Annotated in this window: 45 protein-coding genes and 3 tRNA genes (2 of these 48 cut by a window edge); 30 read left to right on the top strand and 18 right to left on the bottom strand. The window is 37.1% G+C overall.

Features of this window, described 5'->3' with window-relative positions; translation table 11 throughout:
- On the bottom strand, positions 1-280 hold the 5' portion of the coding sequence (locus I7X29_RS02870; protein ID WP_198472754.1) for an HD family phosphohydrolase. It extends 1,769 nt beyond the left edge of the window; only the first 280 of its 2,049 coding nucleotides appear in the window; it begins with the start codon at positions 278-280; its stop codon lies off the left edge, out of view.
- A 462-nt stretch (positions 281-742) separates the two neighbouring features.
- Here I7X29_RS02870 and I7X29_RS02865 point away from each other — a divergent pair, with 462 nt between their 5' ends.
- The 14 genes from I7X29_RS02865 (at position 743) to I7X29_RS02800 (ending at position 17,515) form a co-directional block, all read left to right on the top strand.
- A complete protein-coding gene (locus I7X29_RS02865) occupies positions 743-3,418 on the top strand; it encodes a putative LPS assembly protein LptD (protein ID WP_198472946.1) in 2,676 nt (891 codons plus the stop codon).
- A 32-nt stretch (positions 3,419-3,450) separates the two neighbouring features.
- Positions 3,451-5,442, top strand: coding sequence for an NAD-dependent DNA ligase LigA (gene ligA, locus I7X29_RS02860; RefSeq protein ID WP_198472753.1), 1,992 nt, complete (start codon positions 3,451-3,453; stop codon positions 5,440-5,442).
- A 75-nt stretch (positions 5,443-5,517) separates the two neighbouring features.
- Complete coding sequence (locus I7X29_RS02855) at positions 5,518-6,642, top strand: N-acetylmuramoyl-L-alanine amidase family protein (protein ID WP_198472752.1); 1,125 nt, start codon at positions 5,518-5,520, stop codon at positions 6,640-6,642.
- Positions 6,643-6,664: 22 nt separating this feature from the next.
- Positions 6,665-7,615 (top strand): MlaD family protein, encoded by a 951-nt coding sequence (locus tag I7X29_RS02850; protein WP_198472751.1) that lies wholly within the window; start codon positions 6,665-6,667, stop codon positions 7,613-7,615.
- An 8-nt stretch (positions 7,616-7,623) separates the two neighbouring features.
- Complete coding sequence (locus I7X29_RS02845) at positions 7,624-8,940, top strand: (Fe-S)-binding protein (protein WP_198472750.1); 1,317 nt, start codon at positions 7,624-7,626, stop codon at positions 8,938-8,940.
- Between the two features lie 91 nt (positions 8,941-9,031).
- Positions 9,032-9,727 carry a cell division ATP-binding protein FtsE gene (locus tag I7X29_RS02840; protein WP_009413127.1) on the top strand — a complete coding sequence of 232 codons (696 nt, stop codon included), beginning with the start codon at positions 9,032-9,034 and terminating at the stop codon, positions 9,725-9,727.
- Between the two features lie 42 nt (positions 9,728-9,769).
- On the top strand, positions 9,770-10,729 hold the full coding sequence (locus tag I7X29_RS02835) for a D-2-hydroxyacid dehydrogenase (protein ID WP_048745340.1): 960 nt from the start codon (positions 9,770-9,772) through the stop codon (positions 10,727-10,729).
- Positions 10,730-10,736: 7 nt separating this feature from the next.
- A complete protein-coding gene (locus I7X29_RS02830) occupies positions 10,737-11,132 on the top strand; it encodes a DUF937 domain-containing protein (protein WP_009418400.1) in 396 nt (131 codons plus the stop codon).
- 72 nt (positions 11,133-11,204) lie between these two features.
- Positions 11,205-11,639, top strand: a complete 435-nt coding sequence (locus I7X29_RS02825) for a nucleoside deaminase (protein WP_198472749.1) — start codon at positions 11,205-11,207, stop codon at positions 11,637-11,639.
- Positions 11,636-13,501: a BamA/TamA family outer membrane protein gene (locus tag I7X29_RS02820; protein WP_198472748.1), complete on the top strand. Its 1,866-nt coding sequence runs from the start codon at positions 11,636-11,638 to the stop codon at positions 13,499-13,501. Before I7X29_RS02825 ends, I7X29_RS02820 begins: the two co-directional genes overlap by 4 nt.
- Positions 13,502-13,588: 87 nt before the next feature.
- A complete protein-coding gene (locus I7X29_RS02815) occupies positions 13,589-13,876 on the top strand; it encodes an ATP-dependent Clp protease adaptor ClpS (protein WP_095900478.1) in 288 nt (95 codons plus the stop codon).
- 47 nt (positions 13,877-13,923) lie between these two features.
- On the top strand, positions 13,924-14,700 hold the full coding sequence (locus I7X29_RS02810) for a 3'-5' exonuclease (protein WP_178958952.1): 777 nt from the start codon (positions 13,924-13,926) through the stop codon (positions 14,698-14,700).
- A 72-nt stretch (positions 14,701-14,772) separates the two neighbouring features.
- The gene (locus tag I7X29_RS02805) at positions 14,773-16,971 is read left to right on the top strand and encodes a RelA/SpoT family protein (protein ID WP_198472747.1); all 2,199 of its coding nucleotides are present in this window, start codon (positions 14,773-14,775) and stop codon (positions 16,969-16,971) included.
- A gap of 1 nt (position 16,972) precedes the next feature.
- The gene (locus tag I7X29_RS02800) at positions 16,973-17,515 is read left to right on the top strand and encodes an RNA methyltransferase (protein WP_198472746.1); all 543 of its coding nucleotides are present in this window, start codon (positions 16,973-16,975) and stop codon (positions 17,513-17,515) included.
- Positions 17,516-17,581: 66 nt separating this feature from the next.
- Here the strand turns inward: I7X29_RS02800 and I7X29_RS02795 are convergent.
- From I7X29_RS02795 to I7X29_RS02770, 6 genes are all read right to left on the bottom strand, one after another.
- Positions 17,582-17,654: transfer RNA gene (locus tag I7X29_RS02795), tRNA-Gly, on the bottom strand.
- Between the two features lie 534 nt (positions 17,655-18,188).
- Positions 18,189-18,719: an STM3941 family protein gene (locus tag I7X29_RS02790; protein ID WP_198465990.1), complete on the bottom strand. Its 531-nt coding sequence runs from the start codon at positions 18,717-18,719 to the stop codon at positions 18,189-18,191.
- 4 nt (positions 18,720-18,723) lie between these two features.
- Complete coding sequence (locus I7X29_RS02785) at positions 18,724-19,671, bottom strand: NAD(P)H-dependent flavin oxidoreductase (RefSeq protein ID WP_198472745.1); 948 nt, start codon at positions 19,669-19,671, stop codon at positions 18,724-18,726.
- Between the two features lie 91 nt (positions 19,672-19,762).
- Positions 19,763-20,041: a hypothetical protein gene (locus tag I7X29_RS15300; RefSeq protein WP_198465988.1), complete on the bottom strand. Its 279-nt coding sequence runs from the start codon at positions 20,039-20,041 to the stop codon at positions 19,763-19,765.
- Between the two features lie 264 nt (positions 20,042-20,305).
- Positions 20,306-21,475: a hypothetical protein gene (locus tag I7X29_RS02775; RefSeq protein ID WP_198472743.1), complete on the bottom strand. Its 1,170-nt coding sequence runs from the start codon at positions 21,473-21,475 to the stop codon at positions 20,306-20,308.
- Between the two features lie 71 nt (positions 21,476-21,546).
- Complete coding sequence (locus I7X29_RS02770; RefSeq protein WP_002678183.1) at positions 21,547-23,031, bottom strand: cellulose synthase family protein; 1,485 nt, start codon at positions 23,029-23,031, stop codon at positions 21,547-21,549.
- Between the two features lie 394 nt (positions 23,032-23,425).
- Between I7X29_RS02770 and gyrA the strand changes: the two genes are divergently transcribed.
- The 8 genes from gyrA to murC all read left to right on the top strand — a co-directional run bounded on the left by gyrA (position 23,426) and on the right by murC (position 35,004).
- On the top strand, positions 23,426-25,945 hold the full coding sequence (gene gyrA / locus I7X29_RS02765; RefSeq protein ID WP_198472742.1) for a DNA gyrase subunit A: 2,520 nt from the start codon (positions 23,426-23,428) through the stop codon (positions 25,943-25,945).
- Positions 25,946-26,051: 106 nt separating this feature from the next.
- Positions 26,052-28,391 carry a hypothetical protein gene (locus I7X29_RS02760; RefSeq protein ID WP_198472741.1) on the top strand — a complete coding sequence of 780 codons (2,340 nt, stop codon included), beginning with the start codon at positions 26,052-26,054 and terminating at the stop codon, positions 28,389-28,391.
- Positions 28,392-28,406: 15 nt separating this feature from the next.
- A complete protein-coding gene (locus tag I7X29_RS02755; protein WP_198472740.1) occupies positions 28,407-29,627 on the top strand; it encodes an alpha/beta hydrolase in 1,221 nt (406 codons plus the stop codon).
- 130 nt (positions 29,628-29,757) lie between these two features.
- Positions 29,758-30,474 (top strand): copper homeostasis protein CutC, encoded by a 717-nt coding sequence (locus I7X29_RS02750; RefSeq protein ID WP_198472739.1) that lies wholly within the window; start codon positions 29,758-29,760, stop codon positions 30,472-30,474.
- 44 nt (positions 30,475-30,518) lie between these two features.
- Positions 30,519-31,730 carry a metallophosphoesterase gene (locus I7X29_RS02745; RefSeq protein WP_198472738.1) on the top strand — a complete coding sequence of 404 codons (1,212 nt, stop codon included), beginning with the start codon at positions 30,519-30,521 and terminating at the stop codon, positions 31,728-31,730.
- 9 nt (positions 31,731-31,739) lie between these two features.
- Positions 31,740-32,819: an undecaprenyldiphospho-muramoylpentapeptide beta-N-acetylglucosaminyltransferase gene (gene murG, locus I7X29_RS02740; RefSeq protein WP_198472737.1), complete on the top strand. Its 1,080-nt coding sequence runs from the start codon at positions 31,740-31,742 to the stop codon at positions 32,817-32,819.
- Positions 32,816-33,661, top strand: coding sequence for a hypothetical protein (locus tag I7X29_RS02735; protein WP_198472736.1), 846 nt, complete (start codon positions 32,816-32,818; stop codon positions 33,659-33,661). Before murG ends, I7X29_RS02735 begins: the two co-directional genes overlap by 4 nt.
- Entirely contained in the window at positions 33,658-35,004 is a 1,347-nt protein-coding gene (gene murC / locus I7X29_RS02730) for a UDP-N-acetylmuramate--L-alanine ligase (RefSeq protein ID WP_198472735.1), read from the top strand. The genes I7X29_RS02735 and murC overlap by 4 nt, the downstream gene beginning before the upstream one ends.
- A gap of 60 nt (positions 35,005-35,064) precedes the next feature.
- Here murC and I7X29_RS02725 read toward each other — a convergent pair whose 3' ends face one another.
- Together I7X29_RS02725 and fumC are read right to left on the bottom strand one after the other, a co-directional pair.
- A complete protein-coding gene (locus tag I7X29_RS02725; RefSeq protein ID WP_198472734.1) occupies positions 35,065-37,992 on the bottom strand; it encodes a M16 family metallopeptidase in 2,928 nt (975 codons plus the stop codon).
- Positions 37,993-38,088: 96 nt separating this feature from the next.
- A complete protein-coding gene (gene fumC / locus I7X29_RS02720; RefSeq protein WP_009413104.1) occupies positions 38,089-39,486 on the bottom strand; it encodes a class II fumarate hydratase in 1,398 nt (465 codons plus the stop codon).
- A gap of 172 nt (positions 39,487-39,658) precedes the next feature.
- Between fumC and prfA the strand changes: the two genes are divergently transcribed.
- On the top strand, positions 39,659-40,732 hold the full coding sequence (prfA, locus tag I7X29_RS02715; protein WP_198472733.1) for a peptide chain release factor 1: 1,074 nt from the start codon (positions 39,659-39,661) through the stop codon (positions 40,730-40,732).
- A 90-nt stretch (positions 40,733-40,822) separates the two neighbouring features.
- Here prfA and I7X29_RS02710 read toward each other — a convergent pair whose 3' ends face one another.
- From I7X29_RS02710 to I7X29_RS02695, 4 genes are all read right to left on the bottom strand, one after another.
- Positions 40,823-42,724, bottom strand: coding sequence for a S9 family peptidase (locus I7X29_RS02710; RefSeq protein WP_198472732.1), 1,902 nt, complete (start codon positions 42,722-42,724; stop codon positions 40,823-40,825).
- Positions 42,721-43,860 (bottom strand): heparan-alpha-glucosaminide N-acetyltransferase domain-containing protein, encoded by a 1,140-nt coding sequence (locus I7X29_RS02705; protein ID WP_198472731.1) that lies wholly within the window; start codon positions 43,858-43,860, stop codon positions 42,721-42,723. The genes I7X29_RS02710 and I7X29_RS02705 overlap by 4 nt, the downstream gene beginning before the upstream one ends.
- Positions 43,861-44,008: 148 nt before the next feature.
- Positions 44,009-44,551 (bottom strand): DUF4199 domain-containing protein, encoded by a 543-nt coding sequence (locus I7X29_RS02700; protein WP_198472730.1) that lies wholly within the window; start codon positions 44,549-44,551, stop codon positions 44,009-44,011.
- A 27-nt stretch (positions 44,552-44,578) separates the two neighbouring features.
- Positions 44,579-45,847 carry an acetyl-CoA hydrolase/transferase family protein gene (locus I7X29_RS02695; protein WP_198472729.1) on the bottom strand — a complete coding sequence of 423 codons (1,269 nt, stop codon included), beginning with the start codon at positions 45,845-45,847 and terminating at the stop codon, positions 44,579-44,581.
- 115 nt (positions 45,848-45,962) lie between these two features.
- On the opposite strand from I7X29_RS02695, the gene I7X29_RS02690 reads away from it, so the two are divergent.
- Positions 45,963-46,373 carry a BrxA/BrxB family bacilliredoxin gene (locus I7X29_RS02690; RefSeq protein ID WP_198472728.1) on the top strand — a complete coding sequence of 137 codons (411 nt, stop codon included), beginning with the start codon at positions 45,963-45,965 and terminating at the stop codon, positions 46,371-46,373.
- Between the two features lie 76 nt (positions 46,374-46,449).
- On the opposite strand, the gene I7X29_RS02685 is transcribed toward I7X29_RS02690, so the two are convergent.
- The gene (locus I7X29_RS02685; protein WP_198472727.1) at positions 46,450-49,626 is read right to left on the bottom strand and encodes an efflux RND transporter permease subunit; all 3,177 of its coding nucleotides are present in this window, start codon (positions 49,624-49,626) and stop codon (positions 46,450-46,452) included.
- A gap of 281 nt (positions 49,627-49,907) precedes the next feature.
- Here I7X29_RS02685 and lon point away from each other — a divergent pair, with 281 nt between their 5' ends.
- Together lon and folE are read left to right on the top strand one after the other, a co-directional pair.
- Entirely contained in the window at positions 49,908-52,364 is a 2,457-nt protein-coding gene (gene lon, locus I7X29_RS02680; protein ID WP_198465973.1) for an endopeptidase La, read from the top strand.
- A gap of 37 nt (positions 52,365-52,401) precedes the next feature.
- Positions 52,402-53,073 (top strand): GTP cyclohydrolase I FolE, encoded by a 672-nt coding sequence (gene folE / locus I7X29_RS02675; RefSeq protein WP_009751174.1) that lies wholly within the window; start codon positions 52,402-52,404, stop codon positions 53,071-53,073.
- Between the two features lie 58 nt (positions 53,074-53,131).
- Here folE and I7X29_RS02670 read toward each other — a convergent pair.
- Positions 53,132-53,205, bottom strand: a tRNA-Ala gene (locus I7X29_RS02670).
- A 91-nt stretch (positions 53,206-53,296) separates the two neighbouring features.
- On the opposite strand from I7X29_RS02670, the gene I7X29_RS02665 reads away from it, so the two are divergent.
- The 4 genes from I7X29_RS02665 (at position 53,297) to I7X29_RS02650 (ending at position 56,595) form a co-directional block, all read left to right on the top strand.
- Entirely contained in the window at positions 53,297-54,064 is a 768-nt protein-coding gene (locus tag I7X29_RS02665; protein ID WP_198472726.1) for an enoyl-CoA hydratase/isomerase family protein, read from the top strand.
- Positions 54,061-55,170 (top strand): alanine racemase, encoded by a 1,110-nt coding sequence (gene alr / locus I7X29_RS02660; protein WP_198472725.1) that lies wholly within the window; start codon positions 54,061-54,063, stop codon positions 55,168-55,170. The genes I7X29_RS02665 and alr overlap by 4 nt, the downstream gene beginning before the upstream one ends.
- A 70-nt stretch (positions 55,171-55,240) precedes the next feature.
- Positions 55,241-55,313: transfer RNA gene (locus I7X29_RS02655), tRNA-Met, on the top strand.
- Between the two features lie 118 nt (positions 55,314-55,431).
- Positions 55,432-56,595 carry a tyrosine-type recombinase/integrase gene (locus I7X29_RS02650; RefSeq protein ID WP_225883645.1) on the top strand — a complete coding sequence of 388 codons (1,164 nt, stop codon included), beginning with the start codon at positions 55,432-55,434 and terminating at the stop codon, positions 56,593-56,595.
- On the opposite strand, the gene I7X29_RS02645 is transcribed toward I7X29_RS02650, so the two are convergent.
- The 3 genes in view from I7X29_RS02645 to I7X29_RS02635 are tightly spaced (at most 23 nt apart) and all read right to left on the bottom strand, a layout consistent with a single transcriptional unit that may run on beyond the window.
- Positions 56,566-57,027: a hypothetical protein gene (locus tag I7X29_RS02645; protein WP_198472723.1), complete on the bottom strand. Its 462-nt coding sequence runs from the start codon at positions 57,025-57,027 to the stop codon at positions 56,566-56,568. The two genes, I7X29_RS02650 and I7X29_RS02645, sit on opposite strands and share 30 nt — an antisense overlap.
- A 23-nt stretch (positions 57,028-57,050) precedes the next feature.
- Positions 57,051-57,542, bottom strand: a complete 492-nt coding sequence (locus I7X29_RS02640) for a hypothetical protein (RefSeq protein WP_198472722.1) — start codon at positions 57,540-57,542, stop codon at positions 57,051-57,053.
- Position 57,543: 1 nt separating this feature from the next.
- On the bottom strand, positions 57,544-57,671 hold the 3' end of the coding sequence (locus I7X29_RS02635) for a hypothetical protein (protein ID WP_198472721.1). The gene runs 640 nt beyond the window's last position; 128 of the gene's 768 nt are visible here — the last part of the coding sequence; the start codon falls outside the window, past its right edge; the stop codon is at positions 57,544-57,546.

The raw sequence follows: 57,671 nt of genomic DNA, 5'->3' as shown, positions 1-57,671 counted from the left end.
CACTTATAAAGGCAGTTGTATCTTGTTTGTAGTAAACGGTAGATTGATTGGTAATTTGTTGTTTTTCAGAGTTTATTTGTTGATCTGTTTTTTTTAGGGGGAAATCAAAAGGAGCATATAGATTATCGTGTTGCCAAAGTTCACCCTTGCGAAATTCGTATTTAAACTTCGCTTTTTCGGGGAATACTTGCAAGATAAGCACTAAGGCTATGGCAAAGGCTAAAATCTTGAAAACAAGGGATTTTTTAATAAATACTTTGATATTTTTGAGAGTCATCATCATTTACTTCTTTAAAGTAAGGGCAAAAGTACAAAATAATTAGGAATTACGAATGAAGGGAGAGAGATTTTTTAGGTGATAGGTAATAAAACAAGTAGTGTTCAAATATTTTTAGTTTTACATTATTCTCAATGATTTGTTCAATTAGTTAAGTATTCGTCAATAAGTGAAGTATGTATTTTCTTCGTTTATTGTTCGTTCTTTCTTCGTTTATTATTCGTTATTACAGTTATTGCGGAAAATTCAAGAAAAAGGCGATTTCGTTATGAATATGATAATTTAAGTAAAAGAGAGTAATAAATGGTAGTTTTGGAGACTAGTAGATCCATTTCCAATAGTAAGTTGCGATATAGTTCTTGGCATTTCAAAAAAAAGTTGTATTTTTGTCGCCTCAATAAAACTATATTCGGAAAAACTTTGTTACAGTATAAACGTCAACTCACTTTCATTATCAGCTTATTAGTGATAAGCTCCTGTCTTTGGTATGCGGAATCATTCGCCTTTAAGTCGGGTAGTTTTCACTATACAACTGCGTGGGCAGTGCGCGATACTATCAAAAAAGATACTGTAGAGCCTAAAAACGACCGCCGTGGGCGACGTATCAAGCCTAAGAAACCTTCGGAAAAAGCTAAAGATTCCCTTAAAAACGATACGATTAAAAAACCTAAGAATGCCTTAGAAGACATTGTAAAATACAAGGCTAAGGACAGTATTGTGTTTAACAAGGTGAAGAACGAAATCATCTTGTACAACGAAACTAATGTGCAATACACTGATATTGACATCAGTGCTGGAATAGACGTGATTAACTATGAGAAAGGCGAAGTGTATGCCGGACGCCTAAAAGACAGCCTGGGAGAATATACCCAACACCCTGTATTTAAGCAAGGTAGTGATGTAATAGAGCCCGATTCGATACGTTTTAATTACCGCAACCAGAAGGCGATTATCCGCAATGCTTATACCAAGCAGGACGAAAACAACATAAAAGGCGAAATCATCAAGAAGGAGAATGACTCTACTTACTTTATGAGAAACGCGATTATTACTACTGCCGAAGACCTCGACGACCCTGATTATTACATCAAAGTGCGCAAAGCGAAGTTCGTGCCTAAGAAGAAGGTTATCGCAGGGTTCAGCAATATGTATATCGTGGATATTCCTACGCCTTTGGCTATTCCGTTTGCTTATTATCCTATGGTATCGGGACGCACTTCGGGGCTTATCTTCCCTACCTTTGGAGAAGTGAATAACCGTGGCTATTTTTTGCAGAACATAGGTTATTACTTTGTAATTAGCGACAATTTTGACCTTTCGCTTACGGGTGACTATTATACCAATGGTAGCTATGGGCTTAGGGCACAATCGGCTTATGTGAAGCGCTACAAGTATTCAGGAAACTTCAATCTTTCATTTGAGAATAACATATACAGTATGAAGGGCTTACCTGACTATTCAGGCAGCCGTATGTACAATATCCAGTGGTCGCATTCCAAAGACGGTAAAGCCAACCCTAATTCTAACTTTTCGGCTTCGGTGAACCTATCGAGTAACAGTAGATATTACCAAGAATCCTACAATCAAGCGAACACGTCGAACTTTTTGAACAACACGATGATGTCGTCTATCTCGTACTCCAAGACGTTCCCAGCGTATCCTTCGATTAACTTATCGCTATCGGCATCGCATTCACAAAATACGAATACCAAAAGTATTGATATGACACTTCCTTCGATGCGTGCGAGTATGGAGCGTATTTATCCTTTTGCTCGTGAAGGACAAACGAAGAAAGGACTTATCAAGAGTTTGAATTTCCAGTACAGTATGCAAGCTGATAACCGTTTTTCGACCTATGACAGTTTGTTTTTTAGTAAAAAGATGTTCGATGAGGCGAAAAACGGGGTGCGACACTCTATACCAGTGAGTACAACTGCTAAGCTATTTAAATACGTTACCTTAGGGTTGAACTCATCAGTAAACGAGACGTGGCAATTTAAGACAATTCGCCGTAAGGACTTCAACAGCAATACGGGCAAGGTGGGCATTGACACCCTCAGTGGTTTTGACCGTTTTATGACGTACAACCTCGGGGCGAGTCTCGGTACGACTATCTACGGTACTTTCCGTTTTGGCAAGAACGCTAAAATACAAGCTATTCGCCACGTGATGCGACCCTCGGTGAGTTATGGTTATAATCCTTCTTTTGACCAGTATTACGATTATTACATTTCGGACGCTTATGGCAACCGCTCACAATACACCCGTTTTGAGGGGGGTATCTACGGTACGCCAAGTTTGGGTGAGTCGCAATCGATAGGGTTCTCATTGGCGAACACCTTTGAAGCCAAAGTGAAACAAAAAGATAGTACTGATGCTGAGCCGAAAAAGGTAATGCTCTTGAACAGTCTCAATTTCAGTTCTAACTACAACGTGATTACCAAGCAGTTTAGTCCGCTGAACATTACGGGGGGTACTTCGTTCTTCAACGGGAAGCTCGGGGTGAATTTTGGGGCGACACTCAACCCTTATGCAATAGACAACAACGGACGACAAATGGAGAAATGGAATATAGACAACGGCGGTAGTCCTTTTAGGCTTACTAACGCCAATATTTCTACTAATTATTCATTCTCGAACAAAGATAAAAAAGACAAGAATAAAGACAAACAGACGGGTAACGTAGCGGGAGGACGTACTGATGACCTCTTTGGGTCGTCGAAACCACTAAGCGAAGTGCAGGATATGGATAAGAACCGCAAAGAAGGCGAGGATAAAGATGAGAAGAAGACCTTTTACAAGGCAGTTATCCCTTGGGACATAACCTTAGCACACTCGCTTACTTATAGCAATCAGGCACGCGAAAATAAGATATCCAACAACTCGCTAATGTTCTCAGGGAACGTATCGCTCACGCCCAAATGGCAGGTAGGAGTTTCGAGCGGTTATGACTTTGTAAACCAAGGATTCACCTATACCCAATTACGTTTTGAGCGCGATTTGAGCAGTTTCCGTATGAGTTTTCAGTTTACTCCGTTCGGTTATCGCAGTTCGTGGTATTTCTTTATCGGCATCAAAGCCTCAATGCTTTCAGACCTAAAATGGGAGAAGAACAAAGAGCCGGATAGGGTCTTAAGGTAAAAGGTAAGAGGTAAAAGGTAACAAGGAAAATTATGAAAGAAAAGATACAACAACTTCGGGAGGAACTCAATGAGCACAATTATAACTACTATGTGCTGGACAATCCTACGATTTCGGATTATGAGTTCGACCAAAAGCTCAAAGAACTACAAGCCTTAGAGCAAGCATACCCAGAGTTTTACGATGAGAATTCGCCTACTGTACGCGTGGGAGGTTCTGTTACTAAAAGTTTTCCAACCGTAGTACACGAATACCGTATGTACTCGTTAGATAACTCTTATTCTAAGGAAGACTTAGAGGAATGGGAACAACGTATTATTAAGACGTTGGGCAGTGACCAAATTAACTTTACTTGCGAACTGAAATACGACGGTGCTTCTATAGATTTGTTGTACGAAAACGGCAAGCTCAAACAAGCTACTACTCGTGGCGATGGTATTCAAGGTGACGATATTACCGCCAATGTGCGTACGATTCGTTCAGTACCCTTGCAACTAAAAGGCGATTACCCTGAACGTTTTTACATTCGCGGGGAGATAGTAATGCCTAAAAAAGCCTTTGAAAACCTCAATAAGGAACGTATAGCAGCTGGCGAAGACCCTTTTATGAACCCTCGTAACACCGCCAGCGGTAGTCTCAAATTGCAAGATACAGCCGAGGTTGCTAAACGAGGTTTAGATTGCCTGTTGTACTTTTTGGTAGGGAACACAGGTATAAAGAGTCAGTTTGAGAGTTTAGAAAAAGCGCGCGAATGGGGCTTTAAAGTACCTAATATTTCCAAATTGTGCTATTCTACTGCCGAAGTGATGGACTTTATCAACGAATGGGATACCAAACGTCACACTTTGCCTTATGAAACTGATGGAGTAGTGGTAAAAGTAGATAGTATTGCCCAGCAAGAAGAGTTGGGGTATACTTCAAAATCGCCTCGTTGGGCAATGGCTTACAAGTTCAAAGCAGAACAAGTAGACACTGTTTTAGAGAGTATTTCCTACCAAGTGGGACGTACGGGAGCTATTACTCCGGTGGCAAATCTCAAACCCGTGTTATTAGCGGGAACCGTAGTAAAACGGGCTTCATTGCATAATGCTGACCAGATTGAAAAGCTCGATATTCGCATAGGCGACTCGGTATATGTAGAAAAAGGCGGGGAGATTATCCCTAAAATTGTAGGCGTGAACTTAGATAAGCGCGAGGCAGATGCTCAACCCGTGCAATATATCACCCATTGTCCTGAATGTGGTACTGAATTGGTTCGCAACGAAGGCGAAGCGCAACACTACTGTCCTAATGCTTATGGCTGTCCGCCCCAGATTACAGGTAAGATTCAGCATTTTATCTCACGCAAAGCAATGGATATAGAAGGCTTAGGTGAAGAGACAATAGAACAACTCTTCTGTGCCGGTATTATCCATACTTATGCTGACCTCTACGAGGTAACCGTAGAGAAATTGCTCCCCTTAGAGCGTATGGCACAAAAGAGTGCTGAGAATATTGTTAAAGGTATTCAGAAATCAAAAGAAATACCTTTTGAACGCGTGCTTTTTGCTTTGGGGATTAGGTATGTAGGTGAGACTGTTGCCAAGAAGCTGGCACGCCACTACAAAAATATTGAAACACTCGAAAATGCTACAATAGAACAATTAGTAGAAGTAGACGAGATAGGCAACCAAATAGCTACCAGTGTAGTAAATTTCTTTGCAGACGACTATAATCGTAAACTTATTGATAGACTCAAAGACTATGGATTGCAATTTGCTCTTTCAGAGGAATCTACTGAAGGACAAACAGATACCCTTAAAGGACTTACTTTTGTAGTTTCTGGAGTCTTTCACTTATATTCTCGAGATGAACTCAAAGCCCTCATTGAACAACACGGGGGTAAAGTAGGGTCATCTATCTCATCAAAAACTAATTACGTGATAGTAGGCGATAATATGGGGCCTAGCAAAAAAGAGAAAGCTGAACAATTAGGAGTGAAAATGATTAGTGAAGAAGAATTTCAATCGTTAATAATCAGTTAAATATCTGTTCAATTTTGGTGTATTAAGGTAAAAATCTTACCTTTGCCGCCTATTTAAATGAAAATGTAAGAATTGATGAAATTTGTCCATTATATCTTCTTATGGGTACTATGTACATTACCAATGTTGGGACTATCTCAAAAAACACCTGTATTTAAAGTAGTTTTAGATGCTGGACACGGAGGTAAAGACCCTGGCAAGGTAGTAAATAAAAACATTTACGAAAAAGATGTAGTACTTAAAATAGTATTATTAGTAGGCAAAAAGTTAGAAGCCTATCCTGATATAAAGGTTATCTACACACGTAAAACCGATGAGTTGATTGATCTTTATGAGCGTGGTGCTATTGCCAATAGAAATAAAGCTGATGTATTTGTTTCTGTACATTGTAATGCTCACGAAACTCAAGTAGATGGAGCAGAAACCTATGTATTAGGGCTACACGCCAATGAGCAAAACTTTGAGGTTGCTAAAGCCGAAAACTCAGTAATTTATTTAGAAGAAGATTACAAAAAGAAATACGCCAAATACAACATCAACTCTCCAGAATCAGTGATAGGAGTTTCTATTATGCAAGAGGAATTTTTAGAACAGAGTATTCAGCTGGCTAAAATAGTACAAAATCAACTTACAGGAGTAATGAAACGCACTAATCGTGGGGTTCGCCAAGCAGGTTTTATCGTCTTACATCAAACCTATATGCCTAGTATCCTAATAGAAACTGCTTTTTTGACTAATAATGAAGAACGCAAGTTTCTCACTTCGGCTAAAGGACAAGAAGAGTTCGCTGAAAATATAGCAGAAGCGATTCTTACTTATAAAAAATGGGTACAAGGAAAAAGTTCGTATGTAGCTCCTGATGATAGTATTTCTCAAGCGAGAGGAAGAGGGCGTAGCTCTAAACAAACTGATGTTTCTAATAATAGAACAAACAACAATGAGTTGAGTTATAAAATACAGATATCTTCAAGTCCTAAGAAATTAGAAACTAAACCTTTTAACTTCAAAGGACTCTCTCCTATATCTGCAGAAAAAGATGGAAATGTATATGTGTATTATTATGGGAATGCTTTTAAACACCGAGAAGCCCTTGAACTACTGAACAAAGCAAAAAAAAAAGGCTATAAAGATGCCTATATCGTAGCATTTTATCAAAAAAAACGTATTACAGTAGAAAAAGCTAAACAATTAGAAAAATAAACCTTATTCAAAATAGAAACAAATGAAATTATCCAGAGAAATAAAAACAGCAATTATAGTAGTAGCGGGTATTGTCGCTTTCTATGTAGGCTTCAACTTTTTGAAGTCTAAGTCATTATTTAATAAAACGAATACTTATTACGCTTATTTTCCTCATTCAGGTGGATTGAAAACTGGTACACAAATCACTGTGAATGGAGTGAAAGTGGGAAGCGTAGAAGCGGTAGACTTAGAAGAAAAAAGTGCTAAGATAAAAATTACTATGGAGTGTTCAGATGATTTCAAATTCTCTAAAAATAGTGTAGCTGAACTCTACAATAGTTTACTTGGAGGAGCAGGATTACAAATTATTCCTGCTTTTGATAACGCACCCGCAGCTGTATCAGGTGATGTATTAGAAGCACGTGTACAAGAAGATATGTTAGCTTCTCTCTCATCGTCAATCAAACCTACACAAGATAAACTCAATCACCTTTTAGGGCAAGCTGATACTACCCTTACAGGAGTTAATAGTATTTTAGATGCTAAAACTACTAACGATTTGAAAAATGCAATAACTGAACTCAGTGCAACTATGCGCAATCTCAATCAAGCCTCAGCTACCCTCAACAAAATGTTAGTTGCTAATCAAACTAATTTGAATACTACTTTAACCAATGCTAATAAAATCACTACCGATTTATCAAAAGTATCAGGACAGCTTTCAGAAGCTGAACTCAACAAAGTAATCACTAATGCTCAAACTACACTTACTAATCTCAACACTCTTTTAGCTGATGTAGAAGGAGGTAAAGGCACTATTGGTAAACTACTAAAAGATGAGGCTCTCTATAAAGATTTGGATAAATCGGCTAAACAACTTGAACTACTATTACAAGATTTGCGTTTGAATCCTAAACGTTATCTTCACTTCTCTGTTTTTGGTAAAAAAGCTAAAGTATACGAACCTAACGACGAAGAAAAAGCTGAATAAACATATTGATGAGCTTCCTTCCTAACATAGTATTTTTAATACTTCTCTGTATAGGAGGAGGCTTTTTTATTTATAATATACGCAAACTTATTAGGAATATCCGTTTAGGAAAAGCTGAAGATACCTCTGGTAATCACAAAGAGCGACTCAAAAATATGTTATGGCTTGCCTTAGGACAACAAAAAATGTTAGTACGTCCCATAGTAGGAATACTACATATTGTTGTATATGCAGGTTTTTTGATTATCAATATTGAGTTGTTAGAAATTCTCATAGACGGTATTTTGGGTACTCATAGAGTATTTGCTCCTTTAGGAAAATTTTATAATTTTCTGATAGCTTCTTTTGAGATATTAGCTCTTTTAGTAATTGTTTCAGTAACTGTGTTTTGGGTAAGAAGACATATCCTAAAAATACCTCGATTTCACAAAACAGAACTCAAAGGTTGGGCTAAAAAAGATGCAAGTAATATCCTCTATGCCGAAATAGTGATGATGAGCCTTTTCTTGCTGATGAATGCTGCCGATGCCCAATTACAAGCACTGCAAGTACCTCATTATATACAAGCAGGAACTTTCCCCATAAGTCAATGGCTACAGCCTTTATTACAAAATGTTTCTGTAGGAACTCTTATTATCATAGAACGCAGTTGTTGGTGGTTACATATCATTGGAATATTATGTTTTCTAAACTATCTCTACTATTCTAAACATCTACACATATTATTAGCTTTTCCTAATACTTATTTCGCTTCTATACGTCCGTTAGGCACTTCTAAGGTAAACCCTATGGTAACACAAGAGGTGAAATTAATGTTAGATTCTAATACTAATTCTTTTGCAACGCCTCAAGATACTAACCCTTCAGATAAGTTTGGAGCTTCGGACATAACTGATCTTACGTGGATACAACTGATGAATGCTTATACTTGTACCGAGTGTGGGCGTTGTACTGATGAGTGTCCAGCGAATCTCACAGGTAAAAAACTTTCTCCTCGCGCTATTATGATGAAAACTCGTGACCGATTAGAAGAAATAGGTCGCAATATCGACAAGCATGGCACTTTTCAACCTGACGGCAAACAATTGTTAGGTGATTATATTACTCCTGAAGAATTATGGGCTTGCACTACTTGTAATGCTTGCGTAGAAGTCTGTCCTGTAGGAATTAACCCACTATCTATTATTATGGATATGAGACAATATTTAGTAATGGAACAATCAGCAGCTCCTGCCGAACTCAATGTAATGATGAGTAATATAGAAAATAATGGAGCGCCTTGGGCATATAGTCAAGCAGATCGTGCTATAGTTTTTGATGAATAAAAGTGTGCTTATATTTCTGTTATCTAAATAATTTTACTACCTTTGCAGGAATTTTTTAAAGTAAAACACACAACTTTCAGTATTTATATCAATGGAAAATCCAGTATTACATTTAAAAGAAGTGTCTGTATATCAGAAAAATAATCTTATTTTATCCAATGTGAATCTCACTGTTGGAAAAGGAGAATTAGTATATCTCATCGGTAAGACAGGCTCAGGAAAAAGTAGCTTAATCAAGTTACTTTATGGTGATTTACCTCTTACTAAAGGACAAGGAAAAGTAGTAGGTTTTAATCTTAAAAATCTTACAGAAGATGAAATTCCTCTGCTTCGTCGTAAGTTAGGGGTAGTATTCCAAGATTTTAAATTACTTACAGATAGAAGTGTATATGATAATCTCGCTTTTGTTCTAAAAGCTACAGGGTGGACAGACAAAACTAAAATAGATAAACGTATTGAGGAAGTACTCGCCAAGGTAAAAATGCAGAATGCAGGATTTAAATTTCCTCACGAACTTTCAGGAGGTGAACAACAAAGGGTAGCTATTGCACGTGCGTTATTGAACAACCCAGAACTAATTTTAGCCGATGAGCCTACAGGTAATTTAGACCCTGAAACCAGCGTTGAAGTAATGCAAGTACTCAAGGAAATTAATGCCTCAGGGCGCACTATACTAATGGCAACTCACGACTATGCTCTTATTCTTAAATTTCCATCTAAAACATTAAAATGTGATGGTGAACGTATTTTTGAAGTAGTACAAAGAAGAGTAAAAAGCGAAGAATAAAAAATAAATAAAAATATAGTATATTTAAATAGACAGATAATAATGGCAATAAAAATATTAGCAAATGATGGAATTTCCGATTCAGGAAAAGAAGCGTTAGAAAAAGAAGGTTTTGAAGTTATCACTACCAAGGTAGCTCAAAACCAATTGATAGACTATATAAACAAACACGCAATTGATGTGCTCTTAGTGCGTTCAGCCACACAAGTGCGAAAAGATATCATCGATAGCTGTCCGTCACTCAAACTCATCGGTAGAGGAGGCGTAGGAATGGACAATATAGATGTGGCACACGCCAAAAGCAAAAACCTACACGTGATTAATACCCCAGCCTCTTCGGCTAATTCGGTAGCCGAGCTCGTTTTTGCTCACCTTTTTAGTGGCGTACGCTTTCTACACGATGCCAACCGCAATATGCCTTTGGAAGGCGACACTCAGTTTAACGAACTCAAAAAAAACTATAACAATGGCGCCGAATTGCGCGGTAAAACCATAGGTATTATAGGGTTCGGACGTAGCGGACAAGCGGTAGCTCGCATTGCTATTGGTTTAGGTATGAATGTAATGGCTTACGACCCCAAAGTAACTGAGGCAGTAATAACCCTCGACTTTTTCGACGGACAAACCTTGCCTTTCACCATCAAAACCGTAGAAAAAGAACTCCTTCTGGCAAAAGCTGATTTTATCACTCTCAACAACAGCCCAGCAGAAGGAGGTTATATACTCGATGCAAAAGAGTTTGCCTTGATGAAAGATGGTGTAGGAGTCATCAATTTAGCACGTGGAGGTGCTTTAAATGAAGTAGCCCTTATAGAAGCCTTAGATAGTGGCAAAGTAGCTTTTGCAGGTTTAGATGTATTCGAAAACGAACCTAACCCCGCTATACAAGTGTTAATGCACCCTCAGGTATCGCTTACCCCACACATAGGGGCAGCTACTAACGAAGCTCAGAACCGCATAGGCTTTGAGTTAGCCTCACAAATTATAACCTTATTAAAATAATTATTATATGGCAGGAATGTTAGATTTTTTAGGAGGTGATAACCTTCAACAACTCGTAAAAGGATTGAGCGAGAAAACAGGTATCGGCAGTGATAAAGTAAGCTCGGTAATGGATTCACTCAAATCGATGCTCGGCAATGCCGAAGGTAGTGAGATTTTAAACAAACTCACAGGCGATGGACAATCGTCTACCTTAAAAGCTATCAGTGAGAAAACAGGTGTTTCATTGGATAATGTAAGCAAAATTTTCCAAAACTTAACCCCAATGATATCCAACTTTTTCTCAGGCAAAGGAGGTAACATCAGTGAAATGATGAACTCTTTCTTCGACAAAAACAAAGACGGAAATGTAATGGATGATATTATGGGAGGTATTGGCAACCTCTTTGGCGGTAATAAATAATTACCTTATAACCGTATTTTTAACATTACTTTGGCAAAGTTTTTGTACTTTGCCAAAGTAATTTTTATTTCAATGAATACTGACGAATACTTTATGCAAAAGGCTTTGGAGGAAGCTCAAATCGCTTTTGAAGAAGACGAAATCCCTGTAGGAGCTATTATAACAATTGACAATAGAATTATAGCCAAAGCCCATAATCTTACTGAACGCCTCAACGATGTAACAGCGCACGCCGAAATGCAGGCTATAACTATGGCTGCTCACTATCTGGGGGGTAAATATCTCACAGATTGTACTATGTATATTACTTTAGAGCCTTGTGCAATGTGTGCAGGTGCTCTGTATTGGAGCCAGTTATCGCGATTAGTTTATGCTGCTGATGACCCTCATAGAGGTTTCAAAGCAATAGGAGGTAAATTACATCCTAAAACAGAGGTTGTTACGGGTGTTTTATCTGAAGAAGCTACTACTTTATTAAAGCAATTTTTTCAGCAAAAAAGGAAATGAGAAAAACCTTTACTCTTATAGCACTCTTTCTCTTGGGAATGAATTATCTTCTTTCTCAAGAAATAGATACTTTAAGGGTAAAAGACTCTGTACTGGGAGGCATTTCACCTGAAAGAGAAGCTAAAAACAGAGTATTTTATGAGAGAATCAAAAATTTCTTTAGCAAATATAAGCTCACTAAAAATCTCAATAACTTTATTATAATTGAGGAAAAGACATCGGAAGGTACAAGCACCTCTACCGTTACTCCTAAAAAAGCCCCTTCTTATCAAGGGAAAATCATTAGAAATATCGTTATTACTACCTTAGACCCTTTTGGGTTTGACGAAAGAGATTTAAACAAAGTACCAAACACTCGTTTGGAGCGTTTTGGCAATGCACTTCACGTGAAAACCCGCGAAAGTACGGTACGCAAGTTTCTCCTGTTTAAAAAAGACAAGCCCTTAGATACCCTTTTGCTGAGTGAAACCGAGCGCGTATTGCGCAATCAGCGGTATATCCGTAGGGCACAAGTGCGTGCTATCCCTGTGAGTCAAACCTCCGATTCAGTAGATGTGCAAGTGAATGTGCTCGATAGCTGGTCTATATACGTCGACGGGGACTTGGCAGGCAGTAGAGGCTGGACACGACTTACCGAGCAAAATCTCTTTGGGATAGGACACGAACTCTCGCTCACCTATCAACAATACTTTTCAGGAATCGGAAACAATGGCAAAGGTTTTAACTATGTGGTGAGAAACATCAAAAACACTTACATCAATGTGCGAACCAGTTATTATTCTGATTACGAGAACTATTTTTCAAAGAGCATACAGGTAGAGCGACCGCTGTATTCACCTTTGGCACGCTGGTCGGGGCGCTTAGGGTACTACGAATACCGATATGAAGACGAAGGTATTAGTTATCGCGACTCTATCTATATTCCTATCCTAATGACACGCACCTTCGATGCTTTTGGTAGTTGGGTAAAGCCCCTCAGAAAAGTAGAAAACAAGCGCATCAATAACTTTATCATAGCTGGGCGTTTTCGCAATATTAATTATTACGAGAAACCTTCTCCCGAGATAGACCCCGAGCAATATTACGGCAACGAGAACCTATATCTCACCCAATTCAGCCTCAATAGTACAGGTTTTATAAAAGACCGCTATATATTTCGCAACGGCGATATCGAAGACGTAGGAATAGGACGCTCTTTGTTTCTCACCTCAGGGATACTGCGAAAGAACTACGCTACTTTGCCCTATCTCGGTATAGGCTTTGCTGAGGCAAACTATACAAAGCGTGGTTATCATTCTATAAACTTTGAGGTAGGCACTTTCTTCAAGGACGGCACGAACAAAGAAACTGTGCTAAAAGGTGAAGGCACCTATTTCAGTAAATTGTTCGACATAGGCGATTGGCATTTTCGTCAGTTCTTGCGCTCCTCATTTGTAGTAGGTTTTAACCGAAATGTATACCAGCGAGACAGGATCAACTTAAACGAATCTAATGGTATCTTAGGCTTCAGTAGTCGTGAAGTATACGGCACACGCAAACTTATTCTCACCTCACAAACGCAAGTATATGCTCCTTTTCAGCTGATAGGTTTTAGGTTTAGCCCGTTTCTCTCAGCCGATATAGGTTTTATAGGCAGGGAAAATACTGCCTTTCTAAAAACAGAAGTATACTCTAAGGTTTCCATAGGTTTCTATATCTCCAACGACTATTTTCCCTTTGGAGCTATACAATTCTCCTTTGGGTATTATCCTAATATCCCAGGTACAGGTAACAATATCTTCAAATTTACAGGCGTTACCAACGACGATTTTAGATTGCATAGTTTTTCTCAACGCTTGCCTAATATCGTATCGTTTAGATAACAAATGCTTTACAATAAGAAATATTAAAGTAAACATTTGCACAATTCATTTATTTACCATACTTTTGTATCATTATAAAAGCAAATTATGTTACAAAATAATTACCAAGAAGAAACCTTTGCTGAGGAAGATGTGATGGAGCTTATAGGTGATGAATGTCATCTCATTTTATACAATGATGATGTTAATACTTTCGACCACGTTATTGATACCTTAGTAGAGGTTTGCCATCACACTTTTGAGCAAGCCGAGCAATGTGCTATTATAGTGCATTTCAAGGGAAAATGCGATGTAAAATCAGGAAGTTATGAATATCTAGAACCTCTTTGCACCGCGCTTCTTGATGCTGGACTCTCTGCTCAAATAGAAAATTAATAATTACCATTTTTAAAATTATTCACTTTTAACTATTCACTAAAATCGTGGAACTAAAACTATCAAAACCTATTTGTTTTTTTGACCTTGAAACTACGGGCATTGATATTACCAAAGACCGTATCGTTGAAATATCTATTTTAAAAGTCTACCCCAATGGCAATAAAGAAAGTAAAACGTGGCTCGTAAATCCTACTATTCCTATCCCAAAAGCTGCCTCAGATGTGCACGGCATTACCGATGAACGCGTTGCGGGGGAACCTACTTTTAAAGAGCTTGCCAAGCAAATCCATAATATGATAAAAGATTCCGACCTTGCTGGCTACAATTCCGACCGATTTGATATTCCTTTGCTTGCCGAAGAAATGCTGCGTGCTGAAGTAGATTTTGATTTGGGGAACCGTGTATCGGTAGATGTACAAACTATTTTTCACAAAATGGAACAGCGCACTCTCTCGGCAGCCTATAAATTCTATTGTGGTAAAGACCTTATTGATGCACATACAGCTTCGGCAGATACCAATGCCACTTATGAAATCCTCAAAGCCCAGCTCGACCGTTATGACAGCTTAGAGAACAACATCAAAAAGCTCAGCGAGTTTACTTATCGCAAACAAATAGCCGACTTTGCTGGTTTTATTGGTTATAATGAAAAAGGCGAAGAAATCTTTACCTTTGGGAAACACAAAGGCAAACGCGTAGAAGATATTTTTGATGAAGAACCAGGATATTTTGGTTGGCTTCTCGGTGCCGACTTCCCGTTGTATACCAAAAAAATTCTTACGGCTATTAAGCTCCGCAAATTATCGGCTACTATTAAATAAAAAATAGCTCTAAAACTTCAGTAAAGTTCCAAATTTTGCTAAAGTTAGAATTTTCTACATTCATTCTTATTTATGGAAACAAACACCGACTTAGAAGAAGAAAACAAAGCCATTGCCCGCGAGTATAAAGAACTCTTGCGTATTAGCTATCAAACCTTGAGTGATGAAGATAAAAAACTCATTCGCTTAGCGTTTGACACCGCTGTTGATGCACACAAAAACCAACGCCGAAAAAGTGGGGAGCCTTATATTTTTCACCCTATTGCCGTAGCTAAAATTGTTGCTTCACAAATAGGATTAGACGCTATAGCCATTGCGTCGGCTTTGTTACACGATGTAGTAGAAGATACCGACTATACAATTGAAGATATGGAACGGCTTTTTGGTAAAACTGTAGCTCATATTGTGGAAGGACTTACCAAAATTTCGAGTATGAGCCGTGAAAATGACATCTCTTTACAAGCCGAGAACTTCCGAAAGCTTCTTCTTACAATGAATGACGATGTGCGCGTGATTCTCATAAAAATTGCTGACAGACTCCACAATATGCAAACGATGGATTCGATGGCAGAATACAAACAAGCCAAAATAGCTTCGGAAACACTCTATATTTATGCACCTATTGCTCACCGCATTGGCTTGTATAACATCAAAACAGAATTAGAAGACCTCGCCCTTAAATACACTGACCCCGAGCGATACAATAGTATCCTAAACAAAATGGAGGAATCCAAAGAAGAACAACAAGAATACATTGAGGCGTTTACTAAAATCGTAGAAACCTCTTTAACGCAACAAAAAATTGATTATTACATCAAAGGGCGACCCAAATCAATCTATTCTATTTATAGGAAAATGGAATCGCAAGGTGTGAGTTTTGAAGAAGTTTACGATAAATTTGCAATTCGCATCATCTATAAAAGTGAACCAGCTGAAGAAAAGTTTTTGGCTTGGAAAATATACTCTATTGTTACCGACCACTTCCGTCCTAATCCCACCCGATTGCGTGATTGGATTTCCTCACCTAAATCTACAGGTTATGAAGCCTTACATATTACTGTAATGGGGCCAAAAGGCAAATGGGTGGAGGTGCAAATACGCAGCGAACGTATGCACGAAATCGCTGAAAAAGGTTATGCAGCCCATTTTAAGTATAAACACGGCGACCAAAAAGAAGAAGGCATCGAAATGTGGCTTAATAGGTTGCAAGAAGTCTTTGAAAACAGCGAGGCAAATGCTGTAGACTTTGTAGAAGATTTCAAACTCAACTTGTATTCTAAAGAGATTTTCGTCTTTACCCCTAATGGTGAGATAAAATCTCTCCCGAAAGGTGCCACACCACTTGATTTTGCTTTTTCAATACATACAGGAGTGGGTTTAAAAACACGTGGAGCCAAAGTAAACAATAAATTAGTGCCCTTAAACTATGTATTAAAGAGCGGTGAAACAGTAGAAATTATCACTGCCGAAAATGCAAAACCCACTAAGAACTGGCTAAACTATGCTACCACTGCTAAAGCACGTAGTAAGATAAAAAATGCTTTAAAAGAAGAAACAAAAGCTGTTGCTGCTGAAGGAAAAGAGATTTTAGTTCGAAAATTAAAGCAATTGAAGGTTACTCTTAATGAAGAAGTAATGAACGAGCTAGTGAGTTACTTCAAAACAAAGACGAGTTTAGATATTTACTATCAAGCAGGAACGGGAGAAATCAGCAACCAAATGCTGAAAGAGTTTGTATCTCATCGCACGTCTTTCTTTGGATTATTCAAAAATAAAGTAGTTAAAAAACCTACCGACGAATCTATTTATTCGCCCAACGTTCATTATGATAGCATTGTATTTGGCAAAGAAGAAGAATCGTTAGATTATACTTTTTCAAAATGTTGCAATCCTATCCCTGGTGATCCTATTTTTGGGTTCGTTACTATCAACGAAGGGGTAAAGGTACACAAAAAAACTTGTCCGAATGCCATTTCGATGCAATCGAATTACGCTTATCGTATCATTCAAGCTAAATGGGTAAAATCTGATGAAAGAGATTTCAAAGTGAGTCTTAGAATTAGTGGTATTGACCGCGATGGACTCATTAGCGATATCTCAAAAGTGATTTTGGATAGCAAATTTGTAAAGCTCACCAACATTAATATTGATACTGAAGGTAATGTATTCAGCGGAAAAGTCTCTATTTCAATCAACAACAATGCTACTTTAAAAAAACTGATGCAAGATATTAAGAACATTAAAGGAGTAGATAAAATAAACAGACTATAATATGCGTAAATTAGCGAATAATGAACTCAATAGATTGGATATTGAGCAATTTAAGAAGGCTGAAAAAACACCTTTAATAGTAATTTTGGATAATGTGAGAAGTTTGAACAATATAGGTTCTGTTTTTCGCACTTGTGATGCTTTTTTAATTGAAAAGATATACCTCTGTGGGATTACCGCCACTCCTCCAAACAAAGAGATTCATAAAACAGCTTTGGGTGCGACTGATAGTGTGGCATGGGAATATGTAGAAAATACACTTTCGGCAGTAGAAAAGCTAAAAGAGCAAGGAGTTTATATTATTAGTATTGAGCAAGCTGAAAATTCTACAATGCTGAATGATTTTCAGCCTAACGGAAAACAAAAATATGCTATTATCTTTGGCAACGAGGTAAAAGGAGTGGAACAAGAAGTGGTTTCAGCTTCTGATGAGGTGATAGAAATCCCACAGTATGGCACTAAACATTCTCTAAATATTTCTGTAAGTGCAGGAATTGCTATTTGGGAATTGGCAATGAAGCTCAGGAAGCATACAATGTTGTAAAAATAAAATTAGAAATGATAAACAAAGAGCCTGATAACAATATGTTATCAGGCTTTTTGTTTGTAGAGCGGGAGACGAGGTTCGAACTCGCGACATTCAGCTTGGAAGGCTGACGCTCTACCAACTGAGCTACTCCCGCAATTATAGTGATATAGATATATTTTCCGATTGCAAATATACGGGCATTTGCTATTATATTCCAAATTTTTTAAGACTTTTTTTATTATGTTTTCCGTAAATATAAAAGTAAATGCTTATAAATCAATATTTTTTCTCATTTTTTTCTTCTGATAAAAATAAAGAGAAACAAATGAAAATAAATACCCAGCACTTATGGATAATAATAGCAAAGCTCCGCGTAAAGGGTGAGTCCAACAACCTATAAAACTTTCATCAATAGCATAAATCAACAATATAATATAAGGAATCTAAAAAAAGATTCGTTTTTTTAAAAATAAAAAACTACTGATAAGCAGACATAAAGGTAAAGCATAAAATAATATAAGACCTACTATAAAACCCCATCCCCAAGCTTTGTTTGTATCAGCTTTTAACCAATCAATATAAGCCTTTTCTCCAAGTATATAAACTAAGAATGCTATACAAAGTTGCAAATATAACAAATGACAATAGTATAATTACTTTGCATAAAGTTTTAAAGTGCATATTCTTACTAATATTTATTTTTGTAAGTAGTTAAACTTGCTAAAAGTAGTGAAACAAGTTCTTTGTGACTGATTTTCATTATGGAACTTGCAATACTGATAGGAGTTCCATACATTTTCTGACTCCATTGCATCATCTTTTTTACAAAAAAGTTCTTTTCATTAGCAATAAGAGTTTCAGGATTTCTCACTTGTATCAAAATACTCTTGTTCCCTTTGATTTCTAATTCTTGAAAGCCTATTATTTCTTCCCAAGGAATAAGATAATACTTTTGTATTCTTATGTGTAGGGCTTTTTCATCTATGGCAAGTACCCATTGATTGTTTTGCAAGTTTTTTATAATAAAAAATAGAGCTATTAAAGCAAAAATCACAACGATAATACTTATAACTTCTATAAAAACAATGCTCCTTTTGCCATCATTAGATAATTCATTAGCATTCAGGAAACAAAATATCCCTACGGCTAAGAAAATAATGACTAAGAATAGTAAAAAGACGTTTTTCTTTTTACTAGTAAAGATTTCTTTTCGCTCCATTGTTTTATTTTAAATCTGTAAGTCTCTCTATACCTTTGTGATACTCTGTTATAATCTCATTGATAACTTCTTGTACACTTTGTACTTTAGTGATGAGTGAAGCAGCTTGTCCTATTTCAAGCTCACCTTGTTCCATATCTCCTTCAAACATTCCTTGTTTGGTACGACGATTACCCACTAAGGCTTTTAGGTTCTCAATAGTAGCTTTTTGGGTATTGTATAGCTCTTTCACTTGTTTATAAAAACCATTCTTTAGTAATCTCACAGGGGCTAATTCTTTCAGTGTAAGTTCTGTATCTCCTTCCCCAGCTGCTACAACCTTCTCTTTAAATGCGGGGTGTACAGACGCTTCAGTAGTAGCTACAAATCTACTACCTATTTGCACACCATCAGCTCCCAATGCTATTGCAGCTAGCATACCACTACCTGTAGCGATACCTCCTGCTGCAATAAGTGGGACTTCTAATACTCTACGCACCGCAGGAATGAGTACCATTGTGCTGGTTTCCTCTCGTCCATTGTGGCCACCTGCTTCAAAACCTTCTGCTACTACTGCATTAACACCTGCTGCTTGTGCTTTGAGGGCAAACTTACTACTGCTTACCACGTGAGCTACTTTTATACCTTCTTTTTGTAATAAAGAAGTATAAGTAGCTGGATTTCCTGCTGAAGTAAATACAATTTTTACTCCCTCACGTAAAATCACTTCAATAGCCTTGTCCATTTCGGGGTACATAATTGGTATATTTACTCCAAAAGGTTTATCGGTAGCCGCTTTGCATTTGCGTATGTGTTCTACAAGAGTTTCGGGATGCATAGAGCCTGCACCCAATAGTCCCAAACCGCCTGCATTGCTCACTGCTGAGGCTAATCGCCATCCGCTTGCCCATATCATTCCTCCCTGAATGATAGGATATTGAATATTAAAAAGTTCTGTAATACGTGTTTTCATTGTCTATGATTTAAAATTATTATTATCATCAAGTTCCTAAAAAGGATTATAACTAACTTCAAAATACTTTACTATTATACTCTTAACTTCCTTACTCTTTCCACTGGTATATAGGATATTTTGATTTCTTTATATCTATACTATCAATAAGCATACTAAAAAGACTATTATCGTGTTGCAAATTCCAAATAAACATCTTCTTTTTATCCTTTTCTATTACGGTATTTCTATACCATTCAAGAGTTAGTGTATTCCACTTAATAAGTTGATTCTCTTCAAAATCTACATAAGAACTCTCTTTACTTGATGTAAAATATATCTTGGTATCGTCTTGTTCAATACTATCTATATTGATAAGATAGTAATCCATACTCAATTTATCTATTATATAGTCTTTGTAGATTGTTAAGGAAGATAGAGTATCTATTTCAATCCGTTGTTCATTAGAAACTAAGATTCTATAAAAAACTTTTATTGGAATCTTTTCTAAAACACTATCATTATTATTTACTGCTATTTCCTTAATACTATCCTGTTCGTGGTTTATTGTGTTATACTTTACATTAGATGATTGTCTACAAGCGGTAAAAAGCAATAAAAATGATATATAAAAATATTTTGCGGTCATTGTATTCTAACGTTTATTTAAATTTTCCTTATGCGGGTAATAACGATTACCAAACTTATCAAATACATTATCAACTTCCTCTGTAATATCCGATACTACATACCATTGTTCCCATACATCACCCAAAAAATTATGTTCTCCCGTTATAATCCACGCTATCTCTCCTTCTACCCCAAATCGCGGACTAAGTTGTATATGGCTAAGAACTTCTTCACCTACTAATTTAGGAAAGTATTGCTCTTGATAAGCCTTTACTATTTTTAGTAGTTTTCCTTTGTTGAGGTGTATCCTTCTACCTTTCGAGAAAAGTTGCTTGTTATACGAATCTTGTTTAAATCTTTGTGAAAAGTAAAGTATATATCGCAAGCATTCCATCTCGTATTGAAGTTCCTCATCTGCAAACCCCTCTGAGGTATGTATATCCTTGCCATCCATCTGCATCTTTGCATCTATCACATCAATCACTGCTTGCCAAATAATGCTTTCAAAACCTCTTTCCTTTGTGATACAATACTGTAACAATACCTCTAAATTCTTTACCAATTCATAAATAGCTTTTTCCTCAAAGTCAGTCTCGTCCAAAATCGCCTTATCAATACCTTGCAAAGCCTCATAATATTGTTGTACCTTTTCTTTGTCCCACAAACTATTCTCATCTATTACCTGCCATAAATAATCCAAAATATCCCTTAAGCACTCTACTTCTTCTGTATTAAAAAAGATAGTTAATATATCACTACTCCTCTCCCACAGTCTTTCTACTATCCAGCACCCCCAAAAAAGTAAATTATACTCCGGAATGTTCACCGCTTCTTTTTTGATTAGTTTTGTATAACTTTCAAAATCCTTGATAGAAATCTCAACCTGCCATACTTCAGCACGTATATTCTCAACAACCATCCCTAAGAAATCTTTCTGCTCAGGGAAAAATGCTCTTATCTTCATTAGATAGTAAGCAAAATTATAGTATACTTCCCTATAAGAAGGAGCTTCAAATACATTCTGCTGATGAGAAATATCAATCCTCTCTACCATATCAAAAAATAAAGTAGGGTGCTCTTTGATTTCCTTTTCCCAAAAATTCATAAGGCACTTTATATAATGGCACTCTTTCTCTATATCTAAAAAAGTACCCTCCTTACTAAACGCTTCATATAATCCAACCAGTCCTTCCATAAAATTCTAAAAAAGGGTCGCCTTTTTAATAGACAACCCTTTTTAATTTATATTCTAATTTACTAATCTAATCAGGCTTTTGAGGTAAGTGATTTAAAAAATACGAATCCAAAACCTAAAGTAAGCATACAGTGGAAAGGAAACATACCAAAGTCATTGAGACGAACAGCACTATATAATCCAAAAGCAAAGTACAACATTAGCAAAAACTCTACTATCATATTAGGTGATAGTTTAGTGTTGATATATTTATTGTTTTTCCAGCTATCACTTAGCGAACTAATGTTGAACTTAGGGGTACGTACAAACTCGCTGCGTTTGCCACTATGTCCTTCAAGTACAGCAATAGTATTGTGGAAAGAAAATCCTAAAGCCACTGAGAAGAATGTAAAGAATAGCTTTACATAGTTCAAAAAGTCATCAAAAGTCTTCCCTTGCAAGTTCTTATAAGTAAACCAATAGCAGATAAACAAAATAATAGTACTTGTTATAAAGAAACTAGTGAAGTGGAATATCCATCCTAAATGACCGTATTGATTTTTGAGGTATAACATTGGGATACTGAAAATGGCAGTGATAAACACCCATAAAAACATTGAACTATTCAAGAGGTGCATTACTCCGTGGAATTTAGTTTTCCATCCAATATTTTTAGCAGCGAGTAAACGACCTACACTTTTGCGGAAGTTTTCAGCTCCTCCTTTGTTCCAACGGAATTGTTGTGAGCGCGCTGCCGAAATAACTACAGGAAGTTCTGCAGGAGTTTCTACATCTTCCAAATATTTAAACTTCCAATTTTTTAACTGAGCGCGATAGCTAAGGTCAAGATCTTCTGTTAGAGTATCGCCTTCCCAGTTACCTGCATCATATATGCACGTTTTGCGCCAAATACCTGCAGTACCATTGAAATTGATAAAATAGCCTTTAGAGTTACGCCCTACTTGTTCAAGAGTGAAGTGAACATCAAGAGCTAGGGCTTGTATTTTAGTAAGGATAGAGTAATTACGATTAATGTGTCCCCAACGGGTCTGTACTACCCCTATTTCAGGGTCTTTGAAGTAAATAACAGTACGTTTAAGCCAGTCAGGTTGTGGTAAAAAGTCAGCATCGAAGATAGCTATAAAATCACCTTTAGCAATAGCTAAACCTTCTTTTAGAGCTCCTGCTTTGAAACCTTGACGATTTTCACGTCGTATATGCTGAATATCTAAGCCTGTAGCTTGCAAATTTTTGATAATTTCAGCTGTTTCAGCTACTGATTCGTCAGTAGAATCGTCAAGTACTTGTATTTCAAGTTTAGTACGTGGATACTCTAGTTTTGCAATATTTTCAAGTAAACGAGGTACTACATACTTTTCATTGTAAAGTGGTAGTTGGATGGTTACATAAGGTATCTCTTTGGGGTCTAGGAGGTTAAACTTAGGAGACTCATCATTTTGTTTGCGGTGTTTTAAATAGTTCAGTAGCAAACTAAGCATTGAAAGACTATATAAAAAAATGCCTATCAAAGCTGTACAATAGATAATAATAATTGTGTAATTAATAAATGTTGCCATAAATTATTGTTTTATGTTCTTTTATTTTGCAAAAGTACGTGTTTTTTTGAATACGCCAAGAAAAAAAAGAATTATTTTTTAGAAAACATTTTTAATTAACTGATTTTTAAAGTGTAAAAAAATAACCACTCTTGTAAATCAGGCTATTATCTATTTCAAAACAGAACCTCATTTTTCTTTGTATATTCTGCAGAAATAGCCATTTAACTTCCATCCAATTTGCCAAAATATTTTAGCTTATTACTAATAGACAATTATCAATTACATATTGAATATCAAAAACTTAAAAAAAATAGAAAAAAAACATCAACTTTTTTTATTGCTATCTCAAAAAAACTTTGTATCTTAGCCCGCTAATTGTAATAAAAACCTTACTTTTATATAGTAAATAATTATGACAGAAGGAGAAAAATTGATTCCTGTTGATATCAGCGAAGAGATGAAATCTGCTTACATCGATTATTCGATGTCGGTAATCGTTTCGCGCGCATTACCCGATGTGCGTGATGGGCTGAAACCTGTTCACCGTCGCGTGCTCTATGGTATGTTCGATATGGGCGTACTCAGCAATCGTCCCTATAAAAAATCAGCTGCCATTGTTGGGGAAGTACTAGGTAAATACCACCCTCACGGCGATATCGCTGTGTATGATACTATGGTGCGTATGGCTCAGTACTGGAGTTTGCGCTATATGCTCGTTGATGGGCAAGGTAACTTTGGTTCTATGGGAGGTGACCCACCTGCCGCAATGCGTTATACCGAGGCCCGTATGCGCAAATTCTCAGAAGATATGCTTATTGATATCGATAAAGAGACTGTTGACCACCAACTTACTTATGATGATTCTCGTGAAGAACCTATCGTACTCCCCACCCGTATTCCTAATTTATTAGTGAATGGTTCTGCGGGTATCGCTGTGGGTATGGCTACTAATATGGCTCCTCATAACCTTAGTGAAGTAATTGATGGTACCATCGCTTATATTGATAATAATGATATTGAAATAGATGAACTTATCAAATATATCAAAGCTCCTGATTTCCCTACAGGTGGTATTATCTATGGTTATGAAGGAGTAAAAGAGGCTTTTAAAACAGGACGTGGTCGTGTGATTGTACGTGCTAAAGCTGAATTTCAAGAGGTAAGAGGCAAAGAATGTATAGTCGTTACCGAAGTACCTTATCAAGTAGATACATCTATCTTACTGAAAAAAACCTCCGATTTGGTAAAAGAAGGTAAGTTAGAGGGTATTACTGATGTACGCGATGAATCAGCTCGTGGTAAGATTCGTATTGTTTATATCTTAAAGCGCGATGCTGTACCTAATGTAGTACTAAACAACTTGTTTAAACATACTGAATTACAAACTTCTTTCAGTGTGAACAACATTGCTTTAGTAAATGGTCGCCCTCAGCTATTAAACCTTAAAGAGCTCATTTATCACTTTGTAGAACATCGTCACGATGTGGTGTATCGTCGCACTGATTACGAGTTGCGTAAAGCTAAAGAACGTATCCATATATTGGAAGGTTTTATGAAAGTGATGGCTACAGAAGATACAATGGGTAAAGCTATTGAAATCATCCGTTTTCACGATAAACCTAAAGAAGATTTGATAGCTGAATTTGATCTTACAGATATTCAAGCCGAAGCTATCTTAGCCTTAGCTCTACGTCGTATCAACAAAGCGTTAATCTTACAAACTAAAGAAGAATACGAACAAAAATTAGCTGAAATACGTGATTTAGAAGATATCTTAGCTCGTAAAGAACGCCGAACTGAAATTATCAAAGAAGAACTTCTTGAAATAAAAGAAAAATACGGCGATGCCCGTCGCTCTACTATTGAGTATGCAGGAGGCGAGTTTAGTGTAGAAGATATGATCCCCGATGATAAAATGGTCATTACCATTTCTCATGCAGGTTATATCAAACGCACTTCCCTCAGTGAGTATAAAACACAAAGTAGGGGAGGGGTAGGTCAAAAAGCCTCTACCACTCGCGACCAAGATTTCTTGGAACACCTATTTGTAAGCTCTAATCACCAATACCTATTGTTCTTTACCCAGAAAGGTAAATGTTTTTGGATGCGTGTCTACGAAATCCCTGAAGGTAGTAAAACTGCCAAAGGTCGTGCTGTACAAAATCTTATCAATATAGAACAAGACGACAAAATTAAAGCCTTTGTGAGCGTTCAAAATCTCAAAGACGAAGCGTATATCAATAATAACTACCTCATTATGGCTACCAAACAAGGTACTGTAAAGAAAACCTTGCTCAAAGAATACTCCCGTCCACGTCAGAATGGTATCAATGCCATTACTATTAAAGAAGGCGATGAGCTTATCGAAGCCAAACTTACCTCAGGCAGTAGCCAGCTGATGTTAGCAGTGAAATCAGGTCGTGCAATACGTTTTGGAGAAGACAAAGTACGTGCTGTAGGGCGTAATTCTCAAGGAGTACGTGGTATCGACCTCGACATTGAAAACGATGAAGTAGTAGGTATGATAGCTATCGAAAACCCACGCGAAGAGACCGTATTAGTTGTCTCTGAAAACGGTTATGGAAAACGTTCATACATCGATGACCCCGAAACACACGAAGCAGTATACCGTATTACTAACCGTGGAGGTAAAGGGGTAAAAACTATTTCTATTACTGAGAAAACAGGTCAGTTAGTTGCTATCAAGAGTGTTTTGGAAGGCGAAGACTTAATGATTATCAACAAATCAGGTATTGCAATACGCCTCTCCATCGACACACTGCGCATCTCTGGGCGTGCTACTCAAGGTGTAAAACTCATCAACATCAAAGGTAAAGACTCTATTGCTGCCGTTACCAAAGTAATGAAAGAAGACGATGATGAAACCGATGCTACTGATACTGAGGATGTAACACCTCCTACCGAAGAATAAAAATCTGTGTTCATAATTTAATAAAGAAAGGTCAAACGGAAGTTACTTCATTTCTCTTTAGGTAAGAACTTACTTCCGTGATTACCTTTCTTTTTTATTTTATACTATGGGAAAAACAATCAACATACAAAAAGTTGCTCTTAGGCAAAACGCCCTTTATATCCCTGATACTATGGTCTCACAAAGGGCTATACAACCAGGAACATTAGAATTAGTAGCAGCTCTTCGCAAGCACGGCTTTGGCGTTACTGAGAACCTCCTTCATGCAATCAATGGTACTAATAGCGAGTTTCGCCAAGAGGTGATACGCATTATTAAGGAAGTTCTCAACGTCAATCTCAATTGGGCACCTCTTATCAAAAACTGGGAAGTACCTACAGGCGAGAGTGCGATAGATCATATCATCACAGCTTTCTACAATCAGTATCCTGACCTGATAAAATATGATGATGAGTATTCTAGCTATTATTACGATTACTATCAAGACGAAGATGAAAGATATAACGATTCTTACATACCTAAACACGAGCGATTTTTAGCTTGTGGACACTATATTCCTTATGGAACTTTCCCTTTGTGGCGTTATAATGGTTGTCCTTTCTGTGGTACACTTTTCAAGTTAGGTAAAATAGAACACACCGATCAAGGTAGCAAACTCAAAATCCTCGACCTATGGCGCGAGGCAGAAGCCAACACCTTTTTTCAAAACTTGCTAAGCTCTAAAACCGCCTTAGATGCTACCAAAGCAGATTCTCTTAAGCTCCTACCACCTTATTTCTCAGTAGCCAAAGAAACTACTATTGAGATGAAGGAAACCCTTATCTTAGTAGTCGGTAGCTACCTTTCTGAAGGAAAGGAAAAAGAAGCAGGAGGCTGTTTTCGCACTCCTACCGATATTCTCCGCTATTTGTGGTATAAAAAAACAGGCTTCTTACAGATAATTCCTCCTAAAACAATTGTTGCTAAAAATGCTAAAAACAACCAGCATATAATGCGTCAATTAGATAAGAGTGAGCAAGCTAAAGCTGAAGCAAAACAAGCTCTCAAACTCAAGTACTCTCGTGAGGAATGTGCCCGAGTAGCACGCTGGCTAAATAATTTGTCTCTTTCAGCTGAGAAGGCTTGTGAATTAATGCACCCTAAGCGCGAAATGTGGGTGCGCTTTATTCGTGCCTTGCGTTTAGCCGAGTATAGCAAGAAAAAAGGCTTTGAAAAGCTTGCTACACTATTAGATATTTTCTATCATCAGAAATACGAAGTGTGGCAAGGCAAGGTTCAACAGGCTTACCTAAATGTAGATACTGATACTGTTTTAGAATATCTAAAAGAACGCCCTTCCCAGTTTGCATGTTCGCTATTCGCTACTATGTTATGGGTGGGTGCAGATGATACGATTATCGCCTTCAAAGAAGTAATAGACCAAGTACCCATGCGTTTGCTCTTTACCCTTAATAATTATGCTGATCTTTACTTTACACCAGAGGGTACACGCCCTATAAAAATCATCACAGGCGATTATATAAATGCTCCTAAAAATCAATGGGTAAATTTAGGTTATAACGAAGAGCAATTAGCCCAGATGAAAACAGCTGTAGAAGACCTATGCTTGTGGACAATACGCCGAAAGTTTGCTAAACAACCCAATCCTCATAAAACGATATTTATAGATAAACAGCTGTATCATATCCCTTTGCCTATAGGTGATAGAGGCAATAATATACACGACTTCAATGCAACCCTAATGGGGATGAAATTTCCTTTAGAAGGCAACGAGATACGCCTCTTTATGCAATGGGGGAAAGACTTGCCAGCTCAAGACCTGGATATGGACTTGTCCTGCCATATTATCTTTGACGAAGAATGTAGAATGGAAAATGAGATGTGCTTTTTTGGTAAACTTACCGCTACGGGTTGCCAACACAGTGGTGATATTCGCAGTATTCCTAATAAAGTAGGTACTGCCGAGTATATCAATATCGATGTAAATATCTTGCGCCAAAAGAAAGCTAAGTACGTGACCTTTGTATGCAATGCTTATTCTAATGGGGCACTATCACCTAATTTAATAGTAGGTTGGATGGATAGTAAGCATAAAATGAAAGTATCTGAGCGTACAGGGGTAGCTTATGACCCTTCTACCGTGATTCATCAGGTGCGTATCGCTCAATCATTACAAAAAGGACTCCTCTTTGGTATCTTAGATGTAGAGGCTAAAGAGATTATCTGGATGGAACTCCCTTTCCAAGGACAGCTTGCTAATGATCTATCTCTCGATACTGTAAAAGCTCTACTCAATAAATTAAATGCTAAAACTACTATCGGCAACCTGCTAACCCTCAAAGCCGAAGCTCAAGGATTGCAGATAGTAAACGACAAAACTCTCGCCAATGAAGTGTATGATATACAATGGGCAGAATATGGGAAAGTAAATGAATTGTTTTTATAGTTAAAATAAACAGATATGAAAAAATGCATACTATTCAGTGCTATAACCTTATTTGTTATAGGGCTACAAGCACAAAACAAATTCAAAGTAACGCGTGATGAGGCACGTAATGGTTCGTATACTATTAGCCCTACCTTACCTAAGGACGGAATGGTAAAAGCAGGCACGGTTCTTACACTCAAAGCAACCCCTGCCACTGGCTATATTTTTGATAGTGGCTATTACTCCTTACCAGAACAGTGGGGGGCTATGTTTTATGAACAATCTACACCTGAGTTCAAAGTGAAAGTAGACAAAGATATGAATGTAGGAGCTTGTTTTGTACCTAAAAAAGCGGAAGCTAATCTGAAAGTAGTGCAAGATATTGTTTATGCTAAACCGGGAGTAAAACCGCTGAAATACGATGTATATAGTCCTAAAGGTAAGCAAAACCTACCTTGTGTTGTAATTATCCACGGAGGTGGATGGAGCTCCAATACTGAATCGGTGATGAGAGGTTTGGCACGCGAACTAGCAAACAGTGGCAGATATGTGGTTTTCAACATTGATTACCGCTGGATAGACAAACTTGACGGAGATAGTACTCCTACTCAATTGTACCAGATTGTAGAAGATGTCTATGGAGCTTTACTCCACATTATGCAAAACGCTGCTAAATACGGAGGCGATAACAGTAAGTTACTTCTTACGGGCGATAGTGCGGGAGGACATTTATCGGCTTCAACAGCAAATTTTGTAGAACGCATAGGCGATAGAGGTTTTGGTAAAACGCAAGGTGTTTACGAATTTATGCCTACCTATATGCCTAAAGGGAAAACTGTGGCACAAGTGCGTAATGAGTTGGCTAAAGCTATCAAAGCTGCTGCACCCAGCTATGGGGTATTTCGTCCTGAAATGCTTATCTATCGCTTTAAAGACTATCCTTATTTAAATGAAATTGCACCTATCAACAGTATTCCAGAGGCTTCTAAAAGAGCAGTACCCCAATTGTTGTTTAGAGGTTCAGAAGATGGACTTATAAAAGATGAAGAGGTCAAAGCTTACGAACGTGCCCTTTCCAAAGCCGGTCAGAGGGTGGAGTATATACAAGTAGGAGGTGCCAATCACGCTTTCTTCGATTGGAAACCCGATACTAAAACACAAGCAACTTTCAACAAATACGGCAAATACCACGCTCACGAAATGTTGTTGTTCTTTGATTCAGTATTAGACGATCTTAACAAAACTAACAACTAAAGAAACATCTTCAAATATAAATATCCGAGGAAGTATAATACTTTTCTCGGATATTTTTATATTAATTACTCATTCTTCATTGCTAATTATCAATTGTTTTGTACATTTGCGCTCTAAATTAACAAAGACTATGATTTATGAAATATGTGCCAGCTCTTTTGAGTCGGCTAAAAATGCTGAAATAGCAGGTGCTACCCGTATAGAGTTGTGTAGCGAATTAGGTGTAGGAGGGGTAACTCCCAGCTATGGATTAATTAAAAAAGTAATGGACGAACTCTCTATCGGTAACTGTGTGCTGATACGTCCTCGCAGTGGTAATTTTACTTATACCGATGAGGAGTTTGATGTGATGTTACGCGACATCAATCTCTGTCGTGAATTAGGTTGCCAAGGAGTAGTAACAGGAGTGTTACATCGCTATAACACAATTGATGAAGAACGTACTGCGCGCCTCAAAGAAGCTGCAGGTACTATGGAATTTATCTATCACCGTGCTTTTGATTGTGCCCCCGATCCCATTGCTGCAATTAAAACCCTAAAACGCTTGGGAGTTGAACGTATTCTTACCTCAGGGGGTAAAAAATCAGCTATTGAAGGATTAGAACTGCTTAAAGAACTCAACCGTATAGCTGCAGGTCAACCCACAATTATGCCTGGGGGTGGTATCAATCCACAGAGCATTATACAGATAAAAGCTGCTGGTTTTACCCAAGTGCACTTTTCAGGTACAGTTTTTGAGGATTTGGGTACATCTTTGCCTTTCTCATTTAAAACAGAGGCGTTTTTAGACGAAACAAAACGCCCTATTTCTAATGTTGAAAACATCAAAAAAATTATGAATAATTAGCCAGTTTGTTGTCAATTAGCAAATTGGTAAATTGACAAATGAATATGGTTTATATAATTCTTATTGGTATTTTTATCATTTATTTTCTACTAACATTTTATGCAAGTAGAAGTTTAAAAACCCTCAAAGTTCCCCGTTGGGTAGAATGGCTATTTTGGCTCATCACAATAGGAGTGGTAATTCACTTGTTGTACCATTGGTTCTGTAGAGGAAAAGTTGTATGGAGTGCCCCTCAACAATATGCTGTTGCAGGGCTATTTACGTGGCTTATTATCTGTTTGTTCGTAACTCTTCCTTTGTTATTAGAAGATATTACACGACTTATAAAAGCTATATTTCGCAAACCTACTAATGCACCACGTATTTCTTCTCGTCGTAAGTTTGTAAGTACTTTAGGTTGGGGATTGGCAGCTATTCCTTTTGCTTCTATCCTCTATAGTATTTTCAAAGGAAAATATAACTATAAAGTTTGGAAATACACATTGTATTTCGATAATCTCCCTAAAGCATTTGATGGCTATTGCATTACTCAAATATCCGATATTCATTGTGGTAGCTTTGATAACTATGAGAAAATACGCTATGGAGTAGAGCTTATCAACTCACAAAAAAGCGATGTAATCCTTTTTACTGGCGATTTGGTAAATAATTTAGCAAATGAGGTACACAATTGGAAATCACTTTTTGCTACTCTCCAAGCACCTGATGGAGTATTTTCTATTATGGGTAACCACGACTATGGTGATTATTCCTCTTGGGAAACTCCTGAAGCTAAACAACAAAATTTAGAGCATTTATTCCAATTACAAAAACAAATGGGATGGCAACTATTGCTTAACGAACATTGTTATTTAGAACGTAATGGCGAAAAAATAGCTTTAATAGGGGTAGAAAACTGGGGACACGGTCGATTTTCTAAATATGGTGATTTGAATAAGGCTATGGAAGGTGTAAATACCGAAGATTTTAAAATATTAATGAGTCACGACCCAACTCATTGGCAAGAGGTTGTGTTACCTGAAAATAAAGATATTCAACTTACTCTCAGTGGTCATACACACGGGATGCAATGCGGTATTGAAATACCTGGGTGGCTAAAATGGAGCCCCTCACAATATATTTACAAATATTGGGGAGGAATGTATGAAGAGGGTGGTAAATACCTCAATGTAAATAGAGGTTTTGGTTATCACGCTTTCCCTGGTCGTTTAGGGGTATGGCCTGAAATCACAGTTATTGAACTTAAAACTAAATAACTAAATTGTATGAAAAAATTTATTATATCAGGAGGTGGTACTGGCGGACATATATTCCCTGCTATCGCTATTGCCGATGAAATAAAAAAACGTTTACCTGAAGCCGAAATACTTTTTGTAGGGGCTAAAAATCGTATGGAAATGCAAAAAGTACCTCAAGCTGGTTATCCTATTGAAGGTTTGTGGATTTCAGGAATACAACGCAAGCTCACTTGGCAAAATTTGATTTTTCCACTAAAGTTTATCCATAGTCTATGGAAATCCCGACAAATCATCAAGCGTTTTAAACCTGATGCCGTCATAGGTACAGGAGGTTTTGCTAGTGGAGCAGTAGTGAAAGTAGCTGGGCAAATGGGGATACCTACCTTTATTCAAGAACAGAACTCTTATGCAGGCATTACCAATAAGATGCTCGCTCAAAAAGCAAAGAAAATATGTGTTGCTTATGATGGTATGGAAGTTTTCTTTCCAAAAGAGAAAATCGTAAAAACGGGTAACCCTATTCGTGGAGGTTTATTAAATATAGATCAACATCGCCAAGAAGGTTTATCGTATTTCCAACTTAATCCTCATCAAAAAACACTTTTGATATTAGGAGGAAGTTTAGGAGCACGACGCATCAATCAGTTAGTGGAAGCTCAATTACCTTTATTTGAAAAATTAGGGGTGCAAGTGCTATGGCAATGTGGCAAACTTTACTATGAAGAATACAAAAAGTATAATAGTTCACAAGTACACGTTTTAGCTTTTATTGATCGTATGGAACAAGCTTATGCCGTTGCCGATGTAATTATTTCACGAGCAGGCGCAAGTTCTGTAAGTGAATTATGTGTAGTAGGCAAACCTGTTATATTCATCCCTTCACCTAATGTAGCCGAAGATCATCAAACTAAAAATGCACGTGCTATAGCTGATAAACAAGCTGCTATTTTAATAAAGGAAAATGAATTAGATAGTAAATTTGCAGATACTTTTAGTAGCTTGATAACTGATGAAACTCAACAGCAAAATCTTTCGTCTCATATTAAAGCGCTAGCTCAACCCAATGCAACCAAAGAAATTGTAGATTTAATAATAAATAACAGATGACTAAATTTTTTACCTTTATAGCTCTCTTAGGAGGAGGAGTGCTTTCTATAGCACAAACTACCTTAAAACCCTCTGTATTTATAGATACTAAAAGTGATGATTTCAAAAAAGGTATTGTAGAAATCAAAGAATATACAAACTATGAAGTATATCAACAATTACAACGCAATCTCAAATCAGGTAACTCAGCTGCTATCAATGCTGATATGATACGTCAGGCATTTATCACAAGAAAGATAGCTTTACAAAAAGGTACTTACATCATTGATAACAACGAACAACATTTCGAGTTTGAAATAGGTAATAGTGGTCAATTAGTAGGTGAAGGTAAATTTGTGAATAAAAAGCGTAACATTCCTTCTACTTATATTTTTAACAATGGAAAACTTGCTGAAATTCATATTTTTACTCCTGAAGGAAGATTACGCAAAAAAAATATCTTCAAAGGTAATACTATAGAAGGGTTGGTGTATGACCACGCTGGAAATATTGCTCAAAAAATAGAAATATACACTAATTTAAAAGAAGGCGCTGACCAAATAGTAACTAATTATCACAAGAATGGCAACCCTAGTAAAGAAGTAAATACTATTAAAAATACTACCAAAGAGTATTATCAAAATGGTAAACTCAAACTCGAACAAATAAATAGTAAAACTACTACCAAATATGACCCTGAAGGAAAAATAACTGAAAAATGGTATGTTACTGAAAAAGGTAACTGCAAAGAGTTATATGAAAAAGGGGTAATTTCTCAAAAAATATGTGAAGATCGCAGTATAAAAGAAACCACTGTGAGCACTTATAAAAATGGTAAATTATTAGAAACAAAGAAATTATGAATTTACAACCAATAACAAACGTTTATTTTATAGGTATTGGAGGCATAGGAATGTCTGCCCTTGCACGTTATTTCAATGCCAATGGCAAAGTAGTAGCTGGCTACGATCGTACTCCTACCGATATTACTGAAATGCTAGAAAAAGAAGGTATAAAAGTACACTTTACTGATGAGTTAGATGCTATTCCTAATTCATTTAAAAATGTAGAAACTACTTTAGTGGTATATACCCCTGCTGTTCCTAAAGATCATAAAGAGTTAGTTTTTTTTCAAGAAAATGGCTACCAAGTAGTAAAACGCTCAGAAGTGTTAGGCTTCATTACTAAAAACTCCTTTTGTTTAGCTGTTGCAGGTACTCACGGTAAAACTACAACATCGAGTATTTTAGCCCATATTATGGTAGAAAGTGGAGCTTCGGTAAGTGCTTTTTTAGGAGGTATAGCCGAAAATTTCAATAGTAATTTGGTACTCAAAGGTAGTGAATATACAGTAGTTGAAGCCGATGAGTTTGACCATTCATTTTTGCGACTTTCACCTAACATTGCTTGTATTACCTCTATGGACGCCGATCACCTCGATATTTATGGTGATGAGCAACATCTTATAGAAGGATTTCACGAGTTTGCCAGAAAAATTAAACCTGGAGGCAGTCTCATTGTACGCAATGGACTAAACATAGCTGGTGAAACTTATGGTTTAGAAGATAGTTCTGATTATAGTTTCCAAAATATTCATATTGTAGAAGGCGTTTATCATTTTGATTTCAAATATACAGGAGGTATTTATAAAGATATTACCTTTATGAAACCAGGGCGACACAACTTACTCAATGCTTTGGCAGCTGTTGCTATGGCTGTAAAAGCAGGAATTGCTCCTGAAAAATTATTGCCTCACTTAGCTACTTTTAAAGGGGTAAAACGTCGTTTTTCATATATCATTAAAGAAAAAGACTTTGTTTTCATTGATGATTATGCCCATCACCCTTCTGAAATCAATGCACTATATCAAGCAGTAGCCGAAATGTATCCTAATACTCCTAAAACTATTGTTTTCCAACCTCATCTTTTCACTCGTACACGTGATTTTATGAATGATTTTGCAAAAAGTCTATCACAATTTGATGAGGTGATACTATTAGATATCTATCCTGCACGTGAATTACCTATAGAAGGGATTACTTCACAAGTTTTATTAGAGAAAATAACTACTTCTAAAAAAACTTTAGTAAGCAAAACTGAACTCATTCCTTTTTTGCTTAAGAAACGACCTCAATTATTATTAGCAGTAGGAGCAGGCGATATAGGAGCGGAAGTAACACATATCAAAGAAGCTATGAAAAAGTAAAAACTGAAGAAAATAACAAAAAAATGAGACTCACCTTTTTGATGAGCCTCATTTTTATTTTTAGTATCCGAAGAGTTCTTCTAAAGAAAGTTTTTTGAAATCTCCTATTTTTTGAAGTTCTTCTTTTGAAAGTTTCTTTTCAGAAGCTAAAATTACATAAGTATAAGGCTTTTTGGAAAGGTATTTATCGTGGAAAGTTTTTATCTCTTTCATTGTAATACCATCTATATTTTGATATACTTGCTTGCGTATATCATCCTTAAGACCTAATTCTTGTGCTGCTAAATAGCTATAAATAATGCCGTCCTGTGTAATACGCTCAGTTTCTATTTCTTGTTTGATTTGTAGCTTGGCTAATTCGAGATTAGCTGGTAATTCAGGCATTGTATTGAGCAGTTCATTCATAGCCTCAACGGCTTCTTTAAATTTGTCAGCTTGCGAACCTACATAAGCAAGCACATAATATTTATCTGCTTTTTTTCGTGGTGAAGCATAATAACCATAAGTACTATATGCTAACGCTTTACTTTCGCGAATGGTTTGGAATACCAAAGACCCCATACCTCCACCAAAATAGTTATTGAAAGCACTAATTACAGTACTTTCAGCAGGGTTGAAAGGAACAGTATTGCGCACCCAGCGTGTTTCAGCTTGTACCATTTCATAATCAGTAAAGAGTACTTGGTTTTTAGTCTGTTCTACTTGTTTAAACTCTTTTTTAGGAGCTACTTTAGCGAACTTAGTAGGTACTTTATGTAAAGGTTTTAGTTTAGCTGTAAGTTCTGAAAGTGTAGCAGGTCCATAATAAATAACGGTTTGCTCTACATTATTCAAATTTTTAACTCTATCTACCAATTCCTTTGCACTAATCGCATTAATTTCGGCATTAGAAAGTACATTGTTCACCTTATTTTTAGAACCATAAAGAGCATAATTAGTAAGTGCTTGCATAATAGCCCCACGATTAGCTTTTACATCTACACGTGATTTAGCAACACGTGCTTTAAGTGCTTGTAATACTTGTTCATCTGGTTGAGCATTGAGAACTAAATCTTCATAAAGTTTAACAGCAGCTTCAAAATTCTCTTGTAAACCTTCTATTGATACATAAGTATATTCTTCTTCTGTAGAGATTTGGAAACTGGATGCTATCTTATAAAATTCTTTTGAAATTTGTTCAGCTGATTTCTTATCAGTTCCTAAAAATTGGATGTATTGGGCTGCCATAGGCATTTTCAAATCATTAGCTGAACCTATTTTGTAGCGGAAACTCAAACGATACAACTCATTATCTTTATTTTGTACATACAATACTTCGGCATTACCTAATTTACCTTTTTGTAAATCTTTACTGTAATTTAAGAATACAGGAGCTACCGGAGTACTTGGCATCTCGTTGATCATTTTTACAAAAGCTGATTGTTTATCGGCATTAGTTTCAACAGGAGTAATAGCAGGTTTTTCAATTTTTTCTACATTGGTGCGTTGTCCTTTCTCTTTATAAATAGCCACATAGTTATTACCTAAGTATTTATTAGCAAAAGCGACAATATCGGCTTTAGTAAGTTTAGAAAGATTATTTACATAAGCTACTTGGTCTTTCCAGTTGAGATTATCTGTAAAAGCTGCCATCAACATATTAGCGCGATTGCTATAAGATTCAGTTGCTTGAATCGTTTGTTTTTTCAAATTGTTGATAATAGAAGGAATGAGATCATCATCAAAATTACCTTTTTTAAGGTTTTCTATTTGCCCTAACATAAGATCTTTTACTTGTTCTAACGACTGTCCTTGTAAAGGAGCTCCTGATAGATATAGTACTCCATAGTCTATAAGTGTATAAGCAAAGGCATTAGCTTTAAGTAATTTTTGTTTCTTTACAAGATTCAAATCGATAAGCCCTGCATTGCCATTGGTAAGGATTTCACCTACTAAATCAGCTAATAGAGCATCTTTATCTTGGTTACCTGGCAAACGGAATGCTATAGAAACACTTTCAGCATCGGGTCCTACTACCTTCTTAATGATAGGTGCTGTAATAGGAGCTTCTTTCTCAAAAGTATATTGAGGCACTGCTTTGGGTTGCATATAGCTAAATGCTTTATCAATTTGAGCGATAACAGTATCGGGGTTGAAATCTCCTGCCAATATTACTGCCATATTATTGGGCACGTAATAAGTATGGAAGTATTTGCGAATTTCTTTCAGTGAAGGATTTTTCAAATGCTCTACTGTACCAATAGTGGTTTGCAAGCCATAATTGTGCTTTTTGAATAGCTCAGAGAAGAGAGTTTCAAACACCTCGCTATTGTCGCTATCCAAAGAGCGGTTTTTCTCTTCGTATACAGCTTCCAATTCAGTATGGAAAATACGAAGTACAGGGTTGCGAAAACGTTCAGCTTGTACAGCAATATACTTATTAATAGCATTTGCTGGTACATCATCAGTATAAACAGTTTTCTCAAAAGAAGTAAACGCATTAGTACCTTGTGCTCCCATAGCAGTCATCATTTTATCGTACTCATTGGCAATAGCATACTTGCTGGCTACCCCCGATACTGAATCGATTATCTTGTAGATAGCCTTGCGTTTAGCAGGGTCTTTGGTGTGATTGTACTCTTCATAAAGGGCATCAATTTTGTCTAATTGTACCTTTTCTTTATTCCAATCAAGTGAACCGTATTTATCAGTTCCCTTAAAGAGCAAATGCTCTAAATAATGTGCAAGTCCTGTATGAGTAGCAGGATCAGTTTTACTACCAGCCTTCACGGCTACATAACACTGAATGCGGGGTTCTTTATTGGTAGGACTTAGGATTACGGTAAGCCCGTTTTTCAAGGTATAAAACCTTGCATTGGTAGGATCGTGGGTAACATATTTATAAGTGTACCCGCCACTTTGAGCTTCTTTCCACTCGTAGTTTTGAGCAGTAACCCCGAACGATATAGCTATAGTAAACAGCCATAAAAATAGATTTCTTTTCAGCATAAAAATATAGTTTTAAGATGTGTATTAAAAGAAAAGGGTATCTAAAAAGTTGTTTCCAGATACCCTCTATTTGTTACATAAGTTATTACTTATTAATTATTTAAGGCTTCCTACCATATCTTCAGGGCGCACCCATTTATCAAAGTCCTCAGGAGTAACATAACCAAGACGTACAGCCTCTTCTTTGAGGGTTGTACCATTGCGATGAGCTGTTTGAGCAATTTCGGCAGCTTTGTAATAACCTATTTTAGTATTAAGAGCTGTGACGAGCATTAACGAGTTGTCTACTAATTCTTTAATACGTTTGTAATTAGGTTCGATACCACTTGCGCAATGTTCTTCAAACGATACACAAACATCACCTAACAACTCAGCTGATTTAAGGAAGTTAGAAGCCATTAATGGTTTAAATACATTCAATTCGTAATGACCTTGAGTACCACCTACTGAAATAGCTACATCGTTACCCATTACTTGTGCTGCTACCATTGTCATCGCTTCACATTGGGTAGGATTCACTTTACCTGGCATAATAGAACTACCTGGTTCGTTAGCAGGGATGAGAATTTCACCAATACCAGAACGAGGACCTGAAGCCATCATACGAATGTCGTTTGCAATCTTGTTTAATGATACAGCCAATTGCTTGAGGGCACCGTGGCTTTCTACAATAGCGTCGTGAGAAGCTAAAGCTTCAAATTTGTTAGGAGCGGTTACAAAAGGTAGACCGGTGAATTTAGCAATATACTCAGCTACTTTCACATCATAACCTTTAGGAGTGTTGAGCCCTGTACCTACAGCAGTTCCACCTAAAGCGAGTTCTGAGAGGTGTGCTAAAGTATTTTTGATAGCGCGAATAGCGTGATCAAGCTGAGCTACATAGCCTGAAAGTTCTTGTCCTAAAGTAAGTGGTGTAGCATCCATAAGGTGTGTACGACCTATCTTTACTACATCTTTAAAGGCTTCAGCTTTAGCGGCAAGGGTATCGCGTAGTTTTTGAACCCCAGGAATAGTTTTTTCAACTACCATTTTGTAGCAAGCAATGTGCATACCTGTAGGGAAAGTATCGTTAGACGATTGTGATTTATTCACATCATCATTAGCCTTTAACACGGGGTCTCCTTCTCCTATTTGTTTGCCAGCTAACACTTGAGCACGATTGGCTATAACCTCATTCACATTCATATTAGATTGAGTACCTGAACCGGTTTGCCAAATTACCAATGGGAATTGGTCATCAAGTTTGCCTTCGAGAATCTCGTCACAAACTTGAGCAATAGCATCGCGTTTTTCGGCAGAAAGTACGCCTAAATCGAAGTTAGCATAGGCAGCAGCTTTTTTAAGATAGGCAAAGCCGCGAATAATTTCAATCGGCATAGAAGCGGGTGCACCGATTTTGAAGTTGTTGCGTGAACGTTCTGTTTGTGCTCCCCAATATTTATCGGCTGGCACCTTCACTTCACCCAAAGTGTCTTTTTCAATTCTATAACTCATTTTGTTTGTATTAGTTAAAATAATCTTCTTTTAAAAAACGCTACAAAGGTACATTTTATTTTCTAAATATTAAAATTTTTTTAAGAGATTTTTTGTTGTGATAATTCTGTAATTTGCTAATTAGCTAATTAATTGCTATCTTTGCGCCCTCAAAAAGATTATTCAGAATAAAATGCTTGATAAACTAAACATTGTTAAACAACGCTTTGATGAGGTATCGGATTTGATTATCCAACCTGATGTGATTGCTGACCAAAAACGTTACATTCAGCTTAATAAGGAGTATAAAGATCTAAAAGAGTTGATGGATAAACGAGAAGAGTACATCAATGTAACTGGCAATCTTGTTGAAGCTGAAGAAATTATTGCCGATGGTAGTGATGCTGAAATGGTGGAGATGGCTAAGTTACAATTAGAAGAAAGCAAAGAACGCTTACCTCAATTAGAGGAAGAAATCAAATATATGTTGATTCCTAAAGACCCTGAAGATGCGAAGAATGCTGTAATGGAAATACGTGCTGGCACAGGTGGAGATGAGGCTTCTATCTTTGCTGGCGACCTTTATCGTATGTATACTAAATATTGCCAAAGCAAAGGCTGGAGTACTTCGGTAATGGATTTCAACGAAGGAACTGCAGGGGGCTACAAAGAGATTATCTTTGAAGTTACAGGTGACAATGTATATGGTACTTTGAAGTTTGAAGCAGGGGTACACCGTGTACAGCGTGTTCCTCAAACTGAAACGCAGGGACGTGTACATACTTCAGCTGCTACTATAATGGTATTACCAGAGGCTGAAGAGTTTGATGTAGAACTCAATATGGCAGATGTAAATATTATTCGTACAACCTCTACTGGCCCTGGCGGACAGTCGGTGAATACTACTTATTCTGCTATTCAACTCCAGCATATTCCTACAGGTATAGAGGTGCGTTGCCAAGATGAAAAATCTCAGCATAAAAACCTTGAAAAAGCATTGAAAGTATTACGTTCTCGCCTCTACGATTTAGAACTTGCTAAAAAAATGGAAGCTGATTCTGCTCGCCGTAAGTCAATGGTATCTAGTGGTGACCGTTCAGCTAAAATACGCACTTATAATTATCCTCAAGGTCGCGTAACTGATCATCGTATCGGGCTTACTCTCTATGATTTACAGAATGTTATCAATGGAGATGTACAACGCCTTATTGATGAATTACAACTTGCTGAAAACGCTGAAAAACTCAAAGAAGGTGATGTGTTTTAAAGAAGTAAGATAACAAAAATAGTGTTACTAAATAAAAAGCTGACTAAGAAATAAATCTTAGTCAGCGTTTCTATTTGTTGTTCCATTATGTTATAATGTTTCTTTTAGCCATTTGAAGAATGTTCTCTGCCATAAGAGTCCGTTTTGAGGTTGTAATACCCAGTGGTTCTCATCAGGAAAATAAAGTAACTCACTTTTAATGCCTTTTAATTGTGCGGCAGTAAAGGCTTGGAATCCTTGTTCTTCAGGTACTCGGTAATCTTTACCTCCGTGAATAATTAGTATGGGAGTATCCCAATTATTAATTTTCTTTATAGGGTTAAACTCTTTATATGATTTTTGAGCTACCGCATTACGCTCTTCCCAATAAGCTCCTCCTATTTCATTATTGTTAAAGAAAAGCTCTTCTGTAGTGCCATACATACTTTCTAAATTAAAAACCCCACAATGGGCAATAAACGTCTTGAAACGTTTTTGGTGAATACCTGCTAAGTAGTAGATTGAATATCCTCCGTAGCTGGCTCCTATAGCTCCCAATCGTTCTTTGTCTACGTAAGGTTCCTTAGCAATATCATCAATAGCCGATAGGTAATCGCGCATAGGCTGTCCACCCCAATCTCCGCTAATTTCTGCATTCCATTCTACCCCAAAGCCTGGTAATCCTCTGCGGTTGGGAGCTATCACTATATAACCTTGCGAAGCCATTACTTGGAAGTTCCAACGGAAACTGTAAAACTGGCTCACAACAGATTGTGGTCCTCCTTGGCAGTAGAGTAGGGTAGGGTACTTCTTGTTAGGGTCAAACTTCGGTGGGTAAATTACCCAAGCGTGCATTCTCTTGCCGTCAGTAGTTCTGATGATACGCTCCTTAATAGGACATTCAGCAATCCCTTTGTATAGTTCATCATTAAAATGTGAAAGCTGTGATAGTGTTATGCGTCCTTTTTTCTCTTTTAAGTTGATAGTATACAGTTCAGCTGCGTGGTTCATATCCGTACGCATCACAACCAATTGGTCACCTGCTTGTCCTACTATACTATTCACATCAAATACACCTTGTGTGAGTTGTCTTGGGGTGGTATCTTTACTAAAAGGAGCTACTACAAATACTTGCTCTGTTCCTTGGGTAGCCGCAATTAGATATATTTGCTTCCCATTGTTGCTCCATCGGTAACTGAAAACAGTATTATCCCAGTTAGCTGTAAGGTTAATACGCTTGCCGTTCTTCAATATATAAAGGTCGTTTTTATCAGCTTCATTACCGTCGTGTGCCATACTGAGCCACGCAAGTACGCCCTCTTTGCTATACTGAGGGTTGGTGTCATACCCCATCATTCCTTCGGTGAGGTTTGTTGTTTTTTTCGAGGTGAGGTCGTACTCGTAGATATCAGTATTAGTGCTTAGTACATAATCAGTGCCTACTTTGGCCTTCGTAACATAAAGTACCTTTTTACCGTCGAGACTCCATATATAATCCTCATCACCTCCAAAAGGCAACTGCGGACAGTAATAGGGCAATCCTTCCATTATATCGGTTTGCTTACCATTACTATCTTCTATCATCACGTGATTGTAACTGCCTTCATTCCACGTATCCCAATGGCGGTGGTCTAAGCTACCGTACAGCTTCCCCGATGATTTTTCTAAGTCGGTATAGAAATCTTTCCCTAAAACCGACTTTAATTTTACTTCCTTATGAGTCAATTTTAGGCTTTTATCGGTATTGTATTTAGCCGTGAGCTTTTCTACCTCTTCTTTGCTTATAGGAATGGGTACACCTCCTTTTACGGCAAGTTTATAGTATTCTTTGTTAAAAGTATTTTCCTTTATATTTGGAGTACTCACACTCACCAATACGTATTGCTGGTCGGGGGTAATACCTATACCATTCACGCGATGTAGTTCCCATAGTTTTTCGGGGGTGAGAGGTTGTTGTGCTTGTATGCTATTAAATGCCATAACCGAAGCTAAAATAATAAGATGTTTTTTCATTCCTTAACAAATAAGGCAACAAGCCTTCCTAATAGTTTTACAATAAATTGGTAACTCTCTGCCAAAAACGCTCTGATTTCTTTTAATACAAAAGCAATCCCTGATTTGATAACAGGTTTTATGCGGTTGTAAATAAACGATAACCATACGCATACGGCTATAAAGGCAGGCGCTCCTAATACCACTTGATAAGGTTTCAACTGCCCTCCGAAGTGCTGTATAAGCCCGTGTGAGGTAATACTACCGTATATGATAAAGCAGTGTATAACGTAAATCGATAGGGTGTTTTGCCCAATAGTTTTAATCAGTTGTGAAGTAATCACATTGCGCATTAGGGCAAAGAAACCAAACACGAGTAATACATTCCCCAAACGTAAATAAGCAAAGTCCTGCATTAGTTGCTCAAAAAATGGAGAATGGTTGATATAGAACAGTTGTTCTATCATAAAGTGAAAACCCCACAACAAGAATGCCCCTACGCTTAGAAATAGCAGAATAGCATTGCGGTATAGGTGAGGGTGATTTTTATATCGCTGAAATAGATATCCCATAAACCCTCCAAACGACACATAGCCAAACCAAGGAAAAATAGGAAAGAAACTACCGTGTACACGAGTCAGATAATTAGCAATCGGCAAGGGTAGTGAATCAAAGCGCAAATCCTTGTAAAAAGGCTCAAAAGTGAACGCCAATAGGGTAGTGGTAAGCAATATCATAGGCATTACCCACGACTTGCGGTTATATGAAAGTAAGTAAGTAGCGATGAGCAACAAGAGTGAAAGCCCAATACAGTGCAGTACATCTACACTTTGGAAACTCATACGCAAGAAGTAAGCAATACCGATAAGCATCAGTCCACGCCTAATACCTTTCATCACGCGAGGGTTATTCCAGCCTACTTTTGTAGCATCACTTTCTTTTACCAATAAAAAAGTGAAGATAAACCCCGAAACAGTGAAGAACACAGGAGCGGTAATACCAGTGCAGTAGTGCCATAGCCAGTATATAAAGTTATTTTCGTCGCGGTAGCGGTCAGCAAGTAGTCCATTTATAAAGTGCCCTTGTAGCATCATACAGATAGCAAAGGCGCGAATCACATCTATGAAGTCAAGTCTGAATTTCTTTATTTTTTCCATACTTATAATGTCTTAAAGAGGTTGCAAAGGTACAAATTAATTAACAATTAGCAAGTAATAGTTAAGAACTTGTCTTTTTTATAAACAAAAAACTTTGCTAAAATCCTTAGACTTTAGCAAAGTTTTTTTAAGTTTTTTTAATTGCTCTTTAAAGAGGCATTGGCTGTTCTTTTTTCTTTACAGCTCCTACAATAGCTGAGATAATGACTCCTCCAATAGCCGAAAATATTATAGAAGTAGAAAATGATGAAACGATAGAAGGTTTGTTAGCATACATTTTATCTTGGAATTCTTCTAACTGTTCTCCATTAAAATTTGCCATAGCACTCATTTTCTTCATTGCAACCTCCACTACCTTATCATAGTAGTCAGGGTCAATAATAGTTGCGTATATCACTTGGTAAATAGCTCCAATCACTCCTGCTATAACAGCGACTACTACCCCTACTTTGATAGCTTCTCCTATAGAGAGAAAGCCTTCATTAGCTTTTTTGTATTGTTCTACTGCTATTGCAATAAAAACTACAGAAATGGCTATATTTATCAACCAAGTAATAACAGCTAATAAAGTGTTATCTGTATACAAAAAGTCGGTTACGTATAATAATACAGTAAAGGCTACAGATACAAGCCCTAATAAAATCCCATTTCTAAGCGCTATACTTAGGAAGTTTACATTTTTTGTTTCCATAAACGAAATAATATTTAAAGTTAATTTTTACTTATACATCTTGAAAGCAGCCCTTTCTAAGGCTTCTCTATGATTAGGGTGCGCGATGGCTATCAGAGCTTTAGCGCGTTCTTTTAGGCTTTTGCCAAACAGTTCAGCAACTCCATATTCAGTTACTATATACTGTACGTGTGCTCGAGTAGTAACTACACCTGCTCCTTGCTTGAGAAAGGGTACAATTTTACTTTCCCCTTTATTAGTTACTGAAGGGAATGTAATAATAGATTTACCTCCTTCACTTAGCATAGCTCCACGCACAAAATCTATTTGTCCACCAAAGCCTGAATAGATAGTGCTACCTATAGAGTCTGCACATACTTGGCCTGTGATATCTACTTCTATAGCCGAATTGATAGAAATCATCTTGGGATTCTGACGAATAACAGATACTTCATTGGTATATGAAGCCTCTGCCATTTCTACTGAAGGGTTATGGTCTATAAAATCGTATAACTCTTGTGACCCCATCGCAAATGAAGCTATGATTTTACCTTTATCAATTTTCTTTTCGTAGCCATTAATAACTCCTTTTTTTACCAAATCAAGCACTCCTTCAGTAAGAAGTTCTGTATGAATACCTAAATTTTTAAGGTGTCCCATTTCACCTAAAGTAGCATTTGGGATATTGCCAATACCCAATTGTAAAGTACTGCCATCTTTTATAAGGGGTACTATATGTTGGGCTATCTGCTTTTCTATAGCATTGGGTTCTGAGAGATGTAATGAAAAAATAGGAGCATCTTGTTCTACCAAATAGTCTATTTCATCTATATGCACAAGAGCATCGCCATAAGCGCGTGGCATTTTCTTATTTACTTTTGCTATAACGCATTTAGCATTGCGAATGGCCGATTTACAAGCCTCTACGCTCACTCCCATAGAGCAGAATCCAAATTTATCAGGGGGCGATACTTGTATAAGTACTACATCTACTTTCACCTGTTTGCGATCGAACAGTAATGGCATATCACTTAAAAAAATAGGTGTATATGATCCATTACCTGCTTTTATTATATGTCGGACATTCTTAGAAAGGAAGAAAGAATCTATATAGAAACTATCTTTATATTTAGGGTCGGCATAAGGGGCATCTCCTTCTATATGGATATGCCCGATGGTAACATTTTTTAACTCGGGTGCTCGTGCTACAAGGGCATCTACTAATATTTCAGGTACGGCTGCTCCTCCGTGTATATAGACAAAATCACCGCTTTTCACTACTTTTAAAGCTTCTTCGGCAGTTGTAATTTTTTTCATTTAAAATTAATGTTTAGTCAGTGGCTCAAAAGTACAACATAATTTCTAATTGACAAAATAATTTGTAATATATTTTTTTTTATTACCTTTGCACCCGATTTAAAAATGAAATATTATGTATCCACTTGAATTGATAAAACCAATGATAGAAGAACTAACAAACTTTGGTTTTCAAGAATTAAAAACAGTTGAAGCTGTAAAAAGTGCTATTGAACAAAAGGGAACTACGCTTGTAGTAGTGAACTCTGTTTGTGGTTGTGCGGCTCGTAATGCACGCCCTGCTATACTTTATAGTTTACAAAATGCTAAAAAACCTGACCATCTCACTACAGTTTTTGCAGGAGTTGATAGAGAAGCTACGGAAGAAGCACGCCAATATATGTTACCATTTCCTCCTTCTTCTCCAAGTATTGCTTTATTCAAAGATGGAGAATTGGTGCATATGTTAGAGCGTCATCATATTGAAGGTCGTATGGCAGAAGTAATTGCTGAAAATCTTCAACAAGCTTATGATGAATTTTGTTAACTAAATGTTTATTGTATGTTATTAAAAAAGAGCTGTCCTCTATTGGACAGCTCTTTCTTTTTATAAAGATGAATAGTTATACTTCGTGTTCGCCTTTGATGTCTCGGTGCTCGTAATCAGCAATCATCAGTTTTTCGTAATCAGTCTTAGTGCCTTTACCAAAACGTCTGCCAATATTGTCAAAAATAAGATATACCAAAGGCACTACAATAAGTGTTAAGAACAATGAGGAAATAAGTCCACCTATAATTACAATCGCCAAACCATTGTTCACTTCGGCACCTGCTCCATTGGCAATAGCAAGCGGAATCATACCTGCTACCATTGCAATAGTCGTCATCAAGATAGGGCGTAAACGCGCGTGGTTTGCTTGTATTAATGCAGTTACTGTATCTTCTCCTTCTTGTTTGCGGTGGTTGGCAAAGTCTACTAACATAATCGCGTTCTTAGCAACCAACCCGATGAGCATAATGATACCCAAAAGAGTAAAGATATTGAGTGACATATTGGCTAATGCCAAAGCTACTAAAGCTCCAATGAACGAAAGCGGTATAGAGAACAATACTACAAAAGGCCGTGAAAAACTGTCATATAACACTACCATTACCATATAAACTAAAAGAATAGCTGCAAAGAGTGATATAAACAAGGTGCCGAATCCTTCGTCTTGCATCTCTTGGTCACCTGTAAAAACAAAGTGTACGTTAGCAGGTTTTTCTAATTGGTCTATCTTAGTTTTCCATTCTGAAACTATAGTACCTGTAGGACGACCTACCGATTGAGCTTTTACGGTTACCGAAGGTGATTTGTCATAACGTTCTAGCTGTGTAGGTCCTGAAGCATAAACAATATTAGCAAATTGTGATAGTTTTACCTGTTGTCCCACCGAGTTGATAAACATCATATTCTCTATATCATCCATAGACTGGCGGCTACCTTCTTCAAAGACTATATTAATATCGTATTCTGAATCTCCTGTACGGAACTTACTGTCGTCATTACCATTAAAAGCGGTTCGCATCGTTCCCCCTACAGTAGCAATATTAAGTCCTAACATTGCCATCTTATCGCGGTCTATCTGCACATTTATTTCGGGATTACCAGATTCTGAGGAAAGCTTAATTTCAGTAGCACCTTCAACAGTTTTAAGTAGTTCAGCTGTTTTCTCAGCGTACTGTTGGGCTACTTCCACATTGTCAGAAGTAACTACCAAAGCAATTGGTGCTTGTTCAGCTCCCATCAATCCCACAGGTATCGTCTTCACTTTAGCATCTACCAAATACTGACTCAGTTTACGTTTCAGCTTTGCCGCAATTACGTTAGTCGATTCATTACGTTCTTTCTTATCAATAATAGTAAGCTGTATTTCCGATTTGTAAGGGGTTGCTTGTGAAGCTCCCATACCACTGGTAGACTGCCCTACAGTAGTAATCATACTCTCTACCAAAGGTTTATTAGTACCCTCTACTTTTAGGTTACGAAGGTAGTTTTCAGCTTTTTGGGTGATAAAGTTGGTTTGCTCTAAAGAAGCATCTTTGTTCAATTCAAACTGCACTAAAAACTTTCCTCTATCCATATTAGGCATAAATTCAGATCCGATAAATCCAGTAGGAATCAATGAACAAGACCCTACGAAAAGGAAAAATACCAAAATGATTGTTTTCCATTTATTGGCAAATACCCATATCAATAAGTCAGAGAAGAACTGTGTAAAGCGTTTGAGGTATCCTTCAAAGCCTATGGTCATCTTTCCTAAAAATGAATTGGGATTCGCGTGTTCTAATTTTCCAAACCGAGAGTACAACCAAGGAACTACTGTAAAAGACATCAATAATGAAAGCATTGTAGCAATAGCTACGGTCAAACAGAACTCACGTAATACTTTTACCACAATAGCATTACCTAATGAAATAGGGACGAATACTACCACAATTACTAAGGTAATTGCCATTACCGTAAGCACAATTTCCTTAGAGCCATCAAAAGCAGCTCGTACTTTGTTCTTACCCATTTCCATATGACGGTGAATGTTTTCCAATACCACAATAGCATCGTCCACCAAGATACCTACCACCATCGAAAGGGCAACAAGGCTCATCAAGTTCAGTGTAAAACCAAAGAAATACATACCTATAAAAGTAGCGATGAGAGAAGTAGGTATAGATACCATTACAATAATAGCATTACGTAGGCTGTGGAGGAAGAAGAACATCACTACCGCTACCAATACAATTGCCAATATCAAATCGGACATTACAGAGTTGGCTGCTTCTAAGGTAAACTCACTGGTATCTTCTGCCAATAACATTTTTACGCCTTCATTTTTATAAGTCTGCTCTACTTGCGCCATCTTCTTGCGTACCAACTCACTCACCGATACTGCATTGGCATCGGTTTGTTTCAATACTTGTAACAAGAGAGTATTTTCTTGGTCTATACGCGCTATTTTGGTAGCTTCTTCTTCGGTGTCTTGTACATCAGCTACATCCGAAAGTCGTATCTCTACTCCATTCTGTGAAGCAAGTATAAGGTTGCGCAATTGTTCTACATCTTGTAATTTACCAAGTAAACGTATAGAAGTGCTATTCTCACGAGTTTTAATTTTACCCGCAGGAATTTCCATATTCGAAGCTGCAATTAATTGTTGTACTTGAGCTATAGAAAGACCATAACCTTCTAACTTCTTAGCGTCAATACTTACGCGTATTTCGCGTTTTCGACCACCTATTATATTTACTTGTGCTACTCCTGGAACACGTGATAACTCTGGCTGTATTTTTTTATCTACCAAGTCGTACAATTCTTGTGCCGATAACTTAGAAGTTACCCCAATAGACACAATAGGCAAATCAGAAAGAGAGAATTTACTCAATGATGGCTCTTTAGCATCATCGGGTAAATCAGCTCTTATTGCATTAATTTTGCGCTGTGCCTCATTAAGAGTGTTATCTACATTCGCATCGTTAGTAAGTTGTACTACTACTACCGAAAGACTTTCATACGAGTATGAATATATCTTTTTGATATTTTCCAAAGCCGAAACGGCATCTTCTACTTTTTTAGTTACCGTACTCTCAATTTCTGAGGGAGATGCTCCTGCATACACAGTAGAAATAGTAACTACATTTACCTCAAATTTGGGAATGAGTTCGTAGTTCAATAACTTATAGGAATAGAAGCCACCAAGTAGCAACAATAAGAGCATCACAATAAGCACACTGGGACGCTTAATAGAAAGTTTAATTAAATCCATCTTTTGTTTGTTCTAAATCGGGGGCAAAGGTACGATAAAAAACTTAATAAACAAAAAAAGTTTCCAAAAAATATTTTCTTCAATTACACTACTATAATTTCTTTTCTATTTAAAATCTATCCTTAAACTAATTACCTAATCTTGGCACATCTATTGCAATATATACGCAAAACATTAACTATTTTTTATTTAGTGTCTTGTTTGTCAGTAATTTATATATATTTTTTTACTTGTATAAAATAATTACTACTGACAAAATGGCACTTTCTAATAATACAAATATGAATATAGGAAATTTTGACAGCCTTGTTGCTGAACATATCGATGAAGATACTGAATTTATACCACTTCTCACTTTAGAAGATGAAGAAGAAATAGAACGTGAACGCATTCCTCACGTATTACCTATCCTCCCCTTAAAAAATACTGTACTTTTCCCAGGCGTAGTAGTGCCTATCACTGCAGGACGTGATGCTTCTATTCATCTTATTAATGAAGCTTATGCCACTACTAAAACAATTGGTGTGGTAGCCCAATTAGATGAAAAAACGGAGATTCCAGAAGGTAAGGATCTCTTCCGCTTTGGTACAGTAGCTCGTATACTCAGAGTACTAAAAATGCCTGATGGCAATGTAACTATCATTATTCAAGGTAAAAAACGTTTTGAAATAGAAAGTTTTGTTGAAGAAAAACCCTATATCAAAGCGGTGATCAAAGAAATGTCGGATATAAAACCCGACCCTAATGATAAAGAGTTTGAAGCAACTATTGATGCAGTAAAAGACCTTTCTATTAAAATTATACAGGAAAATCCAAACATCCCTTCAGAGGCTGCTTTTGCTATCCGAAACATAGAAAGTTACTCGTTCCTCATTAACTTTATATCATCCAATATGAATGCTACCGTTTTGGAAAAACAAGGCGTATTGGAAATTGATGAGCTGAAAGAGCGCGCTACAGCTATCTTAAAATATTTAAACATCGACTTGCAACGTCTTACTCTGCGCAACGAAGTACAATCGAAAACTCGTATTGATATCGATCAGCAACAACGTGAGTACTTCTTGCATCAGCAGATGCGCACTATTCAAGAAGAATTAGGCGGTGTATCGTATGAGCAAGAGATGGAAGAACTCAAAAAGAAAGCTAAAACCAAAAAATGGGACGACAAAATAAAAGAACTCTTTGAAAAAGAACTCAGCAAACTACAACGCACCAATCCTAATAGCCCCGACTATGGTATCCAGCGTAACTACTTAGAAGTACTCTTAGAATTACCTTGGAATGAATATTCTAAAGATAACTTCGACCTAAAACGTGCTCAGAAAATCCTCGATAAAGAACATTATGGATTAGAAGAAGTGAAACGTCGTATCATAGAGTATTTAGCAGTACTCAAACTGCGTAATGATATGAAATCACCAATTTTGTGTTTCTACGGACCTCCTGGGGTAGGAAAAACTTCTTTAGGTCGTTCTATTGCTAAAGCCTTAAATCGCGAATATGTACGAATGTCTTTAGGTGGTTTGCACGATGAGGCTGAAATACGTGGGCACCGTAAAACTTATATAGGTGCAATGCCTGGTCGTATATTACAGCAACTCAAAAAAGCTAAAACCTCTAACCCTGTTTTTGTGTTAGACGAAATTGATAAATTAGGTAGCAATAGTTACCAAGGTGATCCTTCTTCGGCAATGCTCGAAGTGCTTGACCCTGAACAAAACAAGGAGTTTTACGACAATTTCCTCGAAATGGGCTATGATCTCTCTAAAGTAATGTTCATCGCTACTGCCAATGATCTTTCTACCATACAACCTGCTTTACTCGATCGTATGGAACTCATCAACGTAACAGGTTATACTATAGAGGAAAAAACTGAAATAGCCAAACGACATCTATTGCCAAAACAATTAGAAGAACACGGTATGAAAGATACTGATTTGCTATTAGGTAAAAAAGAAATAGAACGCATCGTTGAAGGCTACACTCGTGAATCTGGTGTGCGTGCTTTGGAAAAAGAAATTGCCAAAGTAGTACGTTATGGAGCTAAAAACCTTGCAATGGAAGAAGCGTACGACCCTAAACTCACTATAGAAACTATAGAAAAAATATTAGGACCTGCTCGCTTAGAACGTGATAAATATGAAGACAATGAGGTAGCAGGTGTGGTTACTGGATTAGCTTGGACAAGTGTAGGAGGTGATATCCTCTTTATAGAATCTGCCCTTTCTAAAGGAAAAGGTGTACTGAATATTACAGGTAACTTAGGTCAGGTAATGAAAGAATCGGCTACCATCGCCTTAGAATATTTAAAAGCTAATGCTGAGCGATATAATCTTAACCCTAAACTCTTTAGCAATTACGATGTACACATACACGTACCCGAAGGAGCTACTCCTAAAGACGGTCCAAGTGCTGGTATTGCAATGCTCACCTCATTAATGTCTCTTTTTACCCAAAAACGCGTGAAAAGACACCTTGCTATGACAGGTGAGATTACCTTGCGAGGGAAAGTTCTCCCTGTGGGTGGTCTCAAAGAAAAAATTTTAGCAGGAAAACGTGCAGGTATTAAAGAATATATTTTATGTAAAGACAACGAAAAAGACATCTTGGAAATCAAACAAGAATACCTTAAAGGACTTACTTTTCTCTATGTAACCGATATGGAAGAAGTAATACGTTTAGCAATTACCAACCAAGATGTAAAACACAAAAAAGTTTTAACTTTTGATGAATAATTTGTATCTTTGCATTCTCATAACATAAAAAAACATAATGAATAAAAATCAAGAAGAAGATATATTAGGCGACAACCATATTGCCACCTCAGCTGTTACACCTCTTAGAGCAGATGCTTTTCAGTTAAGCGAAAGTGAAAAAATAGCTGAAATAGAAACACACGTACGTGCTATCCTTCACACTTTGGGAATGGACTTAACTGATGATAGTTTGAAAGGTACTCCTAAACGTGTAGCTAAAATGTTTGTAAAAGAAATTTTTGGGGGCTTATTACCTGAACGTAAACCTTCAATGTCTACTTTTAATAACTCTTACCACTATGGTGAGATGTTAGTTGAGAAGAATATAGTAGTATATTCTACTTGTGAACACCATCTATTACCTATAGTAGGGCGCGCCCATGTGGGTTATATTTCTAATGGCAAAGTGTTAGGACTTTCCAAAATGAATCGTATAGTAGAGTATTATGCAAAACGTCCACAAGTGCAAGAACGACTTACAATGCAAATTGTCCAAGAAATGCAACGCGCTCTCGGTACTGAAGATGTGGCTTGCATTATAGATGCTAAACACTTGTGTGTAAACTCTCGTGGTATAGAAGATATTGATAGCAGTACAGTTACTGCTGAGTTCGGTGGTAAGTTTAAAAATCCTGAAGTAAGAAAGGAATTTTTAGAATATATCAAATTAGAAACAAGATTTCACTAATTTTAAATGTAATTAGAAACTAAAAAAGCTATCCCAAGAAGGATAGCTTTTTTAGTTGTGGAGAAGATGGGGCTCGAACCCACGACCTTTTGGCTGCCAGCCAAACGCTCTAGCCAACTGAGCTACATCCCCATTTGCGCGGCAAAGGTAAAATATTTTTTTGAATTACCAAACCTATTTGCAAAAAAAGTTTTATTTTTGCCGAAAATTTATATTAATAATAATGACTGATAGATTACAAGGTTCTTTATATACAAAAATAGATAAACAATTGGCTATCACTACCTTCGGACATCCAAGCGCCAACTCTTTTCCTTTAGAGTTACTCAATAGACTTACCAAAGAAATTGATACTCTTTCTGAAAACAAAGAAGTAAGTATCATTCTTCTTAAAAGTGAAGGAGATGGAGTTTTTTGTGCAGGCGCTTCTTTTGATGAGCTTTTAGCAGTTACAAATGAAGAAGAAGGTAAACAATTTTTTGAGGGCTTTGCTCACCTTTTTTTAGCAATACGTCGTTGCAAAAAACTCATCATTGGTCGTGTCCAAGGTAAAGCTGTTGGGGGAGGAGTAGGGTTACTCGCTGCATTAGATTATGTGTTTGCTACCGAAGCTTTAAGTATCAAACTCTCTGAACTATCATTAGGTATAGGTCCTTTTGTAATAGCTCCTGCCATTCTTCGAAAAGCAGGACAATCAACTCTCAATGAACTATTTATGGCGCCCGATCAGTGGAAAAGTGCTTATTGGGCTCAACAAAAGGGATTAGTAGCGCGTGTATTCGAAAATACAAAAGATATGGATGAGGCTATAGAGCATTTCATAGCTACCCTGCTAAAATCTAATCCTATAGCTTTGTCAGAAATGAAACGTATTACTTGGCAACACACTGAACATTGGGAAAAAGAACTAATTGATAATGCTGCTATTTCAGGTAGATTAGTACTTTCAGAACAAACAAAATTAATGTTAGAAAAATTAAAGAATAAATGAAAACAGAAGAAACCATTTTAGAAATCAACCTTACTGCATTAGAAAAAAACATTCATTATTTAAAAAACCGACTCAAACCTACTACTTTGTTCTTAGCTGTAGTGAAAGCTTCTTCCTATGGAAATAATTCTGTAGCCATAGCTTCTCACTTACAAAAAAAAGGATTAGCTAATTATTTTGCAGTAGCTTACACTTCTGAAGGTATTGCACTTAGAAAAGCTGGAGTTACACTCCCTATTTTAGTATTACACCCACAACCTATAAACTTTGGTGATATTGTAAAATATAACTTGGAACCTACCTTATATTCACAACGTATTGCCAAACTATTCTTAGGCTATGCTGAAAAACAACAATTAGCAGACTATCCTGTACACCTTAAATGTAATACAGGGCTCAATCGTTTAGGCTTTGATTTGAGTGAAATAGAAGAGGTACTTACTTTGTTGAAAAACAATACTACTGTAAAAGTAAAAACAGCTTATTCTCATTTAGCTGCTTCCGAAGATATGAATGAGAAAGAATTTACTGAAAACCAAATAAATACCTTTATAGCTTTTCAAGAAAAAATAAACACAATTTTCACTCATAAAGTACTCTATCACCAATGTAATACTTCAGGCATACTAAACTATCCTCACGCACAATTTGATATGGTACGTTGTGGCATAGGAATGTATGGATTTGCTAATGATACTAAACTACAACAATATCTTACACCTATTATGACATTAAAAAGTGTAATCTCTCAACTACACACTTTGCAAATAGGTGATAGCTTAGGTTATAATCGTGGTTATATTGCCAACCATATCACTAAAACTGCAACAATCCCTGTAGGTCACGCCGATGGTATCAATCGTATTTATGGCAAGGGGAAAGGTTTCGTATTTATCAATGGGAAAAAAGCCCCTATCATAGGTAATGTGTGTATGGATATGATCTTAGTAGATGTCACTGAAATTTCTTGTCAAGAAGGTGATGAAGTAATTGTATTTGATAAAACTCATACAGCTGAAACTTTAGCCGAATCAGCAGGCACTATTTCTTATGAATTGATCACCTCTATGGCACACAGAATCAAGAGAATATATTTAGAAGATTAAAAAAGTACAAAAAAAAGTTTTCTAAAAGTTTGGTATTTAAAAAAAAGGTTGTACTTTTGCACCCAGAAATCGCGGGATAGAGCAGTAGGCAGCTCGTCGGGCTCATAACCCGAAGGTCACTGGTTCGAGTCCAGTTCCCGCTACAAAAATTAGATAACAGAAAATGAGTGGTTTATACGCATAAATCACTCTTTTTTTATGTCTGAATTTAGTGAAAAACTTAAAAACGCATACAGAAACGCATACGGAAACGCATACGAAATGAAAAACAAAGGTCTCTATACTAAACCACAAATCTATGATGCTGGTGGCGATACTTCCAAACGTTGGTACGTGTACTTCTCGTACCTAAATCCTAAAACTAACAAGATGGAGAGGCAAACACCGCTCTACTATGGTATGAACCGACATAAAGATGCTTCAGTACGCCGTGCAGCAGCTAAACAACTGCGCGATATGGTAGAGGATGTGCTGAAAAACGGCTATAGTCCGTATGAAGAGGGGTATACTGAAGAAAAAGTAATAACCATAGATGAAGCCCTCGAATTAGGATTAGAAAACGCTAAAGCCACAATGAAAGAAACTTCTTTCAAAGATCACAAATACAGAATACTGAACTTCCAAAAATGGCTGTATGAAAACGGCTTTAAAGATCGAGTGCTCTCCGTAATTACTAAACGTACAGTCCTCAACTTTCTTAATAGCGTACTACAACGCACAAGCCCCAAAAACCGCAATAATTTCCGCGCAAGTCTTTCTATATTATTCTCTTTCTTGGAAGAAAACGAATATATCACTGATAATTTCGTGAGCAAAATACCTGTACTCAAAGCAAAGCCTGAACGCAATAAAACCTATACCCAAGCACAAGAAGAAGAGTTATTTAAATACCTTGAAACTCACGACAAGCAACTGCTGCTGATGATTAAATTTGTAAGTTACAACTTCCTACGCCCTATCGAGGTGTGCAGATTGCAAATAAAAGATATCAATTTTGAAGAACGCCAACTCGTAGTAGATGCTAAAAACCAACTGCAAAAAACCAAAATCATTCCCGAACTCCTCTTTAAGGAAATAGAACACCTCAAAGGTACAAATCCTAATTACTTTCTATTTGCACCCCAAGGCGTGGGAAGTTGGGAAACCAATGAATCTAACAAACGCGACTATTGGACTAAGCGGTTTAAAAAAGTGAAAGAAGTTTTTGGTATGGGTAGCGAATATGGCATTTACTCATTCAGACATACCTTTATTACCAAGCTCTATCGCCAGTTGCGCAAAACACTCACCCCGCACGAAACTAAGAGCCAACTAATGCTCATCACTGGGCACACTACCTTTACCGCCCTCGATAAGTATCTGCGCGATATTGATGCCGAACTGCCCGCCGATTACTCAAATCTCATTCTCCAAGCCTCGCGCTAAGTAGGTTACTATCTCCTCGCCCCGTGCTTGTGCTAATTCCGTAGCCAAATATTCCATTGCCCTACTGTTATCCACTACCTTCTGAATAAAAGGACGTTTAGGCTGCCCTTTGCGGTAGCCGTGAGCATTCACACGGTATGTCGTTTCTCTCGGCTTGTGTCGCGTACGCTCGTGTGCCTTGCGCAACCTGCCCTGCTCAATACCATAATGATATACGAAGCCGTGTTTGCCCATCACAATCGCAATACCTTTAAGGTACTGTTGCTTGGTGCCGTCCATACGTTTAGAAGTACGGTAACGAGGTTTTGCCTGCGCGTTCTGCAAAGCGTTCTTGTCTCCACGCACGTGCTTGCCAAACTTCCCCGTCTCGCTCCTTAGCGAGCTCTGCAACATCACAGCCGCTTTCTTGCCTATTTCCTTTTCTTCATTCATAACTCGTCATTCGTAATTCGTCATTAGTTACACCCCACTGGTACTGTCCAATCCTCTTGCTTTACAATCAGTGGGGTAGGATTCTTAAAATGTACTTCTACATCTACACCAAAGAATTGCGCTTGAGGGTCCTCTACTGGGTAGATTTTCGTCAAATCCTTTTCAAAAGAATTGAAGAGAAAATGCCCCTTTTGGTGGTTATCCCAACGGATACGCGCCAAACACTGCAACGCAATAGATTCAGCCTTACTGATAAGCTCCTGCTGTGCCTCAAAATTATCGTGTGGCGCATTCGCATAGATAATCGAAAACGTAAGTTTACGCCTACCCATAGTATTCAATTCGCCACCATCTAACCCTAATTCATAGTCGTAAATAGCCAAAAAAGGCGAAGCAATCCCATTAAACGAACGTTCTTTTTCGGCAATCTCACGAGAGAAATACCCCACTTTGTCCTTGATATGAACATTCTGGTCTGCTAAATCGGAAAAATATTTTTTTAGCTGAAGATACATATTAATTATTTTTTTCTTGCTGTTCTGCTTGTAATATAGATTCGGTAAGGACTTCAAAGAAATCATACACGCGGGTGGCGTTGCACTGGTGCCAGTTGCCTAACGGCTGATGCTTATCCATTGCCATTA

Origin of the sequence: Capnocytophaga periodontitidis, from assembly GCF_016126015.1 — a bacterium.
Classification (GTDB): domain Bacteria; phylum Bacteroidota; class Bacteroidia; order Flavobacteriales; family Flavobacteriaceae; genus Capnocytophaga; species Capnocytophaga periodontitidis.
The sequence above is the reverse complement of the archived record's forward strand: the minus strand, read 5'-3'. Positions and strand labels throughout refer to the sequence as shown.

What these genes read in the sequence shown, in the direction of transcription:
- I7X29_RS02760 (WP_198472741.1), top strand. Translation starts at nt 26,052, where the DNA reads ATGGGAAAAACAATCAACATACAAAAAGTTGCTCTTAGGCAAAACGCC.
- I7X29_RS02815 (WP_095900478.1), top strand. Translation starts at nt 13,589, where the DNA reads ATGTTACAAAATAATTACCAAGAAGAAACCTTTGCTGAGGAAGATGTG.
- I7X29_RS02650 (WP_225883645.1), top strand. Translation starts at nt 55,432, where the DNA reads ATGAAAAACAAAGGTCTCTATACTAAACCACAAATCTATGATGCTGGT.
- I7X29_RS02685 (WP_198472727.1), bottom strand. Translation starts at nt 49,626, where the DNA reads ATGGATTTAATTAAACTTTCTATTAAGCGTCCCAGTGTGCTTATTGTG.
- I7X29_RS02745 (WP_198472738.1), top strand. Translation starts at nt 30,519, where the DNA reads ATGGTTTATATAATTCTTATTGGTATTTTTATCATTTATTTTCTACTA.
- I7X29_RS02695 (WP_198472729.1), bottom strand. Translation starts at nt 45,847, where the DNA reads ATGAAAAAAATTACAACTGCCGAAGAAGCTTTAAAAGTAGTGAAAAGC.
- folE (WP_009751174.1), top strand. Translation starts at nt 52,402, where the DNA reads ATGAATAAAAATCAAGAAGAAGATATATTAGGCGACAACCATATTGCC.
- I7X29_RS02735 (WP_198472736.1), top strand. Translation starts at nt 32,816, where the DNA reads ATGACTAAATTTTTTACCTTTATAGCTCTCTTAGGAGGAGGAGTGCTT.
- I7X29_RS02850 (WP_198472751.1), top strand. Translation starts at nt 6,665, where the DNA reads ATGAAATTATCCAGAGAAATAAAAACAGCAATTATAGTAGTAGCGGGT.
- I7X29_RS02725 (WP_198472734.1), bottom strand. Translation starts at nt 37,992, where the DNA reads ATGCTGAAAAGAAATCTATTTTTATGGCTGTTTACTATAGCTATATCG.
- I7X29_RS02805 (WP_198472747.1), top strand. Translation starts at nt 14,773, where the DNA reads ATGGAAACAAACACCGACTTAGAAGAAGAAAACAAAGCCATTGCCCGC.
- alr (WP_198472725.1), top strand. Translation starts at nt 54,061, where the DNA reads ATGAAAACAGAAGAAACCATTTTAGAAATCAACCTTACTGCATTAGAA.
- I7X29_RS02825 (WP_198472749.1), top strand. Translation starts at nt 11,205, where the DNA reads ATGAATACTGACGAATACTTTATGCAAAAGGCTTTGGAGGAAGCTCAA.
- I7X29_RS02820 (WP_198472748.1), top strand. Translation starts at nt 11,636, where the DNA reads ATGAGAAAAACCTTTACTCTTATAGCACTCTTTCTCTTGGGAATGAAT.
- I7X29_RS02645 (WP_198472723.1), bottom strand. Translation starts at nt 57,027, where the DNA reads ATGAATGAAGAAAAGGAAATAGGCAAGAAAGCGGCTGTGATGTTGCAG.
- I7X29_RS02835 (WP_048745340.1), top strand. Translation starts at nt 9,770, where the DNA reads ATGGCAATAAAAATATTAGCAAATGATGGAATTTCCGATTCAGGAAAA.
- I7X29_RS02790 (WP_198465990.1), bottom strand. Translation starts at nt 18,719, where the DNA reads ATGGAGCGAAAAGAAATCTTTACTAGTAAAAAGAAAAACGTCTTTTTA.
- I7X29_RS02705 (WP_198472731.1), bottom strand. Translation starts at nt 43,860, where the DNA reads ATGGAAAAAATAAAGAAATTCAGACTTGACTTCATAGATGTGATTCGC.
- I7X29_RS02845 (WP_198472750.1), top strand. Translation starts at nt 7,624, where the DNA reads ATGAGCTTCCTTCCTAACATAGTATTTTTAATACTTCTCTGTATAGGA.
- I7X29_RS02775 (WP_198472743.1), bottom strand. Translation starts at nt 21,475, where the DNA reads ATGGAAGGACTGGTTGGATTATATGAAGCGTTTAGTAAGGAGGGTACT.
- fumC (WP_009413104.1), bottom strand. Translation starts at nt 39,486, where the DNA reads ATGAGTTATAGAATTGAAAAAGACACTTTGGGTGAAGTGAAGGTGCCA.
- I7X29_RS02700 (WP_198472730.1), bottom strand. Translation starts at nt 44,551, where the DNA reads ATGGAAACAAAAAATGTAAACTTCCTAAGTATAGCGCTTAGAAATGGG.
- I7X29_RS15300 (WP_198465988.1), bottom strand. Translation starts at nt 20,041, where the DNA reads ATGGATTACTATCTTATCAATATAGATAGTATTGAACAAGACGATACC.
- I7X29_RS02840 (WP_009413127.1), top strand. Translation starts at nt 9,032, where the DNA reads ATGGAAAATCCAGTATTACATTTAAAAGAAGTGTCTGTATATCAGAAA.
- murG (WP_198472737.1), top strand. Translation starts at nt 31,740, where the DNA reads ATGAAAAAATTTATTATATCAGGAGGTGGTACTGGCGGACATATATTC.
- lon (WP_198465973.1), top strand. Translation starts at nt 49,908, where the DNA reads ATGAATATAGGAAATTTTGACAGCCTTGTTGCTGAACATATCGATGAA.
- I7X29_RS02855 (WP_198472752.1), top strand. Translation starts at nt 5,518, where the DNA reads ATGAAATTTGTCCATTATATCTTCTTATGGGTACTATGTACATTACCA.
- ligA (WP_198472753.1), top strand. Translation starts at nt 3,451, where the DNA reads ATGAAAGAAAAGATACAACAACTTCGGGAGGAACTCAATGAGCACAAT.
- I7X29_RS02785 (WP_198472745.1), bottom strand. Translation starts at nt 19,671, where the DNA reads ATGAAAACACGTATTACAGAACTTTTTAATATTCAATATCCTATCATT.
- I7X29_RS02755 (WP_198472740.1), top strand. Translation starts at nt 28,407, where the DNA reads ATGAAAAAATGCATACTATTCAGTGCTATAACCTTATTTGTTATAGGG.
- prfA (WP_198472733.1), top strand. Translation starts at nt 39,659, where the DNA reads ATGCTTGATAAACTAAACATTGTTAAACAACGCTTTGATGAGGTATCG.
- I7X29_RS02690 (WP_198472728.1), top strand. Translation starts at nt 45,963, where the DNA reads ATGTATCCACTTGAATTGATAAAACCAATGATAGAAGAACTAACAAAC.
- I7X29_RS02665 (WP_198472726.1), top strand. Translation starts at nt 53,297, where the DNA reads ATGACTGATAGATTACAAGGTTCTTTATATACAAAAATAGATAAACAA.
- murC (WP_198472735.1), top strand. Translation starts at nt 33,658, where the DNA reads ATGAATTTACAACCAATAACAAACGTTTATTTTATAGGTATTGGAGGC.
- I7X29_RS02640 (WP_198472722.1), bottom strand. Translation starts at nt 57,542, where the DNA reads ATGTATCTTCAGCTAAAAAAATATTTTTCCGATTTAGCAGACCAGAAT.
- I7X29_RS02710 (WP_198472732.1), bottom strand. Translation starts at nt 42,724, where the DNA reads ATGAAAAAACATCTTATTATTTTAGCTTCGGTTATGGCATTTAATAGC.
- I7X29_RS02770 (WP_002678183.1), bottom strand. Translation starts at nt 23,031, where the DNA reads ATGGCAACATTTATTAATTACACAATTATTATTATCTATTGTACAGCT.
- I7X29_RS02800 (WP_198472746.1), top strand. Translation starts at nt 16,973, where the DNA reads ATGCGTAAATTAGCGAATAATGAACTCAATAGATTGGATATTGAGCAA.
- I7X29_RS02830 (WP_009418400.1), top strand. Translation starts at nt 10,737, where the DNA reads ATGGCAGGAATGTTAGATTTTTTAGGAGGTGATAACCTTCAACAACTC.
- gyrA (WP_198472742.1), top strand. Translation starts at nt 23,426, where the DNA reads ATGACAGAAGGAGAAAAATTGATTCCTGTTGATATCAGCGAAGAGATG.
- I7X29_RS02750 (WP_198472739.1), top strand. Translation starts at nt 29,758, where the DNA reads ATGATTTATGAAATATGTGCCAGCTCTTTTGAGTCGGCTAAAAATGCT.